Below are 55473 nucleotides of genomic sequence, written 5' to 3'. Positions count from 1 at the left end.
GGCCTCGTTGCGGCGGCGGCCGGTGTGCTCCCGGTGCATGTGATGATCCTAACTTGCCGAGACCGGCAGTCTCGGCAATGCTTGTCGAGAACGCAAGTCTCGACAAAGGGGATGCAGCATGACTCAGCAGGTACTCGTCGCGGGCGGCACCTCCGGCATCGGCCTGGCCACCGCGCACGCCTTCGCGGCCCGCGGGTTCGCGGTCACCGTGACCGGCCGCGACCAGGCCCGGATCGACAAGGCCGGGCTGCCGGGGGTCGTCGCCGACGCGGCCACCGACGAGGGGGCGCTCGCGACGTTCGGCGGCGGTGCCCGGTACGACCACCTCGTGCTCGCCCTCGGCGGCTCCCTCGGCGCCGGCCCGCTGGCCCAGCTCGACCTGGGCCAGCTCCGGGCCGCGTTCGAGGGCAAGTTCTGGCCGCACCTGCGGCTGCTGCGGGCCGCGCTGCCGCACCTGGCCGGCGCCGCGTCGGTCACCATCGTGTCGGCCAGCTCGGCGCGGGCGGCCCTGCCGGGCACGGCCGGGCTCGCCGCGCTCAACGGGGCCCTGGAGGCGCTGGTCGGGCCGCTGTCGGTGGAGCTGGCGCCGGTGCGGGTCAACGCGGTCTCGCCCGGGGTCATCGACACGCCGTGGTGGGACGGCCTCGCGGCGGCCGACCGCGAGGCGCTGTTCGCCTCGTTCGCGGCGGCGCTGCCCGCGGGCCGGGTCGGCCGCGCCGAGGAGGTCGCCGAGGCCATCGTGGCCCTGGCGACCAACGGCTACATCACCGGCACGGTCCTGCCGGTCGCGGGCGGCGTGCAGCTCGCTACCGGTGCGCCCAGCTCCAGCCGGTGAGGAACCCGCCGGCACCGTCGAGGTAGAAGTAGCCCCAGGCGCCGGTCCCGGCCCGGTACGGCAGCAGCTCGGCGAACGCGGCCCGCGCCCGGGCCGGCCGCCCGCCGAGCACGCCGGCGAGGGCCAGCCAGCTGTAGGCGGTCGGCGCGCGCCCGAGGCGGCGCGGCCCGGCGGCGCGGAAGCGCTCCGCGCACGCGTCGACCTCGGCGGCCACGTCGCGGCGGCCGAAGTACTGGCACACCCGCAGGAACGCCTCGGGGCTGCGGGTGTCCCAGCAGTACTCGCGCATCGCGTACTCGAAATGGGCGAACACCGGCAGCACGTGCACACTGGCCCCGGCCGGCGCCCCGTCCGCGGCCTTGCGCGCGGCCGCGAACATCTTCTCGTGCGAGCCGTACCACTTGCGGCACAGGTACGTCACCGCGGCCAGGTGCAGCTCGAAGTGGTACCGGTCGCGGCGCAGCCCCTCGCGCATCGCGTCGTTGAACTCCGGCATCGAGCCGTTGCCGGTCAGCATCGACGACACGATCCCGTACCACGGCGCCGGGTCGGCGGGGGCCAGCTCGATCGCGCGTCGGCTCGCCGCCCGGGCCGCCGCGCCGAACGACGCGAAGCCGGCGAACTGCTCCGCGGTGGTGTGCTTCGCGCTCGCGGCGCCGCGCGCGCGGCCCGCGGCGGCCATGAGGTGCGCGGCCATCAGGATCGCCGCGTCGGGGTGGCCGGGCTCCGCCCTGTCCCAGGCCAGCAGCCACGACTCGTCCGCGGCGGCCGCCTCGGCGAGCACGGCGAAGCGCCGCCCGCGGACCTCGTGGTCGGCGCCGTGCAGCACGTCCCGGGCGGCCTGCCACTCCCCGGCCCGGGCCCGGTCGCGGGCGGCGCGCAGGTCGAAGTCGTCGAAGGCCGGGTCGTCGTCGAGCTCGGGGTCCGCGAGCCGCCCCCGGAACAGTCGCTTCAGCACGCCGGTGAGCATAGAGGGGCACTGGCGGGGCCACGATCCGCAACGGCCGCGGTTGTACCGTCGGTGGCGTGAGCGGTCCGCAGCGAAGCGGAGGGGCCGTTCACCATTGGCGCAGGGCCGTTCGGTCGCGGCGCCGGAGCGAAGCGGAGGTGGCGTGAGCGGTCCGCAGCGCAGCGGAGGGGCCGTTCACCATTGGCGCAGGGCCTTTCGGTCGCGGCGCCGGAGCGAAGCGGAGGTGGCGTGAGCGGTCCGCAGCGCAGCGGAGGGGCCGTTCACCATTGGCGCAGGGCCTTTCGGTCGCGGCGCCGGAGCGAAGCGGAGGTGGCGTGACCGAACTCGGGTTGTTCCTGCGTACACGCCGGGAGGCGATCAAGCCGGCCGAGGCGGGCCTGCCGAGCGGGCCCCGCCGCCGCACGCCGGGCCTGCGCCGCTCGGAGCTGGCCGCCCTGGCCGGGGTCAGCGTCGAGTACGTCACGCGCCTCGAGCAGGGCCGCGACCGTCACCCGTCGCCGCCGGTGCTCTCCGCGCTCGCGGATGCGCTGCGGCTGACGCCCTCGGAGCGGGTACACCTGCATCGCCTGACCAAGGCCGCGGACCCCGGCTTCACGTGCCGCGGGCCCCGGGCCACGCCGCCGGCGACCGTGCGGCCGACCGTGCGCGCGCTGCTGGACCGGCTCGACCCCGCGCCCGCCGCGATCCTCAACCGGCTCGGCGACCTCGTGGCGCGCACGCCCGCCTTCGACGCGCTCGTGGGCCCGCTGGGGCTGCTGGATGCGGCGGTACCCAACCTGGCGCGCTTCGTCCTGGGCGACCCCCGCGCCCGGGCGGCCTTCCCCGACTGGGACCACGTCGCCGACGAGCAGGTCGCCGCGCTCAAGCACGGCCCGTTCCGCACCGACGCGGCCATGGCCGCCCTCGCCGACGAGCTCACCGTGGTCGCCGGCGACGCCTTCACCGCGCGCGTCGGCACGATCCCGGGCCTGCCCCGCCCGAGCGGCGTGCTGCGCCTGGCGCACCCGGCGGCCGGGATGCTGCGCCTGGCGTACGAGACGCTGGACCTCCCGGCCGACGACGATCAGAGGCTGCTGGTGTACCTGCCGGCGGACCCGGCCACGCAGGAGGCCCTGGACCGGCTCCTGACCCCGCCCCACCAGCCGCTGCGCCTGGTGGCCGGCTGATTCGTCGCCGGTCGATATGATCCGGCCGTGTATTACCCCCAGCCTCCCCCGAAGAAGACCAACACCGCGCTCATCGTGTCGCTGGCCGTCGGGATCCCGGTACTGCTGATCCTGTGCTGCGTCGGCGTGTTCATCGTCGGGCCCGTGCTGGGCATCGGCTTCCTCACCAGCAAGGTCGTCAAGGACGAGGCCCAGCTCAAGGTGGTGGCCGGCGACTGGTCCAACGCCGACGGGTCGGTCCGGGCCGACATCACCGAGTACGGCTCCGTCACCGTCACCTTCACCGCGCCGCTGACGACCGGCTCCTGCACGGGGTACCTGAAGGCCGCGAAGCCGCGGTACCCGGTCACGTTCGCGTCCGTGCCGTGCGGCCCGGTCACGGGCACCGCCGGGGTGTTCCAGCGCAACGACAGCGGCACCGAGCTGACACTCACCGCCCCCGGGCTCACCGGCGTCGTGCTGCACCAGTAGACCGTGGGGAGCGCTCTCCCGGTTACTGGCAAGGCATTGACAGGGGTTCCAGGAGGGGTCATTGTGGCTTTTTGAGAGAGCGCTCTCTCAACTCCGCCGTCACACCCCCGCCACGAAGGAGTCACCCATGGACTGGTCGGTCTCCGCCCCCGGCCATCGATCCGTCGGATTGAACACAGCAAGACTCGGGCGCAGCCGGCGCACGCTGCGCTACGGCATCATCGCGCTCGCGGTGGCCGCCATGCTGTGCGCGTACATCGTCGTCGTCGTCACCCGCGCCAACGCGGCCGAGACCCTGCTGTCGCAGGGCAAGCCGACGACCGCGTCGTCGTCCGAGAGCGCGGCCACCCCCGCCTCCAGCGCGACCGACGGCAACGCCGGCACCCGCTGGTCGAGTGCCTTCACCGTGCCCCAGTGGATCCAGGTCGACCTCGGCTCGCCGCAGGCGATCTCCCGGGTCGGGCTGAACTGGGAGGCGGCGTACGCCACCGCCTTCACCATCCAGACCTCCAACGACGCCACCAACTGGACAAACGTCTACTCGACCACGACCGGCACCGGCGGCAGCAACGTCAGCCTGACCGTGTCGGGCAACGGCCGCTACGTCCGGCTCAACGCGACCGCCAAGAGCACCCAGTACGGCATCTCGCTCTGGGAGTTCCAGATCTTCGGCGGCTCGCCGACCACGCCCGGCAGCTGCGGCGCCGCCAACGCCGCGCAGGGCAAGACGGCCACCGCCTCCTCGACCGAGAACGCGGGCACCCCGGCCGCGTCGGCCGTCGACGGCAACGCCGGCACCCGCTGGTCCAGCGCCGCGAGCGACCCGCAGTGGCTGCAGGTCGACCTCGGCTCGGTGCAGTCGGTCTGCGGCGTCACGCTGAACTGGGAGACCGCCTACGCGACGGCGTTCCAGATCCAGACGTCGACCGACGGCACCGCGTGGACCACCATCTACACGACCACGACCGGCACCGGTGGGGTCCAGAACCTCAACGTCACCGGCAGCGGCCGCTACGTGCGGATGAACGGCACCGCCCGGGCCACGCAGTACGGCTACTCGCTGTGGGAGTTCCAGATCCGCGTCGGCGGCGTGCCGTCGACGACGAACGACACCCCCAGCTCGCCGAGCCCGACGCCCAGCACCAACCCGGGCAACTCGGTGCTGCTGTCCTACAAGAAGCCGGCCGTCGCCTCGACCTCGCAGAACGACACCAACTGCAACCCGTGCACCCCCGACAAGGCCTTCGACAACGACCCGGCGAGCCGCTGGGCCACCAGCCCCGACAACGGCTGGGTCGACCCGGGCTGGATCTACGTCGACCTCGGCGCGCAGGCCCACATCACCCAGGTCGTCCTGCAGTGGGACCCGGCGTACGCGGTGGCGTACCAGATCCAGACCTCCACCGACGCCGCGAACTGGACGTCGATCTACAGCACCACGACGGGCAAGGGCTTCAAGGAGACCCTGACCGTCAACGGCAACGGCCGCTATGTGCGGATGTACGGCACCCAGCGCTCCAACGGCTACGGCTACTCGCTGTGGGAGTTCAAGGTGTACGGCACCGGCGGCGCCCCGACCCAGCCCCCGGCCCCGCCCGCGGACCCGGTCTTCCCGGCCACCAACCTGGTCTGGAGCGACGAGTTCAACACCGGCACCAACGTCGACACGTCCAAGTGGCACGTCGACCCGGGCACGGGCCAGAACGGTGAGATCCAGTACTACACGAACTCGGAGAACACCAGCATCCAGGGCGGCTCCCTGGTCATCGAGGCCCGCAAGCAGACCGAGGGCGGCCGCGACTACACCTCGGGCCGCATCAACACCAGCACGAGCTTCACCACGCAGTACGGCCGGGTCGAGGCCCGGATCAAGGTGCCGAAGGGCAACGGCCTCTGGCCCGCGTTCTGGATGATGGGCGCCGACTTCCTGCAGGGCCGCCCGTGGCCGTACAACGGCGAGATCGACATCATGGAGATCCTCGGCAAGAGCACCACGGACGTGTACTCGACGCTGCACGCGCCGGCGTACAACGGTGGCGGCGGCTACGGCCAGAAGCTCACCACCGTGGACCTCTCGCTGGACTACCACGTGTACTCGGTCGAGTGGGACAGCAAGCACATGACGTTCCGCGTCGACAACACCGTGATCCTCGTGGCCAACAAGGACACGGTCGAGACGACCCGGGGCCCGTGGGTGTACGACCACCAGTTCTACGTCATCCTCAACCTCGCCGTGGGCGGTGACTTCCCCGGCCCGATCGACGCCACCACGCCGTTCCCGTCGCGGATGTACGTCGACTACGTGCGGGTTTACAAGTAGCAGGTAACTCACCGAACTGGCCGCGGGTGGACGTGACATGCGGATCCGTCCACCCGCGGCTCTCATCGCGACGGGGCACGATCTACCGTGACAACCATGACGGGCAGCGACTCGCGACCGCCCACCCTTGAGCAGGTCGCCAACTACGCCGGAGTGTCACGCGCCACGGTCTCCCGGGTCATCAACGGTGTCCAGACCGTCGACCCGGAACTGCGCCGGACGGTCGAGCGGGCCATCGCCGCGACCGGGTACGTGCCGAACCTGGCCGCCCGGTCGCTGGTCACCCGCCGCACGGACTCGATCGCCCTGGTCGTGTCGGAGCCGGAGAACCGCGGGTACTCCACACCGTTCCTGACCCGCATGTTCACCGACCCGTTCCTGGGCCGCGTGACCGCCGGTGCCCAGGAGGTGCTCCGCCCCCTGGGCATCCACCTGGTCATCTTCCTCGCCGACCCGCCCGCGCGCCCGCATCTGCTGCGGTACCTCCGGCAGGGCCACGTCGACGGCGCCCTGCTCATCTCCAGCCACGTCGACGACCCGCTCCCGGCCCAGCTGGTCGAGCTCGGCATCCCGGTCGTCCTCTCCTGCCGCCCGGGCCACCCCGTGACCATCAGCTTCGTCGACGTCGACCAGCGCGCCGGCGTCCAGCTCGCCGTCGACCGCCTGGCCGCCCTCGGCCGCCGCTGCCTGGCCACCGTGACCGGCCCGCTCGACATGCCGGCCGCCCAGGACCGCCTCGCCGCCTTCGAGGAGGCCGTGAAGGCGCACGGCCTCACACCCCGCCACATCGAGGGCGACTTCACCCGCTCCGGCGGCGAGCGCGCCGCGGCCCGCCTGCTGACCGAGCACCCCGAGGCCGACGGCCTCTTCGTCGCGAACGACCTCATGGCCGACGGCGCGCTGCGGGTCCTGCAGGAGGCGGGCCGCCGGGTGCCGGAGGACATCGCGGTGATCGGCTTCGACGACAGCACGGCGGCGCTGGAGTGCCATCCGCCGCTGACGACGGTGCGCCAGCCGGTCGAGGAGATGGCGGGGGAGATGGCCCAGCTGCTGATGACGAGAATCCGCGAGCCGCAGCGCTCGCCGCGCTCGGTCATCTTCAACCCGGAGCTGATCCTGCGAGCGTCTGCCTAACAGCTCGCAGCCGCTCGCGGTGGGGGAGCTTCGGCATCTGCGCTGGCATTCTGGCGGCGAACAGGCGCGCGAGGACCGGGGCGGCGCCGCCTGCCTGCACGTGTGCTCCTCGCGTGCGTCGGGCCAGCCTCCGGGTTGCGATTCACGGGGCACCGATACGTTCGGCCGGTACGCCGAGGTCGTACACAGCGCAGCGAAGCCACGGAAAGGACAATCCAATGACCGAGCTGAACGCGGAGCACGCCCGGCAGGCGATCGTCGAGCACACCCGGCGGCTGGCCGAGGCGGCCGTCGCGGCCGGACCCGGCGCCGCGGTGCCGACCGCTCCGGGGTGGACCGTCGCCGACCTGGTCGCGCACGTGGGTCAGACCCAGCACTGGGTCGCGGAGATCATCGAGCGGCGCATCACCGACCCCGCGCAGCTGCCCGCGGAGATGGCCGTGGTGCCCGCCGATCCCCGCGAGTGGCCCGCGTGGCTGTCGGGGTCCGCGCGGCGGATCGCCGGTGCCTGCTCCGATGACGCGCTCGACGCGGCGGTGTTCAACGCCGCGGGGGACGGGCGGACCGGGGGGCGGTTCTGGATGTCCAGCATGCTCAACGAGGCGGTCGTCCACGGGTTCGACGCGGCCGGGGCGGCGGGGCGGCCGGTCGGCGTCGACGCCGGCGTCGCGGCCGCGCTCATCGGTAACCACCTCGCGATGCTCACCTCGCCCACGTGGGCGATGCAGCGGCCCGAGTCCGCGCACGCCATCCGGGGCACCGGGCAGACCCTGCAGTTTGTGGCCACCGACCTGGCCGGGGACGCGGGCGCCTGGTTCGTCGAACGGCGGCCCGACGGGGCGACCTGGCGGCCCGGAGCTCAGCCGGCCGACGTGACGGTGACCGGACCGGCCGGATCGATCCTCCTGGCGTTGACCCGGCGGATGCCGCTCGCCGGCGGCGAGGCCTCCGATATCCGCGTCGACGGCGACACCGGCCTCGCGCAGCACTGGCTCGACAACACCGCCCACGTCAGCGGCTGACGCCGGCTCAGCGGTACGACTCCAGCAGTGTCATGCACCGCTCCGGGCTCTCCACGTGCGCGTTGTGCCCGAGCCCGGCGAGGGTGACCACCGGCACGCCCAGCGCCGCGAGCTGCTCGTCGGTGTTCACGGGGTCGCGCTCGCCCCGGGCCAGCACGACCGGCGCGCCCGCCCCCGCGACCAGCGCGGGCATGTCCGGCGCGCCGACCCCGAACGCGCGCGGGTCGAGGGCGAGCCGCCACCGGCCGCCCTCTTCGCGGATGCCGTCCGGCGTGTCGTCGACGAGACCCGCCAGGCCCGACACCCGCAGGTGCCGGGCGAGGGCCTCCTCGCGCGTGTCGTACCAGGCCACCGGGCGCCCCGCGAGGGCCCGAGCGCGGTCCAGCTCCTCGTCGCCCCAGGCGACCTTGATGCCGAGCCCGACGACCGCCCGCACCGGGAACCGGGCGGCCAGCGCGAGGCCGACGGCCCCGCCGAGCGAGTGGCCCAGCACGACGGTGCGGCCGTCCACGAGCGGGCCGACCGCCGCGGCCAGGGCGTCGAAGGTGTACTCGGGCAGGTCCGCCGCCCGGCCGTGCCCGGGCAGGTCGGGCGCGAGCCAGCGGCCGGGCCAGTGCCGGTCCAGCAGCGGCTCCCACCCGGACCACACGGCCCCGGTCGCGCCCAGCCCGTGCAGCAGCAGGAGCCGCGGCCCGCCGGTCATGACTCGTGCTCGACGAGCTGCGCGTCCACGCTCGGGTCGCCGTGCGGGCCCCGGAAGATCGGGAGCGACCGGACGGCCGGCTCGGGCCGGGTGTACCTCATCGGTCGCTCACCACCGGCTTCACCACGGCCGAATGCTAGCGGACCGGCGAGAATGAGCGGATGCGCGACGCCTTCGCTCACACCGCACTGCTCGACATGAGCGCCGACGCCGACGAGCGCGCACCCGGCGCCGCGATCACGGTGGCGCTGTGCGGCGCCCTCGAGCACGAGCCGCCGTGCCCGCTCGCGGCCCACCACACCGCGGCAACGCGGGACGGTGACGCCGTCCGCCTGCGCGTGCTGTTCGCCTCCGAGCCCGGCGACGAGGCGCGGACCCGCGAACGCATCGACGCCGCCCTGGCCGCGGGCGCGTGGCCCGGCCCCGACGGCGTCGTCGTCCGCTGGGTGCTGCGCGGCAGCGGGGCCGCCGGGATCGCCGCGGCCGACGTGGAGCACGCCGAGCGGCTGCGCCGGCCCGCGACGGCGTGACGACGACGGCGCCGATGCCGGCTACGGCGTGACGACGACTCCGCCGACGCCCGTGCGCCCGGGCAGGGTGCCGACGAGCTCGACCGTGACGCCGGCGCGGACGCGTTCGCCGAAGACGCCGACGATGGCGTCGGTCACGCCGGCGACGAGGCGCGCGACGACCTCGTCGGCGTCGGGGCGGGCGAACGCGCCTTCCTTGATGCCGAAGGTGACGGTGGGCGCGGGGGATTCGGCCGGTGTACCGCCGATGCCCCATCGGTTGGCCGGCAGGCCGATCAGGTGCACGACCGCGAGGCTTCGGGCCCACTCCCCGTAGACGGCCACGACGGCCTCGGTCAGGTTCTCGATCAGGGCGGTCTCACGGCCGGCCAGGTCGCGCTCCAGCACATGAACACTGAGGTGGGGCATACCATCCTCCGGAAAACAGATTTGATGGCAAATAAGCTTTGATGTCAAACATAATTTGAGGATGGGCGGATGTCAACGGACGACACGGTCAGGGACCTGCTCCTGGTGATGCCGCGGCTGGTCGGCCGGGTCAAGCGGCTGCCGGTGCCGGAGGAGCTCCGGGCGTTCGACCTCGCGCCGCGGCACCTGTCGATGCTCTCGCTGCTGCTGCTCGACGGGCCGCTGACCGTCAAGGAGCTGGCCGGGATGCTGCGCCTCGCCCCGACCACGGTGAGCCTGATCGTGAGCGACCTGAGCCGCAAGGGGGTCCTGGTGCGGCGCGAGGACGACGCCGACCGCCGCCGCCGGATCATCGACATCAGCGCCTCGAGCCGTCCCGCCATCGTGCAGTGGCTGTCGCCGGGCGCTCAGGCGTGGCGGTACGCGCTCGCGCCGCTCAGCCCCGCGCAGCAGCAGATGTTCGTCGACACCCTGCTGCGGTACGAGCACGCCGTCGAGGCGCGCGAGGACTGACCGGCGACCGCGGAGTTTCCGTTCTCCACAACCGGGCGGCGCCCGCCGTACATGTGCCGGCCGTAGCGTCCGGGGCCATGGCTAACGTCGATCGTCGTACATTTCTGCAGATGGCGGCGGCCGCCGCCGTACCGCTGCCGTTCGAGCAGGCGCTGTCGATCCCGGCCCACGACCGGCACGGGTCGATCGAGGACGTCGAGCACGTCATCTTCCTGATGCAGGAGAACCGCTCGTTCGACCACTACTTCGGCACCCTGCGCGGCGTGCGCGGATACGCCGACCCGCACCCGGCCAAGCTCGCCGACGGCCGCAGCGTGTTCCACCAGCCGGACGGGGACGGCGAGGTGCTGCCGTTCCGGCCCGAGGTACGCGACATGGGCAAGACGTTCCTGCCCGACCCGCCACACGGCTGGAACGACACCCACGGGGCCTGGAACGGCGGGCGCTACGACGGCTGGGTGCCGAACAAGGGCGTCACCACGATGACGCACCACACGCGCAAGGACCTGCCCTACCAGTACGCGCTCGCCGACGCGTTCACCGTCTGCGACAACTACCACTGCTCGCTGCTCGGGCCGACCGACCCCAACCGGTACCACATGTGGACCGGCTGGGTCGGCAACGACGGCAAGTCGGGCGGGCCGGTGATCACCAACGCCGAGGCCGGCTACGACTGGTCGACCTACCCCGAGCGGCTCGAGCGGGCCGGGGTCTCCTGGAAGGTGTACCAGGACGTCGGCCTGGGCCTGACCGCCGAGGGCTACTGGGGCTGGACGAGCGACCCGTTCATCGGCAACTACGGGGACAATTCGCTGCTGTACTTCCACCAGTACCAGAACGCCGCCCCCGGCAGCCCGCTGGCCAAGGCGAAGCAGGGCACCGAGGTCAACAAGCAGGGCCGCAGCCCCGATGCGCTGCTGGCCGACTTCCGCGCCGACGTCGAGGCCGGGACGCTCCCGCAGGTGTCGTGGATCGTGGCGCCGGAGGCCTACACCGAGCACCCGAACTGGGAGCCGGACTACGGCACCTGGTACGTCTCGCAGGTCATCGACATCCTCGCCGCGCACCCCGAGGTGTGGAGCAAGATGGCGCTGTTCGTCACGTACGACGAGGAGGGCGGCTTCTTCGACCACCTCGTGCCGCCGACACCGCCCGCGACCCGGGCCGAGGGCCTGTCGACCGTGCCGACCACGAACGAGATCTTCCCCGGCTCGTCCGACCACCCCGCGGGTCCGTACGGTCTCGGCGTGCGGGTACCGATGATCATCGTGTCGCCGTGGACGCGCGGCGGCTGGGTCAACTCGGAGCTGTTCGACCACACGTCGCTCATCCGGTTCCTGGAGCGGCGCTTCGGCCGCGGCCGGCCCGACCTCGTCGAGTCGAACATCACCCCGTGGCGCCGCGCCGTCGCCGGCGACCTGACGTCGGCGTTCGACTTCAGGACGCCGAACGCCTCGCGCCGCGTGGACCTGCCCGGCACCGCCGACCTCAAGCCCGCCGACCTGACCCGGCAGCCGGACCAGGTGCCGGTGCCGCCGGCGGACGGCAAGCTGCCGGCCCAGGAGCACGGGGTGCGCCCGGCCCGCGCCCTGCCCTACGCGCTGCACGCCGACGGCCGCCCCTCGGCCGGCGCGTTCGCCGTGGACTTCCGCAACACCGGCCGCGCGACCGGCGTGTACCAGGTGCGCTCGGCCGACCCGGCGATCGCCCCGCGCACGTACACCGTCGAGCCCGGCAAGCAGGTGACCGACGTGTGGCCCGCGGACAAGGGCTACGACCTGTCCGTGCACGGCCCGAACGGCTTCTTCCGCCGCTTCGCCGCCGGGGCGCGCCACCCGGGCGTGACGGTACGCGCACGGTACGACAACCACGGCGTCGTCCTCGAGCTGTCGAACAAGAGCGCCGAGCGCGCCGACCTCGACATCGCGGACCGCTACTCCGGCCACCGCTCGCGCGTGACGCTGCGCGCGGGCGAGACGCGCACCGACCAGGTGCGGCTGGAGCGCAGCCACGGCTGGTACGGCCTGACCCTCACGATCCCGGGCGAGACGGCGTTCGCGGTGGAGTACGCCGGCCACGTGGAGGACGGCGAGGCCTCGATCAGCGATCCGCTGATGGGTGGCCTGCTGTAAGGACGCTCACCAGGGCCGAGGCGAGGAGGGCCACGGGTCGCTCCTCGTCCTCGGCCAGGTCGCGCAGCAGCGGCAGCGCCAGGGCCGCGGGCATCTCGGCGAGCGCCTGGACGAGCCGGAGACGTACCGCCGGGTCCCGGGTGTCCGCGAGCTCGCCGGCCAGCGCGGCCATGATCCGCCCGGCCCACTCCGGATCGTTCTGCGCCATCGCGCCCAGCCGCTCGGCCGCCTCGACGTCGTTCGGGCCGTGGGCCACCATGCCGAGCAGCGTCGGTACCGCCGCGGTCACGCCCCGGGCGCCCAGCGCGAGCGCGGCCCGCCGCCGGATCGCCGCGTCCGGGTCGCCGAGCGCGCCCGTGAGCATCGCGGTCGCCTCGTCGCCGGCCAGCTCGGCCAGCGCCCCGACCGCCCGCCGCCGCACGTCGGCGTCGGCGTCGGCCAGGCCGGGCGCGAGGCTGGCCGCCCCGTCACCGCCGGCCCGGGCGAGCGCCCACCGCAACGCCCCGGCGACATTGGGATCGGTCTCGCCGAGCACGGCCTTGACCAGCAGTTCCGCCGGTACCGTGGCCGCCTCCGCCGGGGCCATCACGGCCTGCTGCCGCCGTGCCGCACTCGGCGAGGCGAGCCCGTGCAGCAGCTCGACGATGCGCGCGACGTCGGGCCAGCCGGCGGGCCCGGCGGCGTCGACGGTCCGGAGCCGCTCGAGCAGCTCCCGCTCCCGCCCGAGCCGCTCCTCGCTCTGGCGGACGAGGTCCCCGACGAGCGCGGCGGGGGTGAACCCGGGATCGTCGAGCGTGCGCCCGATCTGCCGCAGCGAGAGCCCGAGCGAGCGCAGCCCCTCGACGTAGAAGATCCGCCGCACGTCCTCGGGCGTGTACTCCCGGTAGCCGCCGACCGTACGCCCGGTGGGTCGCACGAGCCCGAGCGAGTCGTAGTGCCGGAGCATGCGGGCACTCACCCCGGACCGCCGCGCCACCTCACCAATGAGCACGCACTATTCTCCTGCGCGCTCCGGCCCGAGCGCGAAGACCCGCCGGGCCTCGTCCACCGCGAACCCGGCGTCCGGGTCGAGCAGGAGCCGCTCGGTGGCTTCGGCGTGCGCGCGCACCGCCGGCTCGGAGTGGCCCGCGGCTGCGCGCAGTACCGGCTCGACGGCGTCACCGAGCGCCACGAGGGCCCGGCTCAGGCTGAGCCGCACCTCCCGGCCGCCGCGCCCGAGCTGCCGCCCCAGCTCCACGGCGAGCGCCCCCTTCTCCTCCTCGGGCACGAGCACGACAGCGGCCCGCCAGGCCGCACGCGCAACCCCGTCGTCGGCGTCGCGGAGCAGCTCCACGCCGATCGCCGGCCACGCGGAGCGGTCCCCGATCTTGGAGAGGGTGTGCAACGCTTGGCTGCGGGCCTGGGCGGCGTCGGAGCGCACCTCCGCGCACACCATCGGCACGGTGACCGCCGCCGGGAGCCGGGTGATCGCCCACGTGAGCATGTCGCGCACGAAGAAGTCCGGCTCGACCGCGCACCGGGCCACGAGCGCCTCGGCGAATGCGGCATCGCCCCGGGTCCCGGCCGCGAGCGCCGCCTTGAGCCGGACCGACGAGTTGTGCGCGCCGAGCGCGCCGACCAGCCGCGCGTCCTGTGCATCCATGCCGCCAGTCAAAGCCTTGCCACAGTGACAAGGTCAAGAGCTGGACAGCAAGCCGCAGACACGAACAGCGGCGGCGCTCGCCCCCGACTGCCACGCTGACGCCCTGGGCTGGGGCGCAGCGAGCCAGGAATTCAGCGTTCACCTCAGCGCTACCCTCGCCCGGCAGGCTGCGGGACATGGATCGTCGTCAACTGCTGCTCACCACCGTCAAGACCGGCGTCGCGGCCGGGGTCGCCGGCGGGGCGGTCATGCTGGATCCCGTCGCGTTTCCCGCGTCCGCCGAAACCGCAGGGCCCGTCACGCGCACGATCACCGGGCACATCCCCTACGGCGCGCCCGACTGGGTCTACGTGCCGCTCGAGATTCCCGCCGGCGCCAACCGGCTCAGTGTCGAGTACTCCTACGACCGTCCGGCCGCCCCGGCCGGGCAGAACGGCAACGCGCTCGACATCGGGCTGTTCGACGACCACGGGATCGAGCTCGGCGCCGAGCGCGGGTTCCGGGGCTGGTCGGGCGGGTTCCGCACGAGCTTCACCGTCTCGGCGTCCGATGCCACGCCCGGGTACCTGCCCGGGCCCGTCCGGCGCGGCACGTGGCACGTCATCCTCGGGCCGTACACGGTGCACCCGCAGGGGCTGAACTGGACCATCACCGTGAAGCTCGAGTTCGGGCCCGACGGGGCCGCGTTCCGGCCGAACCCGGCGCCGCTGCGGGCGACCGGGCGGGGCCGGGCGTGGTACCGCGGCGACATGCACCTGCACACCGTGCACTCCGACGGGCGGCGCACCCCGGCCGAGGTCGCGGCCGCGGCTCGGGCGGCGAAGCTCGACTTCATCGTCTCCACCGAGCACAACACGTCGAGCGCGGCCGGCGTCTGGGGCGAGTTCGCCGGCCCCGACCTGCTCGTCATCGACGGCGAGGAGGTCACCACCCGCAACGGCCACTACACCGCGCTCGGGCTGCCCGCGGGGACGTGGATCGACTGGCGGTACCGCGCGGTCGACGGCGCGCTCGCGCGGTTCGTGCAGCAGATCCACCGCGCCGGCGGGCTGGCGGTCGCGGCCCACCCGCTCGCCACGTGCGTCGCGTGCGGGTGGAAGTTCGGCTACTCGGGGCTCGACGCGGTCGAGGTGTGGAACGGGCCGTGGACGCTTGACGACGAGGCCGTCCTCGCCGGCTGGGACAACCTGCTCGTCGCCGCGGCGCGGGAGGGGCGCGCGGACTGGATTCCGGCCGTGGGGGACAGCGACGCCCACAGCGAGCCGCAGGTCGTCGGTCTCCCGCACAACGTGGTGTACGCCGGGGGCCTCGACCGCCGCGCCATCCTCGACGGGGTGCGGGCCGGCCGCCTCTGGATCGCCGAGTCGGCCGCGGTCGACCTGGCCTTCACCGCGACCGCCGCGGGCCGCAGCGCGGGCATCGGCGAGCGCCTCCGGGTGCCCGACGACGCCCCGGTGACGCTCACCCTGCAGGTGAGCGGCGCCCCGGGGTGCGCGGCCCGCCTGATCACCGACCAGGGGCAGCGTTTTGCGACGGTACTGCCGGCCGACGCCCCGGCCACGCTGACCTGGACGACCACGGCCCGCAACGCGCGTTATGTGCGCGCCGAGGTCCGCCGCCAGCAGCCCACCCCGACCACGGCCGACACGATGGTGGCCCTGACGAACCCGATTTTCCTGGGAAACTAGCTCAGCACGTCGAGTGGAACAGGCCCCCGACCGCGGCGGTGCCCGCCAGGGTGTTGTACAGCTCCACCGCCGCCGCGGTCTCGGCCGTGTGCACCTGCACCCCGCGCTCCCGCAGCAGCGCCAGGGTCTCGTCCGCGACGCCGAGGCGCTCCTCCATGCCGAGCGACAGCACGACCACGGTCGCGCCGGCGTCGAGCAGCTCCTCGACGTCGGCGGGCTGGGTGCCGGGGGAGTGGCGGGTGCCCGTCTCGTTCCAGTCCCATGCGCGGGCGCCGCCGGGCCAGAGCTTGGCGTCCTTGAAGTCGCCGAACCCGTCGACGGTGATCGACCCCCAGGAGACCGCGAGGATCCGGGGCGATGTCGGCATCGGCCCACGATACCGCCGCCACGCCCCGAACGGGTGCTTACGCCCCCGGCTCCAGGCTTAATCCGGTCGGGCGTTGGGTAATCGACCGATGGCATTCCGCGTTCGCCGGTCGTACCGTTCGGAGCGTCTGGGAGGTGAGCGATGAGCCGGCTGAGCCCGACCGCGTGGGTCGCCGTCATCGTCGCGGCCGTGGCGGCGTTCATCGCGCTCGGCACCGCCGGTGCGGTCGCGGCCCAGAACGACGCCTTCACCACGGCCCGCCGGACCTCCGTCACGGCCGGCCCGGCGAGCCCGGGGCCGGCGGCGCCGCGGGTGACGACGCCCGCGCCCGGGGCGACCGGGGCCAACGACGGCATGCTGCCGCAGAACGGCGGGGACGAGCGGCCCTGCGTCCGGGAGGACCGGCCGGGGAACAAGCAGGCGCTGCCGTACCGCTGCCCGCTGCTGTGGGACGCCGCGAAGACGAGCGCGGCGATGACCCGCGTGCCCGTCTACCGCGAGTTCACCTCGCTCTGGCTGACCCCCCAGGCCGCGATCAACCAGCTGTACCGCGAGGCCGGCGCCCAGTACTTCCGCTGCCACCTCCGCGGCGCCGACTACGAGTTCCCGGCCCAGTACGGCTGGGGGCGCGCCCACCACGCCTGGTGGGGGCTGACCCAGGGCGATGAGCACCCGGGCCGATGGGGGTGGGTCCCGGAGGTGTACTTCGTGGGCGGCGCCGACGACCAGCCGGACCCCGGTCTTCCGCTGTGCACCGACGCGGACGTCGCGCTCGTTGTATAGAGGAACCATGCGACTTTCGATCTGGCCGGGCGCCGGCCAGCGGTACGACGAAATCCTGGAAGTGGCCGGGCACGCCGAGGCGACCGGGTGGGACGGCGTCTACGTGGCCGACCACTTCATGCCCAACGCCGGGCCCGGGCGCGACGCCGGCGGGCCGACGCTGGAGTGCGGCACGCTCGTGGCCGCGCTCGGCGCCGCGGTGCCGCGGGTGCGGATCGGCTCCCTGGTGTACGGCAACACGTACCGTCACCCGGCCGTGCTCGCCAACATGGCCGCGACCGCCGATCACGTGACCGGCGGCCGGTTCGTCCTCGGCGTCGGGGCGGGCTGGCAGGTCAACGAGCACGAGCAGTACGGCATCGAGCTGCCCCCGGTGAAGCAGCGCCTGGACCGGTTCGTGGAGGCGCTCGAGGTGCTGCACGGGCTGCTGCGCCGGCCGAGCACCACGTTCGCGGGCGAGTACTACCGGCTCGCCGACGCCGTCTGCAACCCCAAGCCGGTGCAGGACCCGCTGCCGATCCTCATCGGCGGCGGCGGGGAGCGGCGCATGCTGGGGATCGTCGCGCGGTACGCCGACGTGTGGAACACCTGGGGCCGGCCCGACGTCATCGCGCACAAGTCAGCGGTGCTGGACGACTTCTGCGCGCGGGAGGGCCGCGACCCGAAGGCGATCGGGCGCACGGCCCAGGCGCTCGTCGTGGTCGACGGGCCGCTGCCGGAGGCGCACATGCCGGTCATCGGCGGCTCGCCGGCGGCGCTGGCCGACGTGCTCGCCGAGTACCGCGCGAACGGCCTCGACGAGTTCATCGTCCCCGACGGCCTGCTCGGTCAGGGCGCGGACAAGCTCAAGGCTATGGACGCGATCCGGGCGCTGTGAACGTCAGGACGCGGTAGTTCAGCAGGCCGTTGAGCAGGCACCACTGCAGCGCGTCGCCGCCGGAGAGCATCTTCCAGTACTCGCCCGACAGGGGCAGCGGACGGCCGGCGGCGACGAGCGCGGCGATGAACCGGTCGCGCGGGCGGCGCAGCTCCAGGTGCGGGGTGAGGTCCACGTCGCCGGCCAGTTCGAGGCCGTGCCCGGCCGCGGCCGCGCGGACCTGCTCGACGGTCACCAGCGAGCCGACCCGCCAGCCGTCGCGGAACTCGGCCAGCCGCCGGGCCTCGCGCGGCGGTGCGTCCGGGGCCCGCGGGGTGAGGAAGTCGTCGCAGACGAGCAGCCGGCCGCCGGGGCGCAGCACGCGGGCCGCCTCGCGGAAGTAGCCGGCCGCGTCGGGGCTGTGCAGGAACGCCTCGATCGAGAACACGACGTCGGCGGTCGCGTGCAGGTCCGCCGGTACGTCCAGATAGTTGCCCTCCCGGCAGCGCACCCGGTCGGCGAGCGCCGCCCCGGCCAGCAGCCGCGTCGCCCCCTCGGCCTGCTTCGGGCTGATCGTGAGCCCCTCGCCCCGGATCGGCGCGCGCAGCGCCAGGTACATCAGGCTGGCCCCCAGCCCGCACCCGAGGTCCACGACCCGCGGTTCCGGCTCGCCCTCGGGCAGCGCGGCCAGGATGAGCTCGTCGACGTGGTGGAACGACTCGGCCCGGCTGGTCACGCCCGGCGCCCAGACCGCGCGGTGGATCGACGCGCCGCCCTGTCCGAGCCGGTCGAACGCGGCCGTGTTCTGGTCGTAGTAGCGGCGGACGGCCTCGGCGTGGGCGGCGATCGTAGCGGTCACACCTCTATGTACTGCCAAAACGCCGGATCGGTTCAATGACGACGCCTGAAGCTACGGCTGAGCGCCGTAAACCCTCATGCGGATCCGCTGGGTTACGCTGATCGGCGATGAAACAGGGCACTGAAACAACGGCAGAGCAGCGCGTCACGATCCGGGACGTCGCCGCCCAGACCGGCCTGTCGATCGCGACCGTGTCGCGGGTCCTCAACGGCCGGGCCAACGTCGCCCCCGACACCCGCGACCGGGTCCTGCAGGCGATGGGCGGCCTGGGCCGGCGGGCCCCGCGCCGCCGCGGCGCCGGGGTGCCCAAGGCGGACCTGGGCGTCTACGTGCGCTGCCCGTACGTGCTCACCGACTACTTCGGGCTGATCGTCTCGGCGATCACCGAGGCCCTCGACGTGCACGGCATGCACGCGGTCGTCGACGCGGGGGAGTCGGCCTGGCGGCGCACCGGCGTGCTGCCGACGCTCACCGGCTGGCCTCAGGTCACCGGCGCGATCCTGATCCTGCCGCCGGAGCCCGAGGCCGAGCTCGAGCGGCTGCGCGACCGCGGGTTCCCGTTCGTGGTGGTCGACCCGCGCAACGCCCCGCCGCGCAACATCGCGGCCGTGTCCGCGGCCAACTTCGCCGGGGCCCGGCGGCTCATGGCGCACCTGGTCGAGCTCGGGCACCGCCGCGCCGGCGTGCTCGGCGGCCCGCTCGACTGGATGGCGATGAGCGACCGCCTGGCCGGCTTCCACGCGCCGCTGGTCGCCGTGGGCGCGTACCCGGAGCCGGACCTGCTGCGCACCTCGACCGACCCGACCGTGGAGGCCGGCCGGGCGCTGGCGGGCGAGCTGCTCGACCGGCCCGACCGCCCGACCGCCCTGGTCTGTTTCAACGACAAGATGGCCGTGGGCGCCCTGCAGGCCGCGGTGTCGCGGGGCCTGCGGGTGCCGGAGGACCTCTCGATCGCCGGCTTCGACGACATCGACGTGAGCCGGGCGACGCACCCGCAGCTGACCACGGTCCGCCAGCCGGTTGGCGAGATGGGCCGCATGGCGGTGTCGCTGCTGAGCCGCATGCTGACCGGTCACGAGCTCGACGCGCTGCACGTCGAGCTGGCCACCGAGCTGGTCGTGCGGGGGTCGACGGGACCGGCTTGACGTGTGTTACAGAAAATACTTCGGTCAAGAGTCGAAAAAAGTGACAGCGATTCATTGACATGCCTCGGCCCGGGCGGTTTCCTGGCGGTACCCCCACCACCCCGCCAGTGGAACAGGACACCCGATGCACGCACCCAGACGAGTGCGGCGTTCGATGCTGCTCGCGATCGCGGTCACCGCCGCGACCGTGGCCGGCGTCGGAGCCGTCGCCATGACCACCGCCTCCGCCGCGAGTACCGGCCAGATCACCAGCTCCGCCAACGGCAAGTGCCTCGACGTCACCGACGGCTCCACCGCCGACGGCAACCAGCCGCAGATGTGGACCTGCTACGCCGGCAGCGCCAACCAGGCCTGGACGTTCGCCGACAACGGCTCCGTGCAGGGCCTCGGCAAGTGCCTCGACGTCGTCGGCGGGGCCACCACCGACGGCGCCGTCGTGCACCTGTGGACGTGCTACGACTCGGTTGCCAGCCAGAAGTGGACCCTCAACGCGAGCCACGACCTGATCAACACCAAGTCGGGCAAGTGCCTGGACGTCAAGGACAACAACCTCGCCGACGGGGCCAAGCTGCAGATCTGGACCTGCGGCGGCGGCGCCAACCAGAAGTGGAACTTCTCCGGCACCACCACCCAGCCGACCGCGACGGCCACCGGCGTGCCGAACAACCCGAACAACCCCGACCTCGGCCCGAACGTCACGGTCTTCGACCCGTCGATGTCGCAGGCGAGCATCCAGAGCAAGCTCACGAGCGTCTTCAACGGCCAGGTGAGCAACCAGTTCGGCAGCCAGCGCTACGCGCTGCTGTTCAAGCCGGGCACCTACAACGTCGACGCCAACGTCGGCTTCTACACCCAGGTCGCCGGGCTCGGCCTCACCCCGGACGCGGTCGTCATCAACGGCGCCGTGCACGCCGAGGCCGACTGGTGGCCGGACGGCAGCCAGAACGCGACCCAGAACTTCTGGCGCTCGGCCGAGAACCTCTCCGTCACTCCGACCGGCGGCCTCGACCGCTGGGCGGTGTCGCAGGCGGCCCCGTACCGCCGCATGCACGTGCGCGGCAACCTGGCCCTCTCCGACGGCGGCTGGTCGTCGGGCGGGTTCATCGCCGACAGCAAGATCGACGGGCAGATCCAGTCGGGCACGCAGCAGCAGTGGCTGACCCGCAACTCGGCGATGGGCAGCTGGAACGGCTCCAACTGGAACCAGGTCTTCGTCGGCGACACCGGCGCGCCCGCCAACAGCTTCCCCAGCCCGCCGTACACCACCGTCGGCACCGCCCCGGTCGTGCGCGAGAAGCCTTTCCTGTACGTCGACGCGGCCGGCGCCTACCAGGTGTTCGTGCCCGCGCTGCGCACCAACGCGTCCGGCACCAGCTGGGCGAACGGCAACCCGGCCGGAACCAGCCTGCCCATCGGCCAGTTCCAGGTCATCAAGCCCGGCGACACCGCCGCGACGATGAACGCGGCCCTGAGCGCGGGCAAGAACCTGCTCGTCACCCCGGGCGTGTACCACCTCGACCAGACCCTGAACGTGACCCGCGCCGACACGGTGATCCTCGGCCTCGGCCTGGCCACCCTCGTGCCCGACGGCGGGATCACCGCGCTGAAGACCGCGGACGTCGACGGCGTCAAGCTCGCCGGCCTGCTCTTCGACGCGGGTACCACCAACTCGCCCGTGCTCGCCGAGATCGGCCCGTCCGGCTCCACCGCGAGCCACGCCGCCGACCCGACGAGCCTGTCCGACGTGTTCTTCCGCATCGGCGGCGCCGGCGTCGGCAAGGCCACCGTGAGCCTGCGGATCAACAGCAACGACGTGATCGGCGACCACTCGTGGATCTGGCGCGCCGACCACGGCTCCGGCGTCGGCTGGACCACGAACACCGCCCAGAACGGGCTGGTCGTCAACGGCAACAACGTGACGTTCTACGGGCTGTTCGTCGAGCACTACCAGCAGTACCAGACGATCTGGAACGGCAACAACGGCCGCACGTACTTCTACCAGAACGAGATGCCGTACGACGCGCCGAACCAGGCCGCCTACATGAACGGCTCCACGCAGGGCTGGGCCGCGTACAAGGTCGCCGACTCGGTCACCACGCACGAGGCGTGGGGCCTGGGCAGCTACTGCTACTTCAACGTCAACTCGAGCGTCGTCAACGCGCACGCGTTCGAGGTGCCGGCCAAGTCGGGCGTGAAGTTCCACGACATGGTCACCGTGTCGCTGGGCGGCACGGGCACCATCTCGCACGTCATCAACAACACCGGCGCCGCGGTGAACTCGGGGCACCAGGTCGAGTACCTGGTCTCGGGGCCGTGAGCCGGAACGGAGAGGACCTCATGCGACGCATCATCACCGTGACCTCCACGGCGTTGCTCGCGCTCGGCGTCGGGGCCGCGCCCGCAACCGCGGCCCCGGCGCACCGGGCCGAGACCGTGACCGGCACCTACTCGGTGGGGGCCGCACAGGCGTGGAAGCCGTTGCCGGCCGTCCGGGTGGGCGACGACGCGTCCGCGGCCGCCGACGCGACAGTGGTGGTCGATCCGAGCCAGATCCGGCAGCGGTACAGCGGAATCGGCTTCTCCCTCGACGAGACAAGCGTCTCGAACCTGTGGAAGCTCACCCCGCAGCAGCGCGAGGACGCCGTGCGGCTCCTCGCCGACCCGCGCACCGGCGCGGGGCTCAACCGCTTCCGGCTCACCATCGGCAGCCCCGACCTCATCGAGCACCTGCCGTTCTGGTCCGAGGACGACCTGCCGGCCGGCGTGGCCGACGACTTCGGGCTCAGGTACTTCTCGATCCAGCGCGACATCGACCTGCACATCGTGGACACCGTCAAGCTCATCCAGAAGTACAACCCGCGCGCCACGTTCTTCGCCTCCGCCTGGAGCGCGCCCGCGTGGATGAAGACCAACGACAAGTTCCTCGGCGAGGTGGCCCTGAAGCCGGGCAGCAGCACCGACTACTACCAGGTCGGCAAGCTGCGCGACGACTGCATCGACGTCTTCGCCCGCTACTACGCGAAGTACGTGGAGGCGTACGCCCGCCACGGCATCCGCGTCGACGCGCTCACGCTGCTCAACGAGCCCGGCATGGACGTGGTGTACCCGGCCATGGACATCAGCGTCGAGCAGCAGCAGAAGCTGTCCGTGGCGATGCGGCGGTACCTGCCGCGGGACGTGGACGTGTACATCCACGACTTCAACTTCTGGGACTGGAAGGACCCGAACAGCACCGAGACCAAGAACTACTACCGCGTCCTGAACGACCCGGCCGCGCGCCGGGCCGCGGACGCGATCGCCTTCCACCCGTACTGGGGCGACCCGGCGGTCATGCGCGACGCCTACGAGCAGACCGGCAAGCCGGTGCACCTGACCGAGACCAGCGACCTGTCGCCGGCCACGATCCTGAGCTACTTCCGGCTCGACGCCAGCTCGTACGTCATGTGGGCCCAGGCGACCGACCAGGACGGCGGCACCCTGCACTGGACCCCGCTGCGCGACAACAACGTGGACTGGGACCAGATCGCGGCGACCACGAAGTGGCCCGACCGGCTGGTGAAGGTCGACACCACCACGCGCACGTTCACCGTCCGCGACGAGCTCTACGCCATGGGGCAGTTCGCGAAGTACCTCACCCCGCGGCACACCCGCGTCGAGTCCAGCGCCACGGCGGGCGGGGTCGGCAACGTGGTGTACCGCGACGGCGACGACTTCGTCGCGGTCGTCGGCAACGCCAACGCCACGGCCAAGAAGGTCCGCGTCGTGCTCGCCGGCAGGCAGTTCGTCGAGACCGTGCCCGCGGGCGCCTACGCGACGTTCCGCTGGCACGCCGTCCTTGACGCTTCTCGCGGGAATCGCGCCCCGGTGCTGGCCGCGGTGCCCGACGTGGTCGCGGACCAGTACACGACGACCACCTTCCGGCTCAAGGCCACCGATCGCGATCGGGACGCCCTGGCGTACTACGCGGTCGACCTGCCCGACGGCGTGACCGTGGACGCCGCGACCGGCGTCGTGAGCCTGCACCCGACGACGGCGGGCGCCCTGGACCTGAGGTTCCGGGTGACCGACGGCGTCGCGAGCTCCGCGGTTGCGGTGCACGTGACGGTGGCCCCGCACGGGGCGCCGATCGGGGAGAAGGTCGAGGCGGAGGCGTACGTCGCCGAGCACGGCTGGACCGACGGCGGCGCGAACTTCGTGGAGAACAACCCGTCCGCGAGCGGCGGGAAGAACGTCGGGTGGACGGCGGCCGGCAACTGGCTGCAGTACCGCCTGGCGGTGGCCCAGGCCGGAACCTACGACCTGGAGCTGCGGGTCGCCAACGGCAGCGGCGCGCCCGCGAACGGCGCGATCACGTTCCGCGACGCCGGTGGCCAGGTCCTGTCGACGGTGTCGGTCCCGGACACCGGCGGCTGGGCGAGCTACCAGTCCGTCCACGCGACGGTGACCGTGCCGGCGGGCGACCAGCTCGTCACGGTCTACTGCGAGACCGGCGGCTTCAACCTGGACTACCTCCGGTTGAGCTGACCTGATGTGCGGCCCCTCCGCGCCCGGCGCTAGAGTCGCACCGGGCGCGGGGGGTCGTGCTCGCCGGAAGGACCCGAACGGATGGCCGCCGTAGTTCAGGCTGACCCCTTCACCGCCGCCACCACCACCCGCCTGCGTCCCATCGTCGCCGCGGTCGTCGTGGCGATCACCCTCGCGGCGCTCGGCGCCGGCTTCGGGGCCGTGCTCGGCTGGCTCGGCGCGCCCGACCTGCCCGACGACGCCGCCGCGATCGCCATGGTCGCGCCCGCCGTGCCGGTCGCCGCGGACGGGACCGCCGCGAACGTCGTCGTCGCCGGGCGGCTGGCCGAGCTGTTCGGCTACGAGCACCCCGGCGGGCCGTGGACGTGGCTCGTCGGCGACTCCGACTACATCGGCGGGGCCGTCTGGCTCACCACGCCGGGCGGCGACGACCCGGCCACCACGGTGCGCGCCATCGGCGACACGCTCGCCGCCGAGGGCTGGCGGGTGACGGCCGGCGGCGACGTCAGCGCGCGCAAGGGGGCGTGGACGCTCGCCGTCTACGAGTGGTCGGACGGCTCGGTCGTGCTCGCGCTCGGCCGCGCCCGGCCCGGGCGGGTGGTGCCGCTGGCGCTGCTCGGCTACGTCGCCGGGCTGGCGGCCGGGTGGCTCGGCGGGCGGCGGTTCGCGGGCGGGCCGACGCCGGCCCGGGCCGCGGGCTGGGTGGGCGTCGCGCTGCTGCTGCCCGGGACCGCCCTGACCACCGTCGCCCTGATCCCGCCGCAGCCGGACGCGCTGTGGGGCTCCTACATGCTCCCGGGCATCCGCGCGCTGTCGACCGCCGGGATCGCCCTGCTGGCCGGCGCGGTCGCCCTCGCGGCCGCGACGCGGGTGCGGCGCAGGGTCAGGCGGGCGCGGCGCCGCTCGTGACGCTCGCCGCCGCTGGTCAGGCGGCGCCGCTCGTGACTCGCGCCACCTCGCGCAGTACCGCTCCCGCGCCGTCCTCCTTGGCCAGGGCGGCGGCCAGCGCCTGGGCCCGCTCGCGGTAGCGGGGGTCGGTCGTCGCCGCCTTCAGGGCCTCGGCGAGGCGTTGGGCGCGCAGCTTGCGCATCGGGATCGGGCCCGGCGTGACGCCGAGGCGGTCCAGGCGCTTCGCCCAGAACGGCTGGTCGACCATGACCGGGACCGGAACCTGCGGCACCCCGGCGCGCAGGGCCGCCGCCGACGTGCCCGCCCCTGCGTGGTGCACGACCGCCGCCATCCGCGGGAACAGCCACTCGTGCGGCACCTCCCCGACGGCGAGGACGTCCTCCGCGTCCGCGGTCAGGCCCGCCCAGCCCGCGCTCACGATCGCGCGCACGCCCGCCGTGCGCGCCGCGGTCACCAGCAGGGCCGAGAGCGCGTCGCGGTCGCGGACCGGCATGCTGCCGAAGCCGATGTACACCGGCGGCGGGCCCGCGGCCAGGAACCGCTCGAGCTCCGGGGCGGGCGCGAAGTCCGGCTCGGGGGCCGGGTGGAAGTAGCCGACGGGGCGGTACCAGGCCGGCCAGTCCGGCGGGACCGGGACGACGAGGGGGCTGTAGCCGTACAGGATCGGCCACTGCCGGGCCTCCAGCGAGCTCAGCCAGGCCGACGGGCTCGCGGCGGGCAGGCCGAGCTCGGCGCGCAGGCCCTCGACCACGGACCGGAACGGGCGCTGGGCGACGGTGAGCAGGAGGTGGGCCACGCGGTAGTTGGCCCAGCCGCCCAGGGACCGGGCGGTCAGCGCTGCGGGCGGGAACTCGCGCGTCGGGGTCAGCGGCTGCAGGTACACGCCGATGCTGGGAATGCCGAGCCCCTCCGCGATCACGGCGGCGAACCAGCTGGGCGGGGTCACCAGCAGCACGTCGGCCGCGCGCGCGGCCTCCAGCATCGCCTCGGCCAGCGGGCGGGCGTTCTCGGCGATCATCTGGTTCACGGCGATGGTCATGCGCGTGAGACCCCGGTCGGCGAAGCGGGTCTGCAGCTGCTCCTGGGCGTCCATCGGCAGCAGGTGGAACCCGAGGGCGTGCCGGCGGATCAGGGGCTCGAAGACGGCGTGGGAGGCGATGGTGACCTCGTGGCCCGCCTCCCGCAGCCGCACGCCGAGCCCGGTGAAGGGCGCGACGTCGCCCCGGCTTCCGATCGCCATGACCGCGACACGCACCATCGGTCGATCATCGCAGGTGTGTCTGCGCCGGCGCTGAGCCGGGGAACACGTGGAACACGCGCTCGTGGTAGACGAGGCGGCCGTCCGGGCCGCCGGTCACGACGCTCGTCACCTCGGCCACCACGACCGTCGAGGCGCCGACCGGCACCCGGTGCAGCGGCACGCAGCGCAGCACCGCCTGGGCGTCGCGCAGCGCCGGCTCGCCGGTCGGCAGCGTGGTCCAGCCCTGCTCCGGGGTGAACCGCGGGCCGCCCGGGCGGGCGAAGTCGTGCGCGAGGCCGGCGTGGGCGGCGCCGAGGAGGTTGACGACCAGGCTCCGCGCGCCCGCGATGACCAGCGCCGAGGGGGAGTCCATCACCGAGAACGACAGGGCGGGCGGGGCCAGGGACACCGACGCGACGCTGGACGCGGTCAGCCCCGCCGGGCCGTCCGGGCCGGCAACGGAGATGATCGCGACTCCGGTCGGGTAGCCCCGGAACGCGGCCTTGAACCCGGCCACCACGTCACTGCTCACCGGCACCACGGTAGAACCTGAACCATGCTTGAGGTCAAGAGCGACTACCATCCCTGGCTCATGAGCGAACCGATCCTGCCCGGGTTCCACCCCGATCCGTCAGTCTGCCGGGCCGGCGAGGAGTACTTCCTGGTCAACTCGTCGTTCGAGTACCTGCCCGGGGTACCGATCTCGGCGAGCCGCGACCTGGTGCACTGGCGGCGCCTCGGGCACGTGCTCGACCGGCCGGACCAGCTGCGGCTCGCCTCGAGCACGGGCAGCGGCGGGATCTTCGCGCCGACCCTGCGGTACCACGGCGGGCGTTTCTGGATGGTCACGACCGACATCGCGCGCGCCTCCGAGGGGCACATCATCGTGTGGGCCGAGGACCCCGCGGGGCCGTGGAGCACCCCGGTGGTCACCCGCGGCGCCGCCGGCATCGACCCCGACCTGGCCTGGGACGAGCGCGGGGACTGCCACCTGACGTGGTCGGCCGGCGGCGAGCGGCCCATCCGGCAGGCGCGGGTGGACCCGGAGACGGGCGCGCTGCTCTCCGCGCCGGTCGCCCTGTGGCCGGGGACGGGGCTCGCCTACCCGGAGGGCCCGCACCTGTACCGCCGCGGCGACTGGTGGTACCTCCTGCTCGCCGAGGGCGGGACCGAGCGTGGGCACGCGGTCACGGTCGCGCGCTCGCGGAGCATCTCCGGCCCGTTCGAGCCGGGCCCGGCCAACCCGATCCTGAGCCACCGCAGCACGACCGACCCGGTGCAGAGCACGGGCCACGCGGATCTCGTCGAGACCTTCGAGGGCGACTGGGCGATGGTGTACCTCGCGGTGCGTCCCCACGGCGCCCCGCCCGGCTGGCACGTCAACGGCCGCGAGACCTTCCTCGCCGGGGTGCGCTGGGAGGACGACTGGCCGGTGGTGGACGAGGGGCGCTATGCGGTGCCCCGCGCCGGCACGGCCTTCGCCGACGACTTCGCGGCGCTGGACCCGCGCTGGGTCTCGCCCGGCTGCTACCCGGCGCAGTTCGCGGCGGCCGGCCCCCCGCAGGGCCTGGTGCTGGCGGCCGCCGACGGCGAGGCGCGGCTGCTGGCGACCCGCGCCGTGGACCGCTTCTGGCTCGCGAGCGCCGAGCTGACGCTGGGCGCGGGCCGGCTGGTGCTGCGCCTGGACGAGCGCCACCGGGCGCACGTCGAGCTCGTCGACGGCATGTTCGTGGCCGCCGCGACGGTGGGCCCGTTCACCCAGGAGCTGGCCCGCGTCCCGGCCGCCTCCGCCGTCCCGGCGATCCGGGTCGGCCCGCACCCGGTCGCGAACGGCCCGGCCGCCGGCCCCGACCAGGTGGAGCTCGGCTACGTGGACGCCGACGGGTTCGTCGCGCTCGCCGGGCTCGACGGGCGCTACCTGGCCACCGAGGTCGCGGGCGGCTTCACCGGCCGCGTGGTGGGCGTGGAGCAGGTCGCGCGGGCGAGCGCGGTGCGGCGCTTCGAGTACGCCCCGATCAGTCCGGCGTGAAGAGCCCCTGCAGCCCGACGATGATGGCGACGATGCCGAAGATCGCGAGGAGCAGAGCCCGTCCGGTCGGCCCGTCGGCCGCCGGCGACGGCTGGTCCGGGCCCCGGCGGCCGGTGAGGCGGTCCCACAGCAGCGCGAGCCCGACGCCGATGCCGACGATCTCGAAGTGGAACACGCGCGGCCCGGCGAGCAGGTGCATGAGCAGGTAGGCGACGCCCACGGCGAGCGCGACGATGCCGACGATCCAGCCGAACGGCGCGGCCCGCTCCGCGAAGCGCGCCAGGTCGTCGCCGACCCGGGGGAGCCGGCGCAGCAACGCGATCGCGAGCAGGAAGCCACCGGCGATGTTGGCCAGGTCGAGCAGCAGCGCCAGAATCACGTCGGCATGCTAACCGCAGATCGCCGGCGCCCGCGAAACGGCTGAAATTTACAGACCCCGGCACCTGACCGGCCGCGCGGCCGCGGCGTACGAAGGCGACGACATGGCCGCCGCGTACCGGCTCGGCCGCGCCCGGATCGACGCCCTCGACGCCTGAGCCGGCGGTATGGTGCTGCGATGGAACGCATCGCGCTCGTCACCGGGGCGTCGTCGGGCATCGGCAAGGCGACCGCGGCCGCGCTGGCGGCGCGGGGCTACCGGGTGTTCGGCACCAGCCGCGACCCCTCGGCGCAGCGGGCCGACGGCGTCGAGTTCCTCCGGCTCGACCTCGGCGACGACGCGTCGATCGAGGCCCTCGCGGCCGCGGCCGGGCCCGTCGACGTGCTTGTCAACAACGCCGGGGAGAGCCAGTCCGGGCCGTTCGAGGATCTGCCCGGCGACGCGCTGCGGCGGCTGTTCCAGGTGAACGTGCTCGGCCAGGTCCGCCTCGCCCAGCTGCTGCTGCCCGGCATGCGCGCGCGGGGGTGGGGGCGGGTCGTGATGGTCGGGTCGATGCTCGCCTCGTTCCCGCTGGCGTACCGCTCGTCGTACGTCGCCTCGAAGGCGGCGCTGAAGGGCTTCAGCGACGGGGCGCGGCACGAGTACAGCCCGTTCGGCGTCTGGCTCACCACCGTCGAGCCCGGCTCGATCAGCACCGGGATCAGCGAGCGGCGCACGAAGTACATCGCGGAGGGTTCGCCGTTCCGCGCGGACTTCGAGCGGATGCTGGCCGCGCTGGACCGCAACGAGAAGTCCGGCGTCTCGGCCGAGCGGGTCGCCGCGACAATCGTGAAGGCGGTCGAGGCGGCCCGGCCGCGGGCGCACTACGCGGTCGGCAGCAACGCGGCGCTGGTCTTCCCGCTGCGCCGGCTGCTGCCGGCCGGGCTGGTGGCGAAGGCGACGCACCGCCGGCACGACCTGCGCCGCTAGGGGCTGTATCGAAGTGGGGTCGGAGCGAGGCGAGGCTCAGGCGTCGGCTGGGGCCGCGCCGGGCGCGCCCCGATACCGGGGTTGTATCGGGGTGTGACCGCTACGGTTCCCGGCGGCGTCTGAGTCCGCCGCAGCCCGGCCATCCACTTCGATACAGCCCCTAGCCTCCAAACGTTACGGAGCGTGCGGGCGGGCCGGTATGGACCTGGCTGCACGACCGGGGTGGGTCCAGGCCTACTCCTGGTCGTGCGTCGTCTGTCAGGATGGGCCGCGTGTCGATGGCCACGAGAGTTCGACGGATGGTGACGGCCGGTGGCGTCGCGGTGACGCTGGCGCTGGCGGGCTGCTCGGGCGACGACGCGCCGGACCCGCGCGGCGCCACCTACACGACCGCGATGATGCAGGCCGGCGTGCTGGAGCCGGCCGACATCGGCACGGCGTGGAAGCGGCCGGCGCAGACGCCGCCGACGACGAGCGTGACGCCGCTGTGCCCGGGGGTCGCGAAACGGCCGCCGGTGCCCGGCTCGCCCACCGGCGCGGTCGCCGCGTCGATGGCCGACGAGGGCGAGAAGGGCGCGCAGGCGTTCGACCAGCTCGGCCTCGTGTACAAGGACGCGGCCGCGATGGAGGCCGCGTTCACGTCGCTGCAGGACGCGATGGAGGCCTGCCCGCCGAGCGCGTCCCGCTCGGCCGCGCCGCGCGACGACACCAGCGAGGCCGGCTACACCGAGACCGCCACCGTCGACCCGCTGGAGTCCGGCGGGTGGAAGGGCTTCGTGACCGTGCGGCACAAGGTGTACGAGCCGACGTACCCGGGCTCGGCCGACGTCGCCGTCGCGGTGGTCGGCCAGGGCAACGCGATAGTCGTGGCCAGTTACGCGGTGTACTGGGTCGGGTCACACAGCGCGGGCCCGGAGTTCGACGCCGACTGGCGCCGCGTCGTCGGCACCGTGCTGAGCCGGGTCGATGCCAAGCGCCCCAGCCGGCGCTGAAAATATCTTGGGCGGGCTTTGAACTCTCCGGGTCGCCGCTACGAACAACCCGGTGTGAAGTACACGCAGGCTGAGTCGCGGCGGCGCCCGGGGTGGGCCGTACGCGCCGCCGTCGCCGGCGCCGGTGCCGTGGCCCTCCTCGGGATCGCCGCCCCCGCCGCGGCTGACGTGTCCGTCACGCCGACCGAGGCCGCGCAGGGCGGCGCCGCCGACCTGACGTTCCGGATCACGAACGACAGCCCGTCGGCCTCGGTCACCGCGATCGACCTGCAACTGCCCGCGGACGCGCCGATCGCGGAGGTGTACCCGCTGTCCGTGGACGACTGGGCGCCCTCCATGACGAACGTGAAGGTCGACAAGCCGCTGCCGTCGCTGCACGGGTACCAGATCACCGAGGTCACGACGGCGGTGAAGTGGATCGCGATGCCGGACAAGGCCCTGGCCCCCGGCAAGACGACCGAGCTGTACCTGTCGATCGGCCCGCTGCCGGCCGTCGACAAGCTGTCCTTCGGCCTGGTGCTCACGAACTCCGACGGCACCCAGGTGTCCCGCACGGCCCAGGCCGGCGGCCCGGTGCTCGCGCTGAAGCCCGGCGGCCCGGTGGAGCACGCGGGCGCCCACGGCGGCGCGACCCCCGCCGCGACCGCGGACGCGGCCGACACCACCGACACGAACGCCGCCGCCGGCGCGCCGTCGGGCAGCCCCTCGTACCTGATGTGGAGCCTCGCCGCGCTGCTGCTGATCGCCGTGATCTGTGTCGTCAGCGTGATATTGCAACAACGGCGCACCCCGGCCCCCGAAAAGCCGGCCGAGGACGCTGTCGAAGACCCGGAAATGGTTTCGGCCCCCTGAATTCAGCGGCAATGGTTGAGGGGCTCCGGCCTGCCCATATGCGCTAACTTAGGAACCTTTTTAGAGTTGCTTACTTTCTGCTTGTCCGGTTGACGATGGTCAATCAGCAATTCTAGGTTGAACTCGAATTAAAAGACGAAGGATTGCCCCCAGAGAGGTTCCGTCATGCAGCGAAGGAGCTTTTACGGCGACGAGCCGGATGGCCCGGCCCGCCCGGCCGAGGACGACGAGCGGCCCGCGAAGGCCCGTGGCAAGCGGGCGGTCACCGTCATCGCCGCCGTGATCGCCTTCGTAGCGGGCCTCACGGTGACCCAGATCTCCCAGGCCGCCACGCGGCGGCCGGGTCAGAACACCGGGCCGCGGGCGTGCCCGACCGCCACCGCGAAGGGCCCCGCGACCGGGGCCGCCGGCGGCTCGAGCAAGGCGACCCCGAAGCCGTCCGCCAGCTCGAAGCCGCCCGCGAGCGCGGCCGCCGCCGAGGGCGCCGACCCGGCCGCGGGCAACGTTCCGAAGGCCGACCAGACCGCCGGCGACGTCAACGGCGGCACGCAGAACGGCCACCAGGTGACCAACCACGTCGGCGACGGCCAGGTGCAGGGCCGGCCGCGGTGGCGCCGCGTCAACCCGAACTGCCCGACCCCGGCCGCGACCACCGCGACCGGTGGCACCGGCGCAACGGGCGGCACCGGTGGCAATGGCGGCAACGGTGGCAACGGCGGGACCGGCGGCGCGACCGCCAACCCCACCGTCGGCAGCAGCACCGGTACGACCCTGGACACGCTGGGCAACGACTGCAGCGACAGCAGGCTCCAGCCGCACATCGGCTTCCAGGACGCGCCGCGCTGCGTGAGTACCGCGTTCGGCGAGGTCAGCAGCCAGGACAAGAACCCGACGCTGCTCATCACCGGCGCACCGCAGCGGGTCCGGGTCGGCCAGGCGTTCACGCTCCAGGTGAGCACCCGCAACCTCGTCCGCGACCGGTTCCTCGGCGCGGCGGCGGGCGGCTACTACCTCGAGAGCGCGTTCCTCACCGCGGACGGGCTGACCCGCGGCCACTTCCACACCGCGTGCCGCATGCTCGCCACCACGCGCAGCGCCCCGGACCCGACCGTGGCCCCGGCGTTCTTCGTGGCCACCGAGGACAAGGCGGGCAGCTCCCAGCCCGACGTCGTCACCATCAACGTGACCGGCCTGCCCACCACCGGTACCGCCCAGTGCGCCTCCTGGGCCGGTGACGGCTCGCACCGGATCCCGATGATGCAGAAGGCCAACGAGATCCCGGCCTTCGACTCGGTCCGGATCACCGTGACCAACTAGCAACACCCCCCTGAACGCGGGCGACGGATGGCAGGGAACGCTGCCTTCCGTCGCCCGCTGTTCGTCAGCGGGCGCGCTGCCACCAGCGGCTTCTGCGTGGCGCGGGCTCGTCGTCGCCGGCGATGCGGGCGATGCACTGCCGGGCGAGGGCGTGGTCGGCGGCGGTGCTCCCGGGCGTGATGAGCATCAGCCGGGCCAGCGACAGCTCGATCGTCACCTCACGGGGCGCCCGCGCGGCCGCGTCCAGGCGGGCCCGCACCAGGTCGCGGACCTCGGTGCGCACGGCCGGGTCGCGGTAGGCCGCGGTGACGAGCGCGAACAGCGCCGCGTCGGCGACCCAGTCCTCGATGCCGAGCGCGAGGTCGGTGAGGACCGCGCGGCGCGTGGAGCCGGCCCAGGGCTCGTCGGCGGCGTGGCTCAGCAGGCCCAGGCACACCCAGGGCTGCATCAACCGGTACCAGTACATCGGCGTCGACTTCGCCAGGTGCTCCCAGCGCGGCGTGGCCGGCGGCTCCGGCAGGTGGGCCAGGAGCCCGAGCAGGTCCGGAAGGGGCAGCTCGCCGAGCGGCTTGGCCTGCACGTAGCCCGACAGCGGCGACGCCCACGCCTCGCCCCCGACCTCGTGCAGCCGCTCGACCGCCTCCGCCGAGGGGGCCGGCACCGCGGGCACGGGCATGTCGCCGTCGTAGCGCCACACCGCGTACCGGCCGCGGCGCAGCGGCACGCGGATGTCGGGCTCCGGGAACGAGCCGATCTCGGCGCGGAAGTCGCCCATGACCCGCCGGGCCGCGACCATGGCGCTGGCGGGCTCGGCCGCGGACAGCGCGATCCGGATGGAGTTGAGGCGTGCGCCCCCGGCGATGCGGGCCCCGGCGTCGTTGGCGCCGTTGGACACGGCCTCGCTCGGCATCGGTACCCAGTTGAGCCACGGCCGCTGCGACCCGGCGAGCGCGAACAGGACCTCGGTCATCCCGCACGGGTGCGGGTCGTCGTTCACGGCGAGCAGGTCGGCGACGTCGCCGGACTCGCGGAACCGGACCGCCCGGCGCGCCGCGTCGCGGTGCCGGAACTTGGCGTCGCCCGCGAGCCGGCGCAGGTCGGCGTCCGCATCGTCCGTCATCATGGCGCGCACTGTACAACGCGCGATCGGGCTTCCGGCTCCGCGCCGGCGTCGTCACGACGCGCGATCGGGCGCCCGGGCCGGGCTCAGGCGGCGCTGCTGTCCTCCTCCGCGCCCGCGTCCTCGCCGTCGTGCTCGTCGAAGGTCAGGACCTGGCTCAGGCCGGTCATCTCGAACTGCTCGGCGATCACGAGCGGTGCCCGCCGCACCACGTAGCGCACGCCGGTCACCCGGGCGCGCTGCCAGCCGCCCACGATGACGCCCAGCCCGCTGCTGTCCAGGAAGCGCAGCCCGGCGAGGTCGAGCACCACCGCGGCGCGGGCCTCGTCGAGCGCGTCGAACAGGATCGCGCGCAGGTCGTCGGCGGTGTCGTAGTCCAGCTCCCCGTCGACGGCGACCAGCACGGTGCCGCCGGACCGGCCGGTAACGGTGATCTCCAGCGTCGCCGTGTCGTGCTCGTCGCTGATCGTCATCGCCAAGGTCTCCTCAACCGGAAAGGGCCGTCCGCGTCCAGGGTAAGGCCGTCCACCCCGGCGCGCTTGCTTTGGACGTGCGGATCCGGGGCGCGTAGGCTCGATATCGACCGCAACGGCCACGGATTGGACAACCGATGAACGCACCGATCGGTGCGCCCGACACGGCCGCACCCGCGATCGTCGAACTCCTCGACCACGTCGACCAGGGCGTGCTGCTCTGCGACGACGCCGGAACCGTGCTCTACCGCAACGCCGCCGCGGCCGCCCAGCTGCCTGCGGTACATCTCGGTGCGTCGATGCCCGCCGGGCCGGCCGCCCGCCGGGTCGAGCTCGGCGCCGGGCACGTCGCCTGGTACCTCGAACGGGCGAACGACCACGCGGCATTCCTCGCCACGACCGCGCGGCGCCTCGGCGGCATGCTCAACGCCGACCGGGTGTGCCGGGCCACCGTCGAGCTGGCCGTGTCCTCCCTCGCCGGGTCGGCGCTGCTGGTGCTGCCCACCCGCCGGGGCCGGGCCCGCTGCTGGCACGCGGCCGGCTCCGCGCCGGTACGCCGCGACCAGGTGACCCTCGCCGCGCTGCCCGCCGCCGTGCGCGACACACTCGACGGCAACCCGGTCGCGCAGCCGTTCCTGTGGCCCGGGGGCACCCCGTTCCTCGGCGGCGCGCCCAACCCGGCCGCGTGGGTGGTGCCGATCCAGGCCGCTGGCGGGCTGGCGGCGGCGCTCATCGTCGCCGAGCTCACCGACGTCGACCTCGGCGTGCTGCAGGACTTCGCCCAGCGGGTCGGCACCGCGCTGGAGGCCGCGCAGCTCTACGCGCTGCAGTCGCGCGTGGCCGAGACCCTGCAGCAGAGCCTGCTCCCCGAGCCGCCGCCCCCGGTGGGCGGGCTGAGCTGGGGGACCGCCTACCGCCCGGCCCGCTCCACGATGCACATCGGCGGCGACTTCTACGGCGCCCACCCGATCGACGGCGGCGCCATGTTCTTCCTCGGCGACGTGTCCGGCAAGGGCGTCGACGCGGCCGTGCTCACCGGGCAGGTGCGCCACAGCCTGCGCGCCCTGCGCCGCGTCGAGGACGACCCGCAGCGGCTGCTGCACGTGCTCAACGACATGCTGCTCGAGGGCCTTGAGCGCACTGGCGAGGGCCGGTTCGCCACCATGGTGCTCGGCACCGCCCAGCCCCGCCCCAGCGGCGGCCTGCGGCTCACCCTGACCGGCGGCGGCCACCTGCCCCCGCTGGTGCTGCGCGCCGACGGCACCGTCGAGGCCGTCGAGCTGCGCGGCATGCTCGTCGGCGTCACCGACGATCCCGTGTTCGGCCGGCAGACGCTGCACCTGGCCGCCGGGGAGACCTGCCTGCTGTTCACCGACGGCGTGACCGAGGCGCGGGGCGGGCACCGCGGCGACGAGATGTACGGGCTGCGCCGCCTCACCACCGCGCTCGCCGGCTGCTCCGCGATGCCGGCGTCGGCGCTGGCCGAGCGGGTCGAGCAGGTCACGATGGACTGGCTGGGCGGGCGCGAGCACGACGACATCGCGGTGTTCGCGGTGCGGGCCGAGCCGGTGCGCACGGCCCCGCGGCACCTGCACTCCGTACACCACACCACGCGGGCGGCCGTCAGCTCGTGACGGCGTACGACGACTACCTGAAATGCCTGGCCGACGCCGACGAGGACGGCGCCGTCGACATCGCCGGCGGGCTGCTCGACGACGGCGTCGACCCCGAGCGGGTGCTCCTCGACCTCGTCGCGCCGGCCCAGGAGCAGGTCGGGCAGTGGTGGCAGCGCAACGAGTGGAGCGTCGCCCAGGAGCACGCGGCCACGCACATCAGCGAGCGGGTCGTGGCGGCCGTCGGTACCATCGCGTCCCGTCGTCGCGCCGCCTCCCGGGGCCGGCTCGTGGTCGCCTGTCTCGACGGGGAGTGGCACGCGCTGCCCGCCCGTCTCGTCGGCGAGGTCCTGCGGCTGCGCGGCTGGCAGATCACCTTCCTCGGCGCGAGCGTGCCGGTGGCGCACCTGGTGTCGTACCTGCACCAGCAGGACGTCGACGCCGTCGCCCTCAGCTGCGCCCTGCCGACCCGCCTGCCGGCCGCCCACCGCGCCGTCCAGGCCTGCCGGCGGGCCGAGGTGCCGCTCATCGTCGGCGGCCGCGGCTTCGGCCCCGACGGCCGCTGGGCCCGCGCGATCGGCGCCCGCTGGGCCCCCGGCGCCGGCGGCGCGGCCGACCTGCTCGAAGACCCGGGCGCGCTGCTGCAGCCGGTCGCCGAGACGCCGGCCCACCTCGCCGGCGACGAGCACACCGCGCTGCTCAAGCGCCGCGGCGACCTCGTGGACGCGGCGGCCGCGGAGCTGCTGCGGGAGTTCCCGCCGATGCGGGAGTACTCGGTCGTCCAGCTCGACGCGACAATGACCGACCTGGCGCACATCGTCGACTTCCTCGCGGCCGCCGTCTACGTCGACGACCCCGAGCTGTTCACGGGCTTCCTGGCGTGGACGTCGGAGGTGCTCCACAGCCGTGGCGTGCCCGCGTCCAGCCTGACGGTCCCGCTGCGGCAGTACGGCGCGATGCTGTACGACTTCCCCCGCGCCGGCACGATGCTCGCCGCGGGCCTCGCCCAGCTGTCGCCGTAGAGCCGGAAAACGGCGACGGTCGACAGGGCGCGGGTGCCCTTACGGTCTATGGGACCGCGGCGGCCCGCCTGTCACCGTGATGGGCATGCCGTCCGCGCCCGACCCGGGCCACGCCGCCACCACCCGCGCCGTGTCGATCTACAGTCTCAGCCCGCGCCTGCCGGCGACCGGTTCGTCGAGCCTCGCCGCGGCGCTCGACCTCGGGTTCCTGCAGCGGTTCGTGCACCACTCGGTGAACCTCTTCCCGAGCGTGCTGCGGGACGTCGACGCCGATCCGGCGAAGTTCCGCGGCGGTACGGTCGCGGCGCTCGAGCGGCTCCGGGCGGTCGTCCTGCGCACCAGCCGCGGCGATCCCGTGCTGATCGTCGAGGCGCACCTGGCCGACACGGCCACCGCCGGCGACATCCTCGCGCACCTGTCGTACATGCACTACGAGCGCGACGACCTCGCGTACGGCGACGGCCTGCTCCTGGACTGGCTGGCGGCCCAGCTCGAGGGCGTACCACCGGGGACACTGCGCATCGGGTACGCCCACCAGATGGTGTTCGCCGGCGAGTCCCTGACGCACGAGATCATGCACGACGGGCAGCGGCGCGACGGCGCGGTGGAGACGCTCCTGCGCGGTCTCGCCGCCCAGACGTCGGGCCTCGGCGGGCAGGTCGGCGTCCGGCTGCCGGGCCCGCTCAACATCGAGGGCCGCACGTACGTGGCGAACAGCCGCTACGCGACCGTCGTGGCCGGCTGGAGCCCCAGCGTGCAGAACGCGCTGATCTTCGTGGCCCTCACCGTCGTCGCCGCGTTCGGCGTGCTGCGGGGCGCCCGATCGCTGGCCTTCCACGCCCTCGAACACGACCTGAGCGCGCCCATGACGACGATCGAGGAGGCCCGCGAGCAGCACGCGCGGCTCGCCGCCGACCTCGGCGAGATCCAGCTGGACCTGAGCTTCGGCGTCGAGGCGTACCTCGACAGCGTGCTCATGCCCGACTCGCGCATGGACTCGTTCCGGACCTCCTACCACGAGGTGGTCGGCATCGAGGCCGCCGTCGCCAACACCTCACAGATCGTCGAGCGCCTGCGCGCGGTCATCCAGACGCGCAGCTCGGTCCTGGCCGAGGCGAGCCGCGAACGCGAGGAGCGCCGCGACCGGGTGCTGACCGGCCTGCTGGCCTCGGTGTCGCTGCTCGCGATCCCGTTGACGCTGCTGCTGGCCTTCTTCGGCGTGAGCAGCAGCGACGTCGGCCCCGACCGGTCCATGCTGGACCTCGGGTACTACTGGCCGGCCTACGCGCTGGCCTGGGTCCCGATCGGCGTGATCGTCCTGGTCGGCGTCGTGCTGCGGCGCCGGCTGCGCGAGGCCCGCCCGCGCATGCGCGGCCTGGACCGTTAGGGGCTGTATCGAAGTGGGGGTCGGTGCGAGGCGAGGCTCAGGCGTCGGCTGGGGCCGCGCCGGGCGCGCCCCGATACCGGGGTTGTATCGGGGTGTGACCGCTACGGTTCCCGGCGGCGTCTGAGTCCGCCGCAGCCCGGCCATCCACTTCGATACAGCCCTAGGCGCTCAGTTCGCCGGGCAGGCCCGCGGTGCGCAGCGTGAGCACGTCGGTCGTGGCGCGCAGCGCGGCCAGCACCGCGGGGTCGGCCGCCGCGAACACGGTCGCGTAGTCGCACTCCCCGGCCGCCGCGTCGATCGCGAACGCGAGCCGCGGCCCGTCGAGGGAGAACCGGGCGTCGACGCCGGCCTTGTTCCCGCGCGGGTCCTGCCGATGCCACCGCCCATTGAGGTGTACCGCGACGAGCCCGTGCAGCACGAACGTCTCCCCGCCCGCGGCGAGGCGCTGGTAGCACAGCCCGGCCGGCACCCCCTCGGCCCGCAGCAGCGCGGCGAGCAGATGCGACTTGGCGTAACACAGCCCGACCCGGTGCTCGAGCACCTCGGCGGCGCCGACCGTGACCCGCGGGTCCTCGGCGTCGAACGAGTGCCGCACCTCGTCGCGCACGAACTCGTACGCCGCCCGCGCGAACTCCACGTCGCCGGCCCGCCCGGCGCGCAGCCGAGCCGCGGCCGCCCGCACGGCGGGATGGTCGGCCTGCACCACCTCGTCGGCGGCGAGGAACTCGGCACCCCTGTCACCCAACGCCACGGTGGAGACGATACCGCCGGTGACATGCGCGCCGACCCGCAGTTCCCGGCCCGCGAGAGCATCGTGCGCGTGCCCGGCCCGACCTCGGCCCGGTGCAGAACGTCGCCGCGCGCCTGCCGGCCACCCCGGAGCGGGGCGGCTGGACCGGACCGTCCGTCGGCGAGCACGACGGGGAGGTGCGCGCGGCGCTGCAATGACCTACCCTGGGCAGCGGCCCTGTTGCCGTCGATGGCCCGCGTGCGCCGCGAAGCACGCCCCAATGGTGAGCACCGCCATTCGCGTCCGGACCCCGTCCGAGCTGCGCTCCTCCCGCCGCCCCCGCGCCCATCGCTGCTGGGGACACCTCCTCGCCGCCCCGCTGTGGCCCATGCACGGCGTCAACCTCGGCACCCTCCTGCGCACCTGCGACGCCGTCGGGGCCTGTCTCGTCGTCCCGCGGTACCCCTGGATCGACGAGGCCCTCGCCCGCGGCAACACGCTGCGCCGACCCGCGTGCGTCCACCGCATCGGCGATCCGCTGCGGTGGCTCGCCGCCGAGCGCGCGGGCGGGAGTCGCGTCGTGGGCGTCGAGCTCGCCGAGGAGGCCGTGCGCCTCGCCGACCTGCCCGCCGCGCGCCGGCGCACCGTGATGGTGCTCGGCCACGAGTCGACGGGCATCCCGCCCGAGGCCCTCGACCTGCTCGACGGGGCGGTGGAGATTCCGATGGTGGGCAGCGGCGTGAGCCTGAACGTCGCCGTGGCCGGATCCCTCGTGTTGTACAAACTCGCCGGGCTGCTCTGATGCGGCCCGCTCAGCCCGCCGGAGGGGCCCCGAGGACCTCGCGTAGCTTCGCGGCGAACTCCTCCGGCTTGCCGGCGTAGCCGAACTCGCCGCCCAGGAAGCCGCCGTGGTGGCTCGGGAACACGGTGGCCGGCCCGCCCAGGAGGGCGGCCATCGCCTCGGCGGTGCGCGCGGTGTACGTCTGCGCCGACTCCTCGCCCACGCCGATCACGATGCGGGCCGCGGACGAGTTCAGGGCCGCGACGTCGGGGCGGTAGTCGGTGACCGCCCACGAGTGCCGCGACAGCAGCGGGTCGTCGCGGGTGCCGTCGTCGGTGGTGGACAGGCCGAACATCGCCGGGTCCGGGGCCGGCTGCGCGAAGTACTCCTCCGTGAACTCGCCCCGCCACGAGGTCATGGCGATGAACGCGGCCATGCCCGGGCCGCTGCCGCCGGTCTCGTAGGCGTCGTTGAACGCGGCCCGCGCCCGGTCCGCGCCGGCCGCGTCGGGCAGGATCGGGTTGATCGGCGGCTCGTGCGCGACGAGCGTGGCGACGTCGTCCGGGTGGGCGCTCACCCACTCCAGCGCGGTCACCGCGCCGCCGCTGCTGGCGAACACGTCGACCGGGCCGGCGCCGAGGTGGACGGCGAGCCGGTGCAGGTCGGCGGCCTGCTGCTGCGGCGTGTTGTCGGTCCCGCCGTCGGTGCGGGCGCTGCGGCCCAGGCCGCGCGGGTCGTACGTGACGACGGTGCGGTCCGGGAAGTGCGCGGCGAGCGCGCCGAACCCGTCCGCGGTCATCGGCTGGCCGATCATGAACAGCGGCGGCCGCCCGTCCGCCGGCGGCAGCGGGCCGGTGACGTCGTAGACCAGGTCGGCGCCGGGTACGGCGAGCGTGTGCGTCTGTGTCTGCGTCATGCGCCGAGCCTATTGCCTCCTGGTAGCGTGCGGGCCGGCATGAACTGAAGCGAGGTGCCCCGCCGGCGACGGCGGGGAGAATCGGGAAGCCGGTGAGAATCCGGCACGGGCCCGCCGCGGTGACCGGGGAGCCGCCGCCCACACGTGCACGCGTAGCCACTGGCCCGGAAGGGCTGGGAAGGCGGGCGGAGGGGCGACGATCCGGGAGTCCGAAGACCGGCCTCGCGACCGACGGCCCCGGCCTGTCCCGGGGTGTGAGCGCAGCGGGAGCCTGCCTTGACGCATGACCTGTACGACATCATCAACCGCCGCCGCGACGTGCGCGCCGAGTTCACCGGCGCGCCGGTGCCCGGCGAGACGCTGGACCGGATCCTGACCGCCGCCCACGCGGCGCCGAGCGTCGGGCTGACGCAGCCGTGGGACTTCATCGTCGTCCGCGACCGCGCGCTGCGCGAGGCGTTCCACGCGCACGTGTCCCGTGAGCGCGACGTGTTCGCCGCGACCCTGGACGCCGAGGCGGCCGCGCGGTTCGCCCGCATCAAGATCGACGGGGTGCTGGAGTCCACGCTCTCGGTCGTGGTCACCTACGACGCGGAGCGCGGCGGCCCCGCGGTGCTGGGCCGCCACGCGATCGCCGACGCCGGGCTGTACTCGGTGTGCCTGGCGATCCAGAACCTCTGGCTCGCGGCCACCGCCGAGGGCCTCGGCCTGGGCTGGGTCTCCTTCTACCGCGAGGAGTTCCTGCGCGGCCTGCTCGGCATCCCGGCCGGCGTACGGCCCGTGGCGTGGCTCTGCCTGGGCCCGGTGAGCCGGCGCCACGACGTGCCCGACCTGGAGCGCCACGGTTGGCGCCGGCGCTCCCCGCTGCACCAGGTCCGGCACGAGGACCGCTGGTAGGGCTCAGACCGGGCGCCAGTCGGGGACCTCGTCCGTCGTCGCGCCGTCCGGCGACCACACCGGCGTGTGCTCGGCGACGCCGGCGGTGCCGGTCAGGTCGGTCAGGTCGGTGCCGTCGACGTCGATGACGCAGATGTCGGTGTCGCCGCGCGGCACCGTAGCCGCCCGTGACGCGCCCAATACCGGGCAAGTCGGCGCCGGCGCCGAAACCCGACAGGGCCGGCGGGACGGCGCGCGCGGCCGGGCCCTGCCATGCTGCCCGCATGCCGAACGTGACCACGCCGGAACAGGTGACCGAGCCGGACGAGCCGAAACCGGTGCGCCCGCGCCGCCGGCGGTGGCGGCGGCGCCTCGCGGTCCTCGCCGTCGTGCTCGTCGTGGTGGGCCTGGCCCCGACGGTGTGGATCCGCGCGGCGTCCGCCGGGCGCCTCGTCGGGGTCGAGCAGGCCCCGGCGGCCGACGTGGCAATCGTCTTCGGCGCCCAGGTCGCGCCCGGCGGCCAGGACCCGATGACGTTCCTGCGCAACCGGCTCGACAAGGCCGCCGCCCTGGTCGCCGCGGGCAAGGTCAAGGCCCTGCTCATCTCCGGCGACGCGCACGGCGGCTCGGGCAACGAGGTCCGGGTGATGGGCGACTACCTCGCCCGGCACGGCGTCGAGCCGTCCCGCGTCGTCGTCGACCCCTACGGCCTGGACACGTACGACACCTGCCGCCGCGCCCGCGACGTCTACGGCGTGACCCGGGCGCTCCTGGTGAGCCAGGACATCCATCTGTACCGTGCGGTGACGCTCTGCCGCCGCGTCGGCATCGACGCCTGGGGCGTGCCGTCCGGGTGCGACGGCTGCCGGACGATCACGATCTGGAAGAACCAGGCCCGCGACGTCGCCGCCGCGTGGAAGGCCGCCTCGGACGCGGTGCGCGGCCGCCCGCCCGCGGTCCAGTCGCCGCCGGACTCGTCCCTGCGCGACGCGGTCGCCGCCCACACGCCGTGACGGCGGGCCCTAGGGGCTGTATCGAAGTGGATGGCCGGGCTGCGGCGGACTCAGACGCCGCCTGGAACCACCCCGGTCACACCCCGATACAACCCCGGGATCGGGGCGCGCCCGGCGCGGCCCCAGCCGACGCCTGAGCCTCGCCTCGCTCCGACCCCACTTCGATACAGCCCCTAGCGGTCGCTCGGCTCGACGACCACCTTCAGGCCCCGGCGGGCGTTGGCGACCACGAACGCCTCGGCGACCGAGGTCAGCGGGTAGCGGTGGCTCACGAGGTTGCGCACGTCCGCGCGGCCCGCGGCGACCAGGGCGAGCGCCCGCGGGTACACCTCCTTCATCCGCCGCACCATCGCGAACGTCAGGCCCTTGCGCCGGGCGGCCGCGGCCGGGAACGACGACGTGTCGGTGCTCGGGATGCCGCCCAGCACGACCCGGCCGCCGGGGCGCACGACGGTGACGGCGGCCTCGATGGCGGCGTCGGTGCCGGCGATCTCGAAGGCCACGTCCGCGCCGCGGCCGCCGGTGAAGGCGGCCAGCTCGTCGGCGGACGCGGTGGCGTCGAGCACGGTGTCGGCGCCGTAGGCCCGGGCGGCCGCGCGGCGGTGCGGGAGCGGGTCGGTCGCGAGCACCCGGGCGGCGCCGGCGGCCCGGGCCACCTGGATCAGCAGCAGGCCGATCGGGCCGCAGCCCAGGATCGCGACGTCGGCGCCGAGGGGCACGTGGCCCAGGTCGACCGCGTGCACGGCCACGCCCAGGGGCTCCAGCATGGCGCCGTCGGCTTCGGTGAGGTCCTCGGGCAGCGGGTACAGGCGGTCGGTGGGCCACACGAGCCACCGCTGCAGTCCGCCGTCGCGCAGACCGTGCCCGGCGAAGACGATGTCGCGGCAGAGGTTGGGGTGCCCGGCCCGGCACAGGTCGCAGCGGTGGCACGGGATCGCCGGGTCGATCGCGACCCGCACGCCGTCCAGCGCGCCGCCGCGGACCACCCCGGCCATCTCGTGGCCGCCGACGATCGGGTGCGCGATGCGGGCGTCGCCGATGCCGCCCTCGGCGTACCAGTGCAGGTCCGACCCGCACAGCCCGACCGCGGTCACCTCGACGAGGCTCTCGCCCGGGCCGGGCTCGGGCGTGGGCTCCTCGGCCAGGCGGACGTCGCCGGCGGCGTGCAAGCGCGCGGTGAGATTCACACCGCCACTCTAGGCAGCGGGACGACCAGCGGCGTACCCGTCGCCGGGTCCGGCACCACGAGCGCCTCGAGCCCGAAGACGGACGACAGCAGCCCGGGCGTGAACACGGCGGCCGGTTCGCCCTGGGCCACGATCCGGCCGTCGCGCATCGCGACCACGTGGCCGGCGTAGCAGGCGGCGAGGTTCAGGTCGGCGGCGCCATCCCGACGACCGCGGCGTCACGGCGCGCCAGAAGTGGACGGGGATCGATGGCTCTTGGAAGCGTGGAGTGGTGAACCTCGATCACCACGAAGGGGATGAAAGGTGAGTAATCCACTACCCGGCCTCGCTCCACACGTCCTGCTCGTCTTCCTGCTGCAGATCTCGCTGCTGCTGCTGGTCGCGCTCGCGCTCGGCCGGCTCGCGGTGCGGCTCGGGCTGCCCGCCCTCGTGGGCGAGCTGCTGACCGGTGTGATCCTCGGCCCGTCGCTGCTGGGCGCGTGGTCGCCCGGGGCGCTGCGGTGGCTCTTCCCGGACGACGCCAGCCAGCTGCACCTCGTCGACGCGGTCGGCCAGATCGGCGTGCTGCTGCTCGTCGGGGTCACCGGCGCCCAGCTCGACACGGCGATGATCCGCCGCCGGGGCCTCACCGGCGTGCGGGTCAGCCTGTCCGGGCTGCTGCTGCCCCTGGCCCTCGGCATCGGCGCCGGGTTCCTGGTGCCGGCCGCGCTGCTGAGCGGCCGGACCGACCGGTGGGTGTTCGCGCTGTTCCTCGGCGTGGCCATGTGCGTCACGGCGATCCCGGTCATCGCCAAGACCCTCGCCGACATGGGGCTGCTGCACCGCGACATCGGGCAGCTGACCCTGGCCGCCGGGTCGGTCGACGACGCCATCGGCTGGTTCCTGCTCTCGATCGTCGCGGCCGCGGCCACGACCGGGGTGCACGCCGGATCGGTGGCGCTGTCGGTGCTGTACCTCCTGGGCTTCCTCGCCGCCGCCCTGCTGATCGGCCGCCCGCTGGTCCGCCGGGTGATGCGGGTCGCGGCGCGCTCGGCCGAGGGCGGGGTGCGGGTCACCGTCGCCGTGATCCTCGTCCTGCTCGGCGCGGCCGCCACCCAGTCGATGGGGATGGAGGCGCTCTTCGGCGCCTTCGTGGCCGGCATCCTCATCGGGCAGACCCACGAGAAGCCGGGCGAGCTCGACGCGAAACCCGGACGTCCACTGTGGACGGATTTGGCGCCGCTGCGGACGGTGGTGCTGTCGGTGCTCGCGCCGGTCTTCCTGGCCACGGCCGGGCTGCGCGTGGACCTGACGGCGCTGGCCGACCCGAAGGTGCTCGTCGCGGGCGTCGTCCTGCTGTTCCTCGCGATCGCCGGCAAGTTCGCGGGCGCCTACATCGGCGCGCGCAGCAGCCGGCTGTCGCACTGGGAGGCCATCGCGCTCGGGGCCGGGATGAACTCGCGCGGCGTGGTCGAGATCGTGGTCGCCACCACCGGCCTGCGGCTCGGGGTCCTGTCCGTCGCGACGTACACGGTAATCGTCCTCATCGCCGTCATCACCTCGGTGATGGGGCCGCCGATCCTGCGCCGCGCGATGGCCCGGGTGCAGGTCACCGAGCGGGAGCGCGAGCGCGAGCAGGCCCTGTCCGGCGCCTAGGGGAGCGGATGCCCCTGATCGGCACCTGATCGCCGGGCTCGTCAGGCCCGGTCGATCACGTAGCGGCCCTTGCCGCCCGTCTTCGCGGCGTACATCGCCTCGTCGGCGCGGCGCAGGACCGGACGATCTCGACGAGCGGCGCGACGTCGACCTCGAGGCACTCCGGCGTGGGGCGTGGCATGCGTTCACGGTAACCGGCTCCGGTTGCCGCGTTCGCGGTTCCGGCGCGGCTCGCACCGTTCGCGGGCCGGTCAGTCGGTGTCGGTCGCGGCCAGGATCGCGAGCCGGCGCCCGCCGGGGGCGACGGTGGCCAGCCCGATGTCCCACGCGACGCCCTGGAACCAGCCGCTCGCGCCGGAGAAGCCGTACCAGTCGCTCGCGTTCGCCGCCGCCTCGACCTCGGCCGCCGTGGCCCCCGCCGGCGCACCGGCCAGCGCGCCGATCGAGCGCCAGGCGGCGAGCCGTCCGTAGGCGCCGTACTCGCCCGCGTTGTACGCCCCGCCGGACGAGGCCGCCACGAACAGCTGCCCCCACGCGTTGCCGGCGGTGCCCGAGCCGACCCCGCCCAGCCCCTGCAGGCACTCCAGGCCCAGGGAGCGCAGCGTCGCGGCCACCGCGCCGGGGCGCAGCGGGGCGCCGAGCGCGTAGGTGTGCGCCGCCACCGAGCCGTTGGACTCGCCCGCCCAGTTGTCCACGGCCGCCCCGATCGCCGCGGCCGCCTCCGGGGTCGTCGTCTCGCGGACCGGCGCCGCCGGACCGGCCTCCTCCAGCGCGGTCGACTCCTCGTGCGGGATGCTCCCGCCGCGGCCGCTCAGGGTGTAGCGCGGCACCTCCGGCCGCCCCTCCAGCGGGGTCAGCGCGGCCGGCAGCCAGGCCAGCGGGTGCTCGCGCCACCACGGCTCGCCGGCCCACCCGACGTCCGCGGCGACCCCGCGCAGCACCAGCTCGTGCACCAGGCACGCCCGCAGCTCGGCGGGCGCCCCGGCCCCCAGGGCCGCGCCCAGGTCATCGGCGGTGCCGTGGCCGGAGGCGAGCAGGGCGGCCGCGAACCGGACCGTCCGGCCGGCGCCCACGGCGTGCATGAGCCGCACGGCGTCGGCGACCGTGCCGGGGGAGAGGGCGAGCAGCCGCACGACACGGTCGAAGATGCTGCGGTACTGCCACGGCGCCCGCACATCCTCGCCGCCGTACCGCCGCCACAGCGCGATTCCGAGGTCGACGACGAACGCGGCGTCCCCGGCGGCCACGCGCCGGTCGGCGAGGTGCCACAGCTCGGTGACGTTCTCCTGGCCGGCGATGCCGGCGGCGATGGCGTCCGGATCGTTCTCCACGCCCGGGACTCTAGCGAGGGCTACCAGCGGCCGCGGATCCGGCGGCGGTACAGCAGGACGGCGAACGGCACCGCGGCGAGCCACGCGAGCGGCCGCGCGTGCAGGGCGACGGCGAGGACCCCGGACGCGGTGCCGGCCAGCAGCAGCGCCGCGGGCGTCCCGGCCCGCCGCAGGCCGCCGCGGGCCAGGGCCGAGCGGTCCCACCGCACGCGCGCGGCGAGGGCCGCCGAACGCGCCCGGGCGCGCGGTCCCGCCGTCCGGGGCGGGCGCGGAGTCTCGTCGCGCTCCGGCAGGTCCACGTGCACGGACGCGGGGACCGCGGCGTCGAGGCGGGCCGGCAGGTCGCCCGGGAGCCGGAACAGCGCCGGCTCGATCGGCACCCCGACGCCGTCGGGGCCGAGCAGGTTGCGGCCGCCGTCCGGGAAGCGCAGCAGGGCCACGCACTCGTCGTACAGCACCGTGCTCGGGCCCTCCGGGCGCACCACGCTCACCCCGTCGGCGCCGAGCACCAGCACCGTGTCCGGCTCGGCGCGGGAGCGGTGGCGCGCGCCGGTGACGGCGAACCGCGAGCCCGTCGGGGCCGGCTCGAAGCCCGCGGGCGGCCCCAGCCCGAGGCGGGGCGTCATGAGCAGCGCCGAGCGCTGCACCCCCGCCCCCACCGTGCGCACGTCGGCCGCGGTGAGGGCGCGCAACCCCGCGCGCAGCTCGTCGGCGGTGCCGCCGGACTGTCCGCACAGCAGGCTCGTGGCGCGCTGGGGCAGGAGGCGGGCCTCGGCGTCGGGCCGGTCCAGGGCCGCGAGCCCGTGCTCGCGGACGTGCTCGAGCTCCTCCGGGGGCACGTCGTCGGTGGCGAGGCGGCGGACCTCGGCCAGGAAGCCGTCGCGGACCTCGCGCAGGCGCTCCGGGCGGCCGTCGGCCATCGCCGTGACGCGGGCCTGCGGGCGGCCGTCGGTGGTGTACGCGGCGGTGGCCACGTAGGACAGGCCGCGCTCCTGGCGCAGCTCCCGGAACAGGGCCCGCTCGAGCAGGCGCGCGTACGCGGCCGCGGCGCGGGTGCGGGGTGCCGGCGCCTCCAGCACCACCGCGGGTATCGGCTGGGCGAACCAGGCCGGGGTCACCGGCAGGGCCGAGGTCTCGGGCGGCAGCGGGTGGCGCTCGCCGGCGGGCAGGTCGAGGCGCAGCCCGGGCGGGAGGTCGCCGCCGGCGATCCACAGGACCGCGTTCGCCCGGGTGAAGCGGGTCCGGGCCCACTCGGCGACGTCGTCCGCGGTGAGCCGGTGGGTGCCCCACTCCGGCAGCGCGGGGAGGCCGTAGCCGCGGGCGCCGTAGCGGTACAGGGCCAGGGCGACGCCCATGGGCTCGGAGCGGTGCTCGGCCTCGGTCCGCAGGATCTGCCGCTCGACGTCGAGGCGCTCCAGGGGCAGGGCGCGCAGGCCGGCGCAGACCGCGTGCAGGAAGGCGGCGACCGCCTCCGGGCGGCCCTGGGTGACGAACTGGGTCGTCGTCAGGCCGGTCATGCCGTTGGTGTCGTGCTCGAGGCCGCCCTGGTTGTGCAGCGCCAGGTGCTCCACGAGGTGCGTGACGCCGGCGGTCGCCGCGGTCTCGTCGGCCCGCCCGACCCGGAACATCAGCCCGGCGCGCATCGGGCCGGCGTACGGCGCGAGCAGCACCGGCACGCCGTCGACCTCGGCCGGCCGGACCGGCGCGCTCACCGGGCGTCCCGCCGGGCCTGCCGCACCAGGTCGGGCCACTTCGCCGAGACCTGCTCCCAGCCGTACGGGGCGACGAACGGGCCCAGCGCCTGCAGGTGCGGGCGGGCCGCGGCGATGTGCCCGCCGAGCGAGAACGCGGCGGCGAAGGCCGAGTGCGCGTTGACCCAGCCGTGGCCGGGCGCGAAGTCCGCATGCAGTACCGTCCGCTCCGCCGCCGCCTCGAGTCGCCGGCGGACGTCGGCGCGCGCGAGGTACTGCCGGATGTCCCGGACGTAGTTCTCCTGCAGCGCCTGCTCCAGCTGGGCGTTCGCCGCGATCGCCCCGCTCAGCGAGCCCGGCTCGGCCCCGGTCAGGCACCGCTCGGCGAAGGCGTGCACCTCCGGGAACGAGCCGCCCCACTTCGGGCACAGGTTCTGCAGGAGCTGGACCTGCGCGCGGTACGGCGTGTCGCAGTGCTCGGCCGCCCGCTCGTACCTCCGCCGCGACTCGTCCGGGCCCAGCGAGAGCGCCCGCGCGGTGGTGATCCGCTCGGTCCACGCCGCCGAGTTGGCCGGGTCGATCGCGACGGCGTCGGCGAGCACGCGCTCGGCCCGCCCGAGGTAGTCCCCGAACACCTTCCACTGCGCCGCCGAGACGTTCTTGGCGTAGGCCGCGGTGCGCGCCTGCCAGCCGATCACGATGAACCGCGCCCCGAGCAGCGTGCGGGCCAGCGAGGAGTCGCGCTGGGCGTCGACGACCCGCTGCAGGAAGTGCTCGGCGCCGCGCTCGTTGGCGACGAACAGGACCGCGGTGGAGCGGTCGGCCCGGGGCGGGAGGCCGTCGAAGTACGCCTCGACGCCGGCCCAGTCGCCGGCCCGCACGAGGCGGCGCAGCCCGGCGAGGTCGGGGTGCCAGGCGGCGGCGTCCGTGCGCACCGGCCACCACTGGAGCAGTCGCAAGATCACGCGCGGGATCGTACGGCGCCGCCCGCCTCCGTGTCGCTCCCCTGTCCCGGTTATGGCGTTTTACGAAGGTACGTCGCGCCGGGCCAGCAGGACCGTGTCGTGGCGGTGGTGCGTGCCGGGCGGCGCGGGGGCGGTGCGCGGGCGTGTCCCGGCGGCCTCGACGGTCCAGCCGGCGCCGAGCCGCTCGGCGACGTCGGCCGGGTGGTAGTAGTCCTCGGGGCGGAAGGGCGCCGCAGCGGACCCGTCGGTGACGTCGTGGCCGACGTAGAGCAGCCGGCCGCCCGCCGCGACGGCGTCGAGCAGCCCGCGCAGCGCGGCGTCGCCCGGCTCCCGCCGGAGCGGGAAGTACTGCACCGAGACAAGGTCGTACGCGCCCGGCTCCGGCCGTTGCGTGCGCACGTCCGCCCGGGCCCACGTCACCCGGCCCGCGGGGTCGGCCGCGGCGCCGCGCGCGAGCGCCGTCGGGGCGATGTCGACGGCGGTGACCCGCCAGCCCCGCCCGGCCAGCCACAGCGCGTCGCCGCCCTCGCCGCAGCCGACGTCGAGCGCCCGCCCCGGCGCGAGCGCGGCGACCTCGGTCACGAGCACCCCGTTGGGGTTGCCACTGAAGAGCCGGTCCTGCGCGCGGTACCGGTCCTCCCACTCCTGTGCGTCCATGCCCCCAGCCTGGGGTCGCGGCCGCCCGCCCGACGAATTTCTTTGCCGGAACGGCAAAGAGCTCCAGGCGGCTCCGGCCCGGTGCTCACCTTCTTCCGGACCCCGCCGGCCGGCCTCGCGGCCCGGCGGGTGCGCCCGGCGCTGCTGTTCCTGCTCGTGCCGCTGTGGCTGGTGCTCGCCGCGGCCGGCGTCGCCGTGCGGCGTTCGCGGCCATCCACTGTGGACGGCAGGGCGGCGGAGGTGCGACCGCCGCAAGGCACAGTGCGCTACTGAATTTCTACCGCGAACCTACCGTCTCAAGATTTTCTCAACCCGGGCATCGGCGCGGGTCCATGCCGGCGCGGGCCGCTAGATTCATCGCCATCCGCGGATCGGCAAGGCAACTCCGGGTTCTCAAGACCATTGGAGGATCGACCCAACTGGTCGATCCAGGCCTGCTGAGGGCGGGCGCCCGGCCGGTTCGGGGCGGCCGGGCGCCCAGGCCTCAGCGACCCGCTGTTCGGCGGGCTCGCGGTGGACGCGACGGCCTGCTGATCGGGCTCGCGGCGTCGATCCCGGGCGGCCTACTCGGGGTGGCCCTGGGCATCTGGCTGCTCGTGAAAGGCTTTGCGGCACCCGTGGAGCGGTCCGTTGCCTCCGGTGGTGACGATCGGCCTGGAGCGGGTGCTGCCCGCACGTCTGGGGCGGCCCTTCCGCTGGCTGGTGGGGGCGGTCTGGGCGACCAACCTGCTGTACGGCCGGCTGACCCGGCACGTGAGCCTCGGCAACATCATGCGCGTGGGCCTGGTCATCGAGACGCTCACCCACCTCGCACTGGCCCTGACCGCTCGCCGCTGGTGGCGGGCGCGATCATGTTCATCTTCGGCGCGCACGTGTTCATCTGGGGCACGACGTCGATCACCGTGCGCCAGGGGGCGGTACCGTCACACCTGCAGGGCCGCGTGAACAGCGTCAACACCGTGTGCGTCTTCGGCGGCCTGGTGATCGGCTCGGCCGTCGGCGGGGCGCTCGCGGACCGCTACGGGGTCGCGGCGCCGTTCTGGTTCGCGTTCGCGGGCTCGGCCCTCTTCGTGATCCTGCTGTGGGGCTCGCTCACGCGGATCGCGCACTCAGAGCCCCGGTAGCGTCGGCTGGGCGTCGTACACCGGCCGGTCGTCGTCGTCGCGGCGCACGCCCGGGCTCAGCCGGTGCGGCTCGCGCGCGCCCGGCCCGGTCAGGTGCTCGACGGCCGCGCCGCGCAGCGCGAGCGCGTCGGCGATGAGCATCCGGTGACACTGCGTCCACCGCGTCTCGGCGCACATCACGGCGAGCAGCCCGGGCGCGGCGACCAGCTCGTCGATCGCGGCGCGGAACGCGGCCGTGTCCATGTGGTCGGCGTAGGCCGCGAGCGCGGGCTCGGGCACCGCCGTGTGCCGCGACCCGGCCCGGCGCCGGCGCCGGCCGCCGAGGGTGTCGCCCTGCCAGGTGTACCGAATCCCGGCCTTCTCCACCGCGGCGGCGAGCGCCTCCCGCCCGAACTGCGGATGCCGCCGCGACCCGGGCTCCCGCCGCACGTCGACGAGCGTGCCGACCCCCGCCTCGACGAGGATCGCGACGAGCTCCCCGATCGGGCGCGCCCCGTGCCCGACGGTGCAGATCCGAACACTCACGGGTACCAGTATGGGACTCCCGGCGCGCCGGCCCGGTTCGTGGCAGGATGCGAACGAGATGGAGGTGGCGCCGTGACCGGAGTCCGGGTTCTCGTCGGCACACGCAAGGGTGCGTTCATCCTCAGCGCCGATGGCCGGCGCAACGACTGGAAGGTCGACGGGCCGCACTTCGGCGGCTGGGAGGTCTACCACGTCAACGCCTCGCCCGCCGACCCCGACCGGCTCTACGCCGCGCCGTCCGGCGGCTGGTTCGGGCAGCTGATCCAGCGCTCCGATGACGGCGGCCGCACGTGGGAGCCGGTCGGCAACGACTTCGGCTACGCCGGGAACGTCGGCGAGCACCTGTGGTACGACGGCACGCCCCGGCCCTGGGAGTTCAAGCGCATCTGGCACCTCGAGCCGTCGCCCGACGACCCCGACACCGTCTACGCCGGGGGCGAGGACGCCGCGCTGTACCACTCGGTCGACGGCGGCCGCGAGTGGCAGGAGCTCCCGGCGCTGCGCACGCACGAGTCGGGGCCGGGCTGGCAGCCGGGCGCCGGGGGGCTGTGCCTGCACACGATCATCCTCGACCCGGTGCACCGCGACCGGATCTACGTCGCGATCTCGGCCGCGGGCGCGTTCCGCTCCGACGACGCCGGGCAGAGCTGGCGGCCGATCAACCGCGGGCTCGTCTCCGGCCAGATCCCCGACCCCGACGCCGAGGTCGGGCACTGCGTGCACCGGCTCGCCATGCACCCGTCCCGCCCCGACGTGCTGTACATGCAGAAGCACTGGGACGTCATGCGCACCGACGACGGCGGCGGGTCGTGGCGCGAGATCAGCGGCAACCTGCCCAGCGACTTCGGCTTCCCGATCGCCGTGCACGCGCACGAGCCCGAGACCGTCTACGTGGTGCCGATCAAGAGCGACTCCGAGCACTACGTGCCGGACGGGCGCCTGCGCGTGTACCGCTCCCGCAGCGGCGGCGACGAGTGGGAACCGCTCACCGCGGGCCTGCCCCAGACCGACTGCTACGTCAACGTGCTGCGCGACGCCATGGCCGTCGACACGCTCGACGAGTGCGGGATCTATTTCGGCACGACGGGCGGGCAGGTGTACCGCTCTGCCGACGCCGGTGACACCTGGGCGCCCATCGTGCGCGACCTGCCGGCCGTGCTCTCGGTCGAGGTGCAGGCGCTGCCGTGATCCGGGTCGTGCTGCCCCCGCACCTGCGCGGCCTCGCGAAGGCCGCCCACGAGCTGGAGCTGGACGTGCCCGGCGCGCCGACGCTGGCGGGCGTGCTCGACGCGCTGGAGGAGCGCTACCCGGTCCTGCGCGGCACGATCCGCGACCGCGCGACCGGCACCCGCCGCGCGTTCGTCCGCTTCTACGCCTGCGAGGAGGACCTTTCCAACGAGCCTCCGGATTCGGTACTGCCGGAGCCGGTCACGGCCGGCCGCGAGCCCCTGCTGATCATCGGCGCGATGGCGGGCGGCTGACGTCGACCTCGCTGTTCGGGCCCCCGATCATCGGCGTAACGGAGGTACCGGTCCGGCGCCCGAGCACTGCGCGATCTCGGTCCAGGTCGCGGAGGCGATCGTCAAGACCCTGCCCTGATTGTCGATTCGGGTGCACCGTCGTTCGTACAGAGGGCAGGATGCGGACGAAAGGTGGAACGCGATGCGCGTGTTGATGGACGGCCTCGGACTCGTCGAGGCGCCGCGGTGGCACGACGACCGGCTGTACTTCTCCGACTGGACCGCCGGCGAGGTGCACGCGGTCGCGACGGACGGCGCGAGTGAGGTCGTCGCGCGGGTGCCGTCGCTGCCGTTGTGCACCGTGTGGCTGCCCGGCGACCGGCTGATCGTCGTGGACTCCCCGAACGGCCGCCTGCTGCGCCGCGAGCCCGGCGGCGACCTCGTCCCGCACGCCGACCTGGGCCTGAAGGGCTGGAACGACATCGCGGCCGACGGCCGGGGCAACGTGTACGTCAACCGCGCCGACTTCAACCCGATGAGCGGCGAGGAGGCGCGGCCGGGCACGGTCTTCCTGGCCCCGCCCGGCGGCCCGGTACGCCAGGTCGCCGACGACATCGCCTTCCCCAACGGCATGGCGGTCACCCCCGACGACACCACGCTGATCGTCGCCGACTCCTACCGGCACCAGCTGGTCGCCTTCGACATCGCGGCGGACGGAGACCTGTCCAACCGCCGCGTCTGGGCCGACCTCGGCGACGGCGTACCCGACGGCATCTGCCTCGACGCGGACGGCGCGGTCTGGTACGCCGACGTGCCCCACCGGCTCTGCGCCCGCGTCGCCGAGGGCGGCCCGGTGCTCCGGACGATCGAGCTGGACCGGGGCGCGTTCGCGTGCGCGCTCGGCGGCACGACCCTGTTCATCACGGCCGCGCAGTGGAACGGCATGACCGCGGCCGAGATGGTGACGCCGGGCAGCGGGCGGGTCCTCGCCGTGGAGGTCGACACGCCGGGTGTGGGCCGGCCCTGAGCGCGTAGCCGGAGCGGCTCGGCCGTTCGGCCGCGGGAACCGTCCGCGCCGCGCTTACCGTCCGCGCCGGGCGCTTCCTACAGTCACGGGATGGACGCCGCGCGTATCCGCCTCGGCATCGACTTCGGCACGTCGAACACGGTCGCGGCGCTGGCCGGGCCCGACGGGCGCATCCGGGCGCTCGTCGTGGACGGTTCGCCGCTCGTACCGTCGGCGGTCTTCGCGGCCGGCGAGGCGGAGCCGCTCGTGGGCGTCGACGCGGTGCGGGCCGCGGCCGGGAACCCGGCGGCCTTCGAGGGCAACCCGAAGCGGCGCATCGACGACGGTACCGTCTGGCTCGGCGAACGCGACCGCCCCGTCGTCGAGCTCATCGCGGCCGTGCTCGCCCGGGTCGCGGGGGAGGCGCGCCGCGTCGCGGGCGGCGCCGTCGGGGAGACGGTGCTGACCCACCCGGCGACCTGGGGCGGGCCGCGCCTCGCCGTCCTCGCCGCGGCGGCCGCGCGGGCCGGGCTGCCCGCGGTGCGCTTCGTGCCCGAGCCGGTCGCCGCCACCGCGTACTTCGTGTCGGTCCTCGGCGACCCGATCCCGCCCGGCCGCGCGATCGTCGTGTACGACCTCGGCGCCGGCACGTTCGACGTGAGCGTGGTCTGCCGCACCGCGACGGGCTTCAACGTCCTGGCCGCCGACGGCCTGCCGGACGCGGGCGGCCTCGACCTGGACGCGGCGCTCCTGGCCCACCTGCGCACCGCGACCGCCGAAGCCCCCGGCGGTGCGACGGCCGCGGGCTGGCGGCGGCTCGACTGGCCCGAGACCGAGGCCGACCACCGCGCCCGCCGGATGCTGTGGCACGACGCGAAGGCGGCGAAGGAGCAGCTGTCCCGGCACAGCACCGCCACGCTGGACCTGCCGGTGGCCGGCGGCCCGGTGCACGTGACCCGCGAGGAGTTCGAGGCCGTGGCCGGGCCGGTCCTGGCCCGCACCGTGGCGCTCACGCGGGCGGTTCTGCAGCGCGCGGCGGTACCACCGGAGCAGGTCGCCCGCGTCTTCCTCGTCGGCGGGTCGTCGCGCATCCCGCTCGCCGCCACGCTGCTGCACCGCGCGCTCGGGATCGCCCCGACGGTCATCGACCAGCCCGAGCTCGTGGTCGCGGAGGGCGCCCTGCACGCCCGCCCGTCCGTGGTTCAG

Annotated in this window: 56 protein-coding genes, 1 pseudogene and 1 riboswitch (2 of these 58 running past the window's edge); of the genes and pseudogenes, 34 read left to right on the top strand and 23 right to left on the bottom strand. The window is 74.3% G+C overall.

All coding sequences use genetic code 11. The features are described from left to right. Window positions 1-39, bottom strand: the 5' portion of a protein-coding gene (locus ACPPVO_RS46050) for a TetR/AcrR family transcriptional regulator (RefSeq protein ID WP_426505058.1). 513 nt of this gene lie to the left of the window's left edge; 39 of the gene's 552 nt are visible here — the first part of the coding sequence; it begins with the start codon at window positions 37-39; the stop codon falls past the left edge of the window. 79 nt (window positions 40-118) lie between these two features. Here ACPPVO_RS46050 and ACPPVO_RS46045 point away from each other — a divergent pair, with 79 nt between their 5' ends. Further along, window positions 119-835 carry an SDR family oxidoreductase gene (locus tag ACPPVO_RS46045; protein WP_426505056.1) on the top strand — a complete coding sequence of 239 codons (717 nt, stop codon included), beginning with the start codon at window positions 119-121 and terminating at the stop codon, window positions 833-835. Here ACPPVO_RS46045 and ACPPVO_RS46040 read toward each other — a convergent pair. Then, complete coding sequence (locus ACPPVO_RS46040; RefSeq protein WP_426505054.1) at window positions 807-1793, bottom strand: hypothetical protein; 987 nt, start codon at window positions 1791-1793, stop codon at window positions 807-809. The two genes, ACPPVO_RS46045 and ACPPVO_RS46040, sit on opposite strands and share 29 nt — an antisense overlap. A gap of 326 nt (window positions 1794-2119) precedes the next feature. Between ACPPVO_RS46040 and ACPPVO_RS46035 the strand changes: the two genes are divergently transcribed. The 5 genes from ACPPVO_RS46035 (at window position 2120) to ACPPVO_RS46015 (ending at window position 7918) form a co-directional block, all read left to right on the top strand. Then, complete coding sequence (locus ACPPVO_RS46035; protein ID WP_426505053.1) at window positions 2120-2971, top strand: helix-turn-helix domain-containing protein; 852 nt, start codon at window positions 2120-2122, stop codon at window positions 2969-2971. Between the two features lie 27 nt (window positions 2972-2998). After that, window positions 2999-3442 (top strand): hypothetical protein, encoded by a 444-nt coding sequence (locus ACPPVO_RS46030; protein WP_426505051.1) that lies wholly within the window; start codon window positions 2999-3001, stop codon window positions 3440-3442. A 127-nt stretch (window positions 3443-3569) separates the two neighbouring features. Continuing rightward, the gene (locus ACPPVO_RS46025) at window positions 3570-5762 is read left to right on the top strand and encodes a discoidin domain-containing protein (RefSeq protein WP_426505049.1); all 2193 of its coding nucleotides are present in this window, start codon (window positions 3570-3572) and stop codon (window positions 5760-5762) included. Between the two features lie 96 nt (window positions 5763-5858). Continuing rightward, entirely contained in the window at window positions 5859-6896 is a 1038-nt protein-coding gene (locus tag ACPPVO_RS46020; protein WP_426505047.1) for a LacI family DNA-binding transcriptional regulator, read from the top strand. Between the two features lie 218 nt (window positions 6897-7114). After that, window positions 7115-7918 (top strand): maleylpyruvate isomerase family mycothiol-dependent enzyme, encoded by an 804-nt coding sequence (locus ACPPVO_RS46015; RefSeq protein WP_426505045.1) that lies wholly within the window; start codon window positions 7115-7117, stop codon window positions 7916-7918. Between the two features lie 7 nt (window positions 7919-7925). On the opposite strand, the gene ACPPVO_RS46010 is transcribed toward ACPPVO_RS46015, so the two are convergent. Continuing rightward, window positions 7926-8621 carry an alpha/beta fold hydrolase gene (locus ACPPVO_RS46010; protein WP_426505043.1) on the bottom strand — a complete coding sequence of 232 codons (696 nt, stop codon included), beginning with the start codon at window positions 8619-8621 and terminating at the stop codon, window positions 7926-7928. A 161-nt stretch (window positions 8622-8782) separates the two neighbouring features. Between ACPPVO_RS46010 and ACPPVO_RS46005 the strand changes: the two genes are divergently transcribed. Beyond that, window positions 8783-9151 carry a hypothetical protein gene (locus ACPPVO_RS46005; protein WP_426505041.1) on the top strand — a complete coding sequence of 123 codons (369 nt, stop codon included), beginning with the start codon at window positions 8783-8785 and terminating at the stop codon, window positions 9149-9151. A gap of 21 nt (window positions 9152-9172) precedes the next feature. Here the strand turns inward: ACPPVO_RS46005 and ACPPVO_RS46000 are convergent, their stop codons facing one another. Then, complete coding sequence (locus ACPPVO_RS46000) at window positions 9173-9559, bottom strand: hypothetical protein (protein WP_426505040.1); 387 nt, start codon at window positions 9557-9559, stop codon at window positions 9173-9175. A gap of 69 nt (window positions 9560-9628) precedes the next feature. On the opposite strand from ACPPVO_RS46000, the gene ACPPVO_RS45995 reads away from it, so the two are divergent. After that, window positions 9629-10072 carry a MarR family transcriptional regulator gene (locus ACPPVO_RS45995; protein ID WP_426505039.1) on the top strand — a complete coding sequence of 148 codons (444 nt, stop codon included), beginning with the start codon at window positions 9629-9631 and terminating at the stop codon, window positions 10070-10072. Window positions 10073-10149: 77 nt separating this feature from the next. Further along, the gene (locus tag ACPPVO_RS45990) at window positions 10150-12204 is read left to right on the top strand and encodes a phosphocholine-specific phospholipase C (RefSeq protein ID WP_426505037.1); all 2055 of its coding nucleotides are present in this window, start codon (window positions 10150-10152) and stop codon (window positions 12202-12204) included. Here ACPPVO_RS45990 and ACPPVO_RS45985 read toward each other — a convergent pair. Together ACPPVO_RS45985 and ACPPVO_RS45980 are read right to left on the bottom strand one after the other, a co-directional pair. Next, a complete protein-coding gene (locus ACPPVO_RS45985; RefSeq protein WP_426505035.1) occupies window positions 12173-13195 on the bottom strand; it encodes a HEAT repeat domain-containing protein in 1023 nt (340 codons plus the stop codon). The genes ACPPVO_RS45990 and ACPPVO_RS45985 overlap by 32 nt on opposite strands. Window positions 13196-13198: 3 nt before the next feature. Continuing rightward, window positions 13199-13846: a HEAT repeat domain-containing protein gene (locus ACPPVO_RS45980; protein WP_426505034.1), complete on the bottom strand. Its 648-nt coding sequence runs from the start codon at window positions 13844-13846 to the stop codon at window positions 13199-13201. Between the two features lie 176 nt (window positions 13847-14022). Between ACPPVO_RS45980 and ACPPVO_RS45975 the strand changes: the two genes are divergently transcribed. Next, on the top strand, window positions 14023-15534 hold the full coding sequence (locus ACPPVO_RS45975) for a CehA/McbA family metallohydrolase (RefSeq protein WP_426505032.1): 1512 nt from the start codon (window positions 14023-14025) through the stop codon (window positions 15532-15534). A gap of 1 nt (window position 15535) precedes the next feature. Here the strand turns inward: ACPPVO_RS45975 and ACPPVO_RS45970 are convergent, their stop codons facing one another. Further along, window positions 15536-15901 carry an Mth938-like domain-containing protein gene (locus ACPPVO_RS45970; protein WP_426505030.1) on the bottom strand — a complete coding sequence of 122 codons (366 nt, stop codon included), beginning with the start codon at window positions 15899-15901 and terminating at the stop codon, window positions 15536-15538. Window positions 15902-16042: 141 nt separating this feature from the next. Between ACPPVO_RS45970 and ACPPVO_RS45965 the strand changes: the two genes are divergently transcribed. Together ACPPVO_RS45965 and ACPPVO_RS45960 are read left to right on the top strand one after the other, a co-directional pair. Then, window positions 16043-16684, top strand: a complete 642-nt coding sequence (locus tag ACPPVO_RS45965) for a hypothetical protein (protein ID WP_426505028.1) — start codon at window positions 16043-16045, stop codon at window positions 16682-16684. A 7-nt stretch (window positions 16685-16691) separates the two neighbouring features. After that, complete coding sequence (locus ACPPVO_RS45960) at window positions 16692-17561, top strand: TIGR03560 family F420-dependent LLM class oxidoreductase (RefSeq protein WP_426505026.1); 870 nt, start codon at window positions 16692-16694, stop codon at window positions 17559-17561. Here the strand turns inward: ACPPVO_RS45960 and ACPPVO_RS45955 are convergent. Continuing rightward, window positions 17536-18399, bottom strand: coding sequence for an SAM-dependent methyltransferase (locus ACPPVO_RS45955; protein WP_426505024.1), 864 nt, complete (start codon window positions 18397-18399; stop codon window positions 17536-17538). The genes ACPPVO_RS45960 and ACPPVO_RS45955 overlap by 26 nt on opposite strands. A 107-nt stretch (window positions 18400-18506) precedes the next feature. On the opposite strand from ACPPVO_RS45955, the gene ACPPVO_RS45950 reads away from it, so the two are divergent. The 4 genes from ACPPVO_RS45950 to ACPPVO_RS45935 all read left to right on the top strand — a co-directional run bounded on the left by ACPPVO_RS45950 (window position 18507) and on the right by ACPPVO_RS45935 (window position 24977). Further along, on the top strand, window positions 18507-19544 hold the full coding sequence (locus tag ACPPVO_RS45950; protein WP_426505023.1) for a LacI family DNA-binding transcriptional regulator: 1038 nt from the start codon (window positions 18507-18509) through the stop codon (window positions 19542-19544). A gap of 154 nt (window positions 19545-19698) precedes the next feature. Beyond that, window positions 19699-21861, top strand: a complete 2163-nt coding sequence (locus tag ACPPVO_RS45945) for a ricin-type beta-trefoil lectin domain protein (RefSeq protein WP_426505021.1) — start codon at window positions 19699-19701, stop codon at window positions 21859-21861. Between the two features lie 20 nt (window positions 21862-21881). Continuing rightward, on the top strand, window positions 21882-24068 hold the full coding sequence (locus ACPPVO_RS45940; protein ID WP_426505020.1) for a carbohydrate-binding protein: 2187 nt from the start codon (window positions 21882-21884) through the stop codon (window positions 24066-24068). Window positions 24069-24149: 81 nt separating this feature from the next. Beyond that, window positions 24150-24977 carry a hypothetical protein gene (locus ACPPVO_RS45935; protein WP_426505018.1) on the top strand — a complete coding sequence of 276 codons (828 nt, stop codon included), beginning with the start codon at window positions 24150-24152 and terminating at the stop codon, window positions 24975-24977. A gap of 16 nt (window positions 24978-24993) precedes the next feature. Here ACPPVO_RS45935 and ACPPVO_RS45930 read toward each other — a convergent pair whose 3' ends face one another. Both ACPPVO_RS45930 and ACPPVO_RS45925 read right to left on the bottom strand, forming a co-directional pair. Further along, the gene (locus ACPPVO_RS45930) at window positions 24994-26235 is read right to left on the bottom strand and encodes a glycosyltransferase (protein ID WP_426505016.1); all 1242 of its coding nucleotides are present in this window, start codon (window positions 26233-26235) and stop codon (window positions 24994-24996) included. Window positions 26236-26242: 7 nt separating this feature from the next. Then, entirely contained in the window at window positions 26243-26749 is a 507-nt protein-coding gene (locus ACPPVO_RS45925; RefSeq protein ID WP_426505015.1) for a flavin reductase family protein, read from the bottom strand. Window positions 26750-26809: 60 nt separating this feature from the next. On the opposite strand from ACPPVO_RS45925, the gene ACPPVO_RS45920 reads away from it, so the two are divergent. Continuing rightward, complete coding sequence (locus ACPPVO_RS45920; RefSeq protein ID WP_426505013.1) at window positions 26810-28246, top strand: glycoside hydrolase family 43 protein; 1437 nt, start codon at window positions 26810-26812, stop codon at window positions 28244-28246. Here the strand turns inward: ACPPVO_RS45920 and ACPPVO_RS45915 are convergent. Then, window positions 28233-28625 (bottom strand): hypothetical protein, encoded by a 393-nt coding sequence (locus ACPPVO_RS45915; protein WP_426505011.1) that lies wholly within the window; start codon window positions 28623-28625, stop codon window positions 28233-28235. The genes ACPPVO_RS45920 and ACPPVO_RS45915 overlap by 14 nt on opposite strands. A 177-nt stretch (window positions 28626-28802) precedes the next feature. Between ACPPVO_RS45915 and ACPPVO_RS45910 the strand changes: the two genes are divergently transcribed. The 4 genes from ACPPVO_RS45910 (at window position 28803) to ACPPVO_RS45895 (ending at window position 32755) form a co-directional block, all read left to right on the top strand. Continuing rightward, window positions 28803-29594, top strand: coding sequence for an SDR family oxidoreductase (locus ACPPVO_RS45910; RefSeq protein ID WP_426505010.1), 792 nt, complete (start codon window positions 28803-28805; stop codon window positions 29592-29594). Between the two features lie 299 nt (window positions 29595-29893). Beyond that, window positions 29894-30586, top strand: a complete 693-nt coding sequence (locus ACPPVO_RS45905) for a hypothetical protein (RefSeq protein ID WP_426505008.1) — start codon at window positions 29894-29896, stop codon at window positions 30584-30586. Between the two features lie 54 nt (window positions 30587-30640). Next, a complete protein-coding gene (locus ACPPVO_RS45900; RefSeq protein WP_426505007.1) occupies window positions 30641-31438 on the top strand; it encodes a DUF1775 domain-containing protein in 798 nt (265 codons plus the stop codon). Between the two features lie 165 nt (window positions 31439-31603). Further along, entirely contained in the window at window positions 31604-32755 is a 1152-nt protein-coding gene (locus ACPPVO_RS45895) for a Pecanex-like protein 1 (protein ID WP_426505006.1), read from the top strand. Between the two features lie 64 nt (window positions 32756-32819). Here the strand turns inward: ACPPVO_RS45895 and ACPPVO_RS45890 are convergent, their stop codons facing one another. Next, window positions 32820-33878, bottom strand: a complete 1059-nt coding sequence (locus ACPPVO_RS45890; RefSeq protein WP_426505005.1) for a hypothetical protein — start codon at window positions 33876-33878, stop codon at window positions 32820-32822. A gap of 83 nt (window positions 33879-33961) precedes the next feature. Continuing rightward, a complete protein-coding gene (locus ACPPVO_RS45885; RefSeq protein WP_426505004.1) occupies window positions 33962-34348 on the bottom strand; it encodes an STAS domain-containing protein in 387 nt (128 codons plus the stop codon). Window positions 34349-34485: 137 nt separating this feature from the next. Between ACPPVO_RS45885 and ACPPVO_RS45880 the strand changes: the two genes are divergently transcribed. From ACPPVO_RS45880 to ACPPVO_RS45870, 3 genes are all read left to right on the top strand, one after another. Further along, complete coding sequence (locus ACPPVO_RS45880) at window positions 34486-35982, top strand: PP2C family protein-serine/threonine phosphatase (RefSeq protein WP_426505002.1); 1497 nt, start codon at window positions 34486-34488, stop codon at window positions 35980-35982. Next, window positions 35979-36983 (top strand): cobalamin B12-binding domain-containing protein, encoded by a 1005-nt coding sequence (locus ACPPVO_RS45875; protein WP_426505000.1) that lies wholly within the window; start codon window positions 35979-35981, stop codon window positions 36981-36983. The genes ACPPVO_RS45880 and ACPPVO_RS45875 overlap by 4 nt, the downstream gene beginning before the upstream one ends. An 85-nt stretch (window positions 36984-37068) precedes the next feature. Continuing rightward, window positions 37069-38370 carry a hypothetical protein gene (locus ACPPVO_RS45870; protein WP_426504999.1) on the top strand — a complete coding sequence of 434 codons (1302 nt, stop codon included), beginning with the start codon at window positions 37069-37071 and terminating at the stop codon, window positions 38368-38370. A 160-nt stretch (window positions 38371-38530) separates the two neighbouring features. Here ACPPVO_RS45870 and ACPPVO_RS45865 read toward each other — a convergent pair whose 3' ends face one another. Then, window positions 38531-39121 carry a transglutaminase-like domain-containing protein gene (locus ACPPVO_RS45865; RefSeq protein ID WP_426504997.1) on the bottom strand — a complete coding sequence of 197 codons (591 nt, stop codon included), beginning with the start codon at window positions 39119-39121 and terminating at the stop codon, window positions 38531-38533. Between the two features lie 259 nt (window positions 39122-39380). On the opposite strand from ACPPVO_RS45865, the gene ACPPVO_RS45860 reads away from it, so the two are divergent. Continuing rightward, window positions 39381-39902, top strand: coding sequence for a TrmH family RNA methyltransferase (locus ACPPVO_RS45860; RefSeq protein WP_426504995.1), 522 nt, complete (start codon window positions 39381-39383; stop codon window positions 39900-39902). Between the two features lie 10 nt (window positions 39903-39912). On the opposite strand, the gene ACPPVO_RS45855 is transcribed toward ACPPVO_RS45860, so the two are convergent. Further along, window positions 39913-40797, bottom strand: coding sequence for an alpha/beta fold hydrolase (locus ACPPVO_RS45855; protein WP_426504993.1), 885 nt, complete (start codon window positions 40795-40797; stop codon window positions 39913-39915). Between the two features lie 35 nt (window positions 40798-40832). Further along, a riboswitch (cobalamin riboswitch) is annotated at window positions 40833-41036 on the top strand. 37 nt (window positions 41037-41073) lie between these two features. Here ACPPVO_RS45855 and bluB point away from each other — a divergent pair. Then, complete coding sequence (bluB, locus tag ACPPVO_RS45850; protein WP_426504992.1) at window positions 41074-41694, top strand: 5,6-dimethylbenzimidazole synthase; 621 nt, start codon at window positions 41074-41076, stop codon at window positions 41692-41694. Window positions 41695-41697: 3 nt separating this feature from the next. Here the strand turns inward: bluB and ACPPVO_RS45845 are convergent, their stop codons facing one another. Further along, window positions 41698-41850, bottom strand: coding sequence for a hypothetical protein (locus ACPPVO_RS45845; protein ID WP_426504990.1), 153 nt, complete (start codon window positions 41848-41850; stop codon window positions 41698-41700). A 107-nt stretch (window positions 41851-41957) separates the two neighbouring features. Here ACPPVO_RS45845 and ACPPVO_RS45840 point away from each other — a divergent pair, with 107 nt between their 5' ends. Continuing rightward, on the top strand, window positions 41958-42686 hold the full coding sequence (locus ACPPVO_RS45840) for a SanA/YdcF family protein (protein ID WP_426504989.1): 729 nt from the start codon (window positions 41958-41960) through the stop codon (window positions 42684-42686). A gap of 173 nt (window positions 42687-42859) precedes the next feature. Here the strand turns inward: ACPPVO_RS45840 and ACPPVO_RS45835 are convergent, their stop codons facing one another. Both ACPPVO_RS45835 and ACPPVO_RS45830 read right to left on the bottom strand, forming a co-directional pair. Then, entirely contained in the window at window positions 42860-43873 is a 1014-nt protein-coding gene (locus ACPPVO_RS45835; protein WP_426504987.1) for a zinc-binding dehydrogenase, read from the bottom strand. Then, the gene (locus tag ACPPVO_RS45830; protein WP_426504985.1) at window positions 43870-44031 is read right to left on the bottom strand and encodes a hypothetical protein; all 162 of its coding nucleotides are present in this window, start codon (window positions 44029-44031) and stop codon (window positions 43870-43872) included. Before ACPPVO_RS45830 ends, ACPPVO_RS45835 begins: the two co-directional genes overlap by 4 nt. Window positions 44032-44176: 145 nt before the next feature. Here ACPPVO_RS45830 and ACPPVO_RS45825 point away from each other — a divergent pair, with 145 nt between their 5' ends. Continuing rightward, complete coding sequence (locus ACPPVO_RS45825; protein WP_426504983.1) at window positions 44177-45508, top strand: cation:proton antiporter; 1332 nt, start codon at window positions 44177-44179, stop codon at window positions 45506-45508. A gap of 251 nt (window positions 45509-45759) precedes the next feature. On the opposite strand, the gene ACPPVO_RS45820 is transcribed toward ACPPVO_RS45825, so the two are convergent. Genes ACPPVO_RS45820 through ACPPVO_RS45805 form a run of 4 tightly spaced genes read right to left on the bottom strand, consistent with a single transcriptional unit; the run spans window position 45760 to window position 50152 of the window. Beyond that, entirely contained in the window at window positions 45760-46839 is a 1080-nt protein-coding gene (locus tag ACPPVO_RS45820; protein ID WP_426504982.1) for a DUF6183 family protein, read from the bottom strand. A 20-nt stretch (window positions 46840-46859) separates the two neighbouring features. Then, window positions 46860-48551 (bottom strand): M16 family metallopeptidase, encoded by a 1692-nt coding sequence (locus tag ACPPVO_RS45815; RefSeq protein WP_426504981.1) that lies wholly within the window; start codon window positions 48549-48551, stop codon window positions 46860-46862. Continuing rightward, complete coding sequence (locus ACPPVO_RS45810; RefSeq protein ID WP_426504979.1) at window positions 48548-49495, bottom strand: hypothetical protein; 948 nt, start codon at window positions 49493-49495, stop codon at window positions 48548-48550. The genes ACPPVO_RS45815 and ACPPVO_RS45810 overlap by 4 nt, the downstream gene beginning before the upstream one ends. A 60-nt stretch (window positions 49496-49555) precedes the next feature. Then, window positions 49556-50152 carry a class I SAM-dependent methyltransferase gene (locus tag ACPPVO_RS45805; RefSeq protein ID WP_426504977.1) on the bottom strand — a complete coding sequence of 199 codons (597 nt, stop codon included), beginning with the start codon at window positions 50150-50152 and terminating at the stop codon, window positions 49556-49558. 81 nt (window positions 50153-50233) lie between these two features. Between ACPPVO_RS45805 and ACPPVO_RS45800 the strand changes: the two genes are divergently transcribed. Then, window positions 50234-50425, top strand: a complete 192-nt coding sequence (locus ACPPVO_RS45800) for a hypothetical protein (protein WP_426504975.1) — start codon at window positions 50234-50236, stop codon at window positions 50423-50425. A gap of 447 nt (window positions 50426-50872) precedes the next feature. Continuing rightward, window positions 50873-51276, top strand: a pseudogene (locus ACPPVO_RS45795) (MFS transporter); the annotation flags it as partial. On the opposite strand, the gene ACPPVO_RS45790 reads toward ACPPVO_RS45795, so the two are convergent. After that, window positions 51262-51801: a DUF488 family protein gene (locus ACPPVO_RS45790; RefSeq protein ID WP_426504974.1), complete on the bottom strand. Its 540-nt coding sequence runs from the start codon at window positions 51799-51801 to the stop codon at window positions 51262-51264. The pseudogene ACPPVO_RS45795 and the gene ACPPVO_RS45790 overlap by 15 nt on opposite strands. A gap of 72 nt (window positions 51802-51873) precedes the next feature. Between ACPPVO_RS45790 and ACPPVO_RS45785 the strand changes: the two genes are divergently transcribed. The 4 genes from ACPPVO_RS45785 to ACPPVO_RS45770 all read left to right on the top strand — a co-directional run. Further along, window positions 51874-52989: a WD40/YVTN/BNR-like repeat-containing protein gene (locus ACPPVO_RS45785; RefSeq protein WP_426504972.1), complete on the top strand. Its 1116-nt coding sequence runs from the start codon at window positions 51874-51876 to the stop codon at window positions 52987-52989. Then, window positions 52986-53282 carry a MoaD/ThiS family protein gene (locus tag ACPPVO_RS45780; RefSeq protein WP_426504970.1) on the top strand — a complete coding sequence of 99 codons (297 nt, stop codon included), beginning with the start codon at window positions 52986-52988 and terminating at the stop codon, window positions 53280-53282. Before ACPPVO_RS45785 ends, ACPPVO_RS45780 begins: the two co-directional genes overlap by 4 nt. 181 nt (window positions 53283-53463) lie before the next feature. Beyond that, on the top strand, window positions 53464-54288 hold the full coding sequence (locus tag ACPPVO_RS45775) for an SMP-30/gluconolactonase/LRE family protein (RefSeq protein ID WP_426504968.1): 825 nt from the start codon (window positions 53464-53466) through the stop codon (window positions 54286-54288). A 90-nt stretch (window positions 54289-54378) separates the two neighbouring features. Next, window positions 54379-55473, top strand: the 5' portion of a protein-coding gene (locus ACPPVO_RS45770; protein ID WP_426504966.1) for an Hsp70 family protein. It continues 789 nt past the right edge of the window; the window shows 1095 of its 1884 coding nt (coding positions 1-1095); the start codon lies at window positions 54379-54381; its stop codon lies beyond the right edge, outside the window.

Origin of the sequence: Dactylosporangium sp. McL0621 (assembly GCF_049995355.1) — a bacterium.
In the GTDB taxonomy this organism is placed as follows: Bacteria; Actinomycetota; Actinomycetes; order Mycobacteriales; family Micromonosporaceae; genus Dactylosporangium.
The sequence above is the reverse complement of the archived record's forward strand: the minus strand, read 5'-3'. Positions and strand labels throughout refer to the sequence as shown.

Bases quoted from the DNA above. Each gene is read 5' to 3' on its own strand.
- ACPPVO_RS46045 (WP_426505056.1), top strand. From the start codon at position 119: ATGACTCAGCAGGTACTCGTCGCGGGCGGCACCTCCGGCATCGGCCTG.
- ACPPVO_RS46025 (WP_426505049.1), top strand. From the start codon at position 3,570: ATGGACTGGTCGGTCTCCGCCCCCGGCCATCGATCCGTCGGATTGAAC.
- ACPPVO_RS46020 (WP_426505047.1), top strand. From the start codon at position 5,859: ATGACGGGCAGCGACTCGCGACCGCCCACCCTTGAGCAGGTCGCCAAC.
- ACPPVO_RS46015 (WP_426505045.1), top strand. From the start codon at position 7,115: ATGACCGAGCTGAACGCGGAGCACGCCCGGCAGGCGATCGTCGAGCAC.
- ACPPVO_RS46010 (WP_426505043.1), bottom strand. From the start codon at position 8,621: ATGACCGGCGGGCCGCGGCTCCTGCTGCTGCACGGGCTGGGCGCGACC.
- ACPPVO_RS46005 (WP_426505041.1), top strand. From the start codon at position 8,783: ATGCGCGACGCCTTCGCTCACACCGCACTGCTCGACATGAGCGCCGAC.
- ACPPVO_RS46000 (WP_426505040.1), bottom strand. From the start codon at position 9,559: ATGCCCCACCTCAGTGTTCATGTGCTGGAGCGCGACCTGGCCGGCCGT.
- ACPPVO_RS45995 (WP_426505039.1), top strand. From the start codon at position 9,629: ATGTCAACGGACGACACGGTCAGGGACCTGCTCCTGGTGATGCCGCGG.
- ACPPVO_RS45990 (WP_426505037.1), top strand. From the start codon at position 10,150: ATGGCTAACGTCGATCGTCGTACATTTCTGCAGATGGCGGCGGCCGCC.
- ACPPVO_RS45980 (WP_426505034.1), bottom strand. From the start codon at position 13,846: ATGGATGCACAGGACGCGCGGCTGGTCGGCGCGCTCGGCGCGCACAAC.
- ACPPVO_RS45975 (WP_426505032.1), top strand. From the start codon at position 14,023: ATGGATCGTCGTCAACTGCTGCTCACCACCGTCAAGACCGGCGTCGCG.
- ACPPVO_RS45970 (WP_426505030.1), bottom strand. From the start codon at position 15,901: ATGCCGACATCGCCCCGGATCCTCGCGGTCTCCTGGGGGTCGATCACC.
- ACPPVO_RS45965 (WP_426505028.1), top strand. From the start codon at position 16,043: ATGAGCCGGCTGAGCCCGACCGCGTGGGTCGCCGTCATCGTCGCGGCC.
- ACPPVO_RS45960 (WP_426505026.1), top strand. From the start codon at position 16,692: ATGCGACTTTCGATCTGGCCGGGCGCCGGCCAGCGGTACGACGAAATC.
- ACPPVO_RS45950 (WP_426505023.1), top strand. From the start codon at position 18,507: ATGAAACAGGGCACTGAAACAACGGCAGAGCAGCGCGTCACGATCCGG.
- ACPPVO_RS45945 (WP_426505021.1), top strand. From the start codon at position 19,699: ATGCTGCTCGCGATCGCGGTCACCGCCGCGACCGTGGCCGGCGTCGGA.
- ACPPVO_RS45940 (WP_426505020.1), top strand. From the start codon at position 21,882: ATGCGACGCATCATCACCGTGACCTCCACGGCGTTGCTCGCGCTCGGC.
- ACPPVO_RS45935 (WP_426505018.1), top strand. From the start codon at position 24,150: ATGGCCGCCGTAGTTCAGGCTGACCCCTTCACCGCCGCCACCACCACC.
- ACPPVO_RS45930 (WP_426505016.1), bottom strand. From the start codon at position 26,235: ATGGTGCGTGTCGCGGTCATGGCGATCGGAAGCCGGGGCGACGTCGCG.
- ACPPVO_RS45920 (WP_426505013.1), top strand. From the start codon at position 26,810: ATGAGCGAACCGATCCTGCCCGGGTTCCACCCCGATCCGTCAGTCTGC.
- ACPPVO_RS45910 (WP_426505010.1), top strand. From the start codon at position 28,803: ATGGAACGCATCGCGCTCGTCACCGGGGCGTCGTCGGGCATCGGCAAG.
- ACPPVO_RS45905 (WP_426505008.1), top strand. From the start codon at position 29,894: ATGGTGACGGCCGGTGGCGTCGCGGTGACGCTGGCGCTGGCGGGCTGC.
- ACPPVO_RS45895 (WP_426505006.1), top strand. From the start codon at position 31,604: ATGCAGCGAAGGAGCTTTTACGGCGACGAGCCGGATGGCCCGGCCCGC.
- ACPPVO_RS45890 (WP_426505005.1), bottom strand. From the start codon at position 33,878: ATGATGACGGACGATGCGGACGCCGACCTGCGCCGGCTCGCGGGCGAC.
- ACPPVO_RS45885 (WP_426505004.1), bottom strand. From the start codon at position 34,348: ATGACGATCAGCGACGAGCACGACACGGCGACGCTGGAGATCACCGTT.
- ACPPVO_RS45880 (WP_426505002.1), top strand. From the start codon at position 34,486: ATGAACGCACCGATCGGTGCGCCCGACACGGCCGCACCCGCGATCGTC.
- ACPPVO_RS45870 (WP_426504999.1), top strand. From the start codon at position 37,069: ATGCCGTCCGCGCCCGACCCGGGCCACGCCGCCACCACCCGCGCCGTG.
- ACPPVO_RS45860 (WP_426504995.1), top strand. From the start codon at position 39,381: ATGGTGAGCACCGCCATTCGCGTCCGGACCCCGTCCGAGCTGCGCTCC.
- ACPPVO_RS45855 (WP_426504993.1), bottom strand. From the start codon at position 40,797: ATGACGCAGACACAGACGCACACGCTCGCCGTACCCGGCGCCGACCTG.
- ACPPVO_RS45840 (WP_426504989.1), top strand. From the start codon at position 41,958: ATGCCGAACGTGACCACGCCGGAACAGGTGACCGAGCCGGACGAGCCG.
- ACPPVO_RS45805 (WP_426504977.1), bottom strand. From the start codon at position 50,152: ATGGACGCACAGGAGTGGGAGGACCGGTACCGCGCGCAGGACCGGCTC.
- ACPPVO_RS45775 (WP_426504968.1), top strand. From the start codon at position 53,464: ATGCGCGTGTTGATGGACGGCCTCGGACTCGTCGAGGCGCCGCGGTGG.